The sequence below is a fragment of the Thalassobacillus devorans genome, from assembly GCF_011761345.1.
Classification (GTDB): domain Bacteria; phylum Bacillota; class Bacilli; order Bacillales; family Halobacillaceae; genus Thalassobacillus; species Thalassobacillus devorans.
Map to the genome: position 1 here is coordinate 634,387 of NZ_JAASRY010000002.1, position 54,992 is coordinate 689,378.

The 54,992-nt window shown below is 40.9% G+C and carries 67 protein-coding genes, 1 other RNA gene, 1 pseudogene and 1 riboswitch (2 of these 70 only partly in view); of the genes and pseudogenes, 43 read left to right on the top strand and 26 right to left on the bottom strand.

The annotated features are described in order from the left end of the window. Positions 1-218: the beginning of a GNAT family protein gene (locus FHS45_RS10235; protein WP_062441075.1), read on the bottom strand. 640 nt of this gene lie to the left of the window's left edge; 218 of the gene's 858 nt are visible here — the first part of the coding sequence; the start codon lies at positions 216-218; its stop codon lies off the left edge, out of view. Positions 219-456: 238 nt separating this feature from the next. Here FHS45_RS10235 and smpB point away from each other — a divergent pair, with 238 nt between their 5' ends. Continuing rightward, entirely contained in the window at positions 457-918 is a 462-nt protein-coding gene (smpB, locus tag FHS45_RS10240; RefSeq protein ID WP_062441071.1) for an SsrA-binding protein SmpB, read from the top strand. A gap of 126 nt (positions 919-1,044) precedes the next feature. Further along, positions 1,045-1,385, top strand: a transfer-messenger RNA (tmRNA) gene (ssrA, locus tag FHS45_RS10245). Positions 1,386-1,960: 575 nt separating this feature from the next. Here the strand turns inward: ssrA and FHS45_RS20195 are convergent. Beyond that, the gene (locus tag FHS45_RS20195; protein ID WP_062441068.1) at positions 1,961-2,161 is read right to left on the bottom strand and encodes an LAGLIDADG family homing endonuclease; all 201 of its coding nucleotides are present in this window, start codon (positions 2,159-2,161) and stop codon (positions 1,961-1,963) included. Positions 2,162-2,351: 190 nt separating this feature from the next. Between FHS45_RS20195 and FHS45_RS10255 the strand changes: the two genes are divergently transcribed. After that, positions 2,352-3,320 (top strand): cation diffusion facilitator family transporter, encoded by a 969-nt coding sequence (locus FHS45_RS10255; RefSeq protein ID WP_062441065.1) that lies wholly within the window; start codon positions 2,352-2,354, stop codon positions 3,318-3,320. An 88-nt stretch (positions 3,321-3,408) separates the two neighbouring features. Here the strand turns inward: FHS45_RS10255 and FHS45_RS10260 are convergent. Together FHS45_RS10260 and murB are read right to left on the bottom strand one after the other, a co-directional pair. Continuing rightward, a pseudogene (locus tag FHS45_RS10260) lies at positions 3,409-3,654 on the bottom strand (catalase-related domain-containing protein); the annotation flags it as partial. Between the two features lie 709 nt (positions 3,655-4,363). Further along, positions 4,364-5,284, bottom strand: a complete 921-nt coding sequence (murB, locus tag FHS45_RS10265; RefSeq protein WP_166761399.1) for a UDP-N-acetylmuramate dehydrogenase — start codon at positions 5,282-5,284, stop codon at positions 4,364-4,366. Between the two features lie 307 nt (positions 5,285-5,591). Here murB and ilvD point away from each other — a divergent pair, with 307 nt between their 5' ends. After that, a complete protein-coding gene (ilvD, locus tag FHS45_RS10270; protein ID WP_062441057.1) occupies positions 5,592-7,286 on the top strand; it encodes a dihydroxy-acid dehydratase in 1,695 nt (564 codons plus the stop codon). A gap of 68 nt (positions 7,287-7,354) precedes the next feature. On the opposite strand, the gene FHS45_RS10275 is transcribed toward ilvD, so the two are convergent. Continuing rightward, positions 7,355-7,492, bottom strand: coding sequence for a hypothetical protein (locus FHS45_RS10275; RefSeq protein WP_166761400.1), 138 nt, complete (start codon positions 7,490-7,492; stop codon positions 7,355-7,357). A gap of 137 nt (positions 7,493-7,629) precedes the next feature. Continuing rightward, positions 7,630-7,788, bottom strand: coding sequence for a hypothetical protein (locus tag FHS45_RS10280; protein ID WP_166761401.1), 159 nt, complete (start codon positions 7,786-7,788; stop codon positions 7,630-7,632). Between the two features lie 123 nt (positions 7,789-7,911). On the opposite strand from FHS45_RS10280, the gene FHS45_RS10285 reads away from it, so the two are divergent. The 6 genes from FHS45_RS10285 (at position 7,912) to FHS45_RS10310 (ending at position 13,279) form a co-directional block, all read left to right on the top strand. Beyond that, the gene (locus FHS45_RS10285) at positions 7,912-8,178 is read left to right on the top strand and encodes a hypothetical protein (protein ID WP_243847125.1); all 267 of its coding nucleotides are present in this window, start codon (positions 7,912-7,914) and stop codon (positions 8,176-8,178) included. Between the two features lie 237 nt (positions 8,179-8,415). Next, entirely contained in the window at positions 8,416-8,601 is a 186-nt protein-coding gene (locus tag FHS45_RS10290) for a hypothetical protein (RefSeq protein WP_062441053.1), read from the top strand. A gap of 47 nt (positions 8,602-8,648) precedes the next feature. Further along, positions 8,649-8,951, top strand: a complete 303-nt coding sequence (locus FHS45_RS10295; protein ID WP_062441051.1) for a DUF4212 domain-containing protein — start codon at positions 8,649-8,651, stop codon at positions 8,949-8,951. A gap of 52 nt (positions 8,952-9,003) precedes the next feature. Further along, the gene (locus FHS45_RS10300) at positions 9,004-10,683 is read left to right on the top strand and encodes a sodium:solute symporter family protein (RefSeq protein ID WP_062441048.1); all 1,680 of its coding nucleotides are present in this window, start codon (positions 9,004-9,006) and stop codon (positions 10,681-10,683) included. Further along, positions 10,649-12,592, top strand: a complete 1,944-nt coding sequence (locus tag FHS45_RS10305) for a DUF294 nucleotidyltransferase-like domain-containing protein (RefSeq protein ID WP_062441045.1) — start codon at positions 10,649-10,651, stop codon at positions 12,590-12,592. The genes FHS45_RS10300 and FHS45_RS10305 overlap by 35 nt, the downstream gene beginning before the upstream one ends. Positions 12,593-12,619: 27 nt before the next feature. Further along, positions 12,620-13,279 (top strand): 3'-5' exonuclease, encoded by a 660-nt coding sequence (locus tag FHS45_RS10310; protein ID WP_062441042.1) that lies wholly within the window; start codon positions 12,620-12,622, stop codon positions 13,277-13,279. Between the two features lie 279 nt (positions 13,280-13,558). Here the strand turns inward: FHS45_RS10310 and FHS45_RS10315 are convergent, their stop codons facing one another. From FHS45_RS10315 to gvpQ, 13 genes are all read right to left on the bottom strand, one after another. Further along, positions 13,559-14,008 (bottom strand): hypothetical protein, encoded by a 450-nt coding sequence (locus tag FHS45_RS10315; RefSeq protein WP_062441038.1) that lies wholly within the window; start codon positions 14,006-14,008, stop codon positions 13,559-13,561. A 190-nt stretch (positions 14,009-14,198) separates the two neighbouring features. After that, on the bottom strand, positions 14,199-14,573 hold the full coding sequence (gvpU, locus tag FHS45_RS10320) for a gas vesicle accessory protein GvpU (protein ID WP_062441034.1): 375 nt from the start codon (positions 14,571-14,573) through the stop codon (positions 14,199-14,201). A 26-nt stretch (positions 14,574-14,599) separates the two neighbouring features. Next, positions 14,600-15,175: a YtxH domain-containing protein gene (locus tag FHS45_RS10325; RefSeq protein WP_062441030.1), complete on the bottom strand. Its 576-nt coding sequence runs from the start codon at positions 15,173-15,175 to the stop codon at positions 14,600-14,602. 49 nt (positions 15,176-15,224) lie between these two features. Beyond that, on the bottom strand, positions 15,225-15,545 hold the full coding sequence (locus FHS45_RS10330) for a gas vesicle protein (protein WP_062441028.1): 321 nt from the start codon (positions 15,543-15,545) through the stop codon (positions 15,225-15,227). 24 nt (positions 15,546-15,569) lie between these two features. Next, on the bottom strand, positions 15,570-15,866 hold the full coding sequence (locus tag FHS45_RS10335; protein WP_062441024.1) for a gas vesicle protein K: 297 nt from the start codon (positions 15,864-15,866) through the stop codon (positions 15,570-15,572). After that, positions 15,850-16,107 (bottom strand): gas vesicle protein, encoded by a 258-nt coding sequence (locus FHS45_RS10340; RefSeq protein WP_062441022.1) that lies wholly within the window; start codon positions 16,105-16,107, stop codon positions 15,850-15,852. The genes FHS45_RS10335 and FHS45_RS10340 overlap by 17 nt, the downstream gene beginning before the upstream one ends. A gap of 14 nt (positions 16,108-16,121) precedes the next feature. Further along, the gene (locus FHS45_RS10345) at positions 16,122-16,925 is read right to left on the bottom strand and encodes a GvpL/GvpF family gas vesicle protein (protein ID WP_062441020.1); all 804 of its coding nucleotides are present in this window, start codon (positions 16,923-16,925) and stop codon (positions 16,122-16,124) included. Positions 16,926-16,940: 15 nt separating this feature from the next. Then, positions 16,941-17,192, bottom strand: a complete 252-nt coding sequence (locus FHS45_RS10350) for a gas vesicle protein GvpG (RefSeq protein ID WP_062441016.1) — start codon at positions 17,190-17,192, stop codon at positions 16,941-16,943. Next, positions 17,189-17,953, bottom strand: a complete 765-nt coding sequence (locus tag FHS45_RS10355) for a GvpL/GvpF family gas vesicle protein (RefSeq protein WP_062441013.1) — start codon at positions 17,951-17,953, stop codon at positions 17,189-17,191. Before FHS45_RS10355 ends, FHS45_RS10350 begins: the two co-directional genes overlap by 4 nt. A 5-nt stretch (positions 17,954-17,958) precedes the next feature. Next, positions 17,959-18,888, bottom strand: coding sequence for a gas vesicle protein GvpN (gvpN, locus tag FHS45_RS10360; protein WP_062441012.1), 930 nt, complete (start codon positions 18,886-18,888; stop codon positions 17,959-17,961). Between the two features lie 37 nt (positions 18,889-18,925). Continuing rightward, entirely contained in the window at positions 18,926-19,210 is a 285-nt protein-coding gene (gene gvpO / locus FHS45_RS10365) for a gas vesicle protein GvpO (RefSeq protein ID WP_181949545.1), read from the bottom strand. A gap of 75 nt (positions 19,211-19,285) precedes the next feature. Then, positions 19,286-19,576 carry a gas vesicle structural protein GvpA gene (gvpA, locus tag FHS45_RS10370; protein ID WP_062441008.1) on the bottom strand — a complete coding sequence of 97 codons (291 nt, stop codon included), beginning with the start codon at positions 19,574-19,576 and terminating at the stop codon, positions 19,286-19,288. Positions 19,577-19,603: 27 nt separating this feature from the next. Continuing rightward, positions 19,604-20,209, bottom strand: a complete 606-nt coding sequence (gene gvpQ / locus FHS45_RS10375) for a gas vesicle protein GvpQ (RefSeq protein WP_062441004.1) — start codon at positions 20,207-20,209, stop codon at positions 19,604-19,606. A gap of 308 nt (positions 20,210-20,517) precedes the next feature. On the opposite strand from gvpQ, the gene FHS45_RS10380 reads away from it, so the two are divergent. The 3 genes from FHS45_RS10380 to FHS45_RS10390 all read left to right on the top strand — a co-directional run bounded on the left by FHS45_RS10380 (position 20,518) and on the right by FHS45_RS10390 (position 21,725). Then, on the top strand, positions 20,518-20,877 hold the full coding sequence (locus FHS45_RS10380) for a Lin0512 family protein (protein ID WP_062441000.1): 360 nt from the start codon (positions 20,518-20,520) through the stop codon (positions 20,875-20,877). 138 nt (positions 20,878-21,015) lie between these two features. Beyond that, complete coding sequence (locus FHS45_RS10385; protein ID WP_062440996.1) at positions 21,016-21,201, top strand: YfhD family protein; 186 nt, start codon at positions 21,016-21,018, stop codon at positions 21,199-21,201. 152 nt (positions 21,202-21,353) lie between these two features. Continuing rightward, positions 21,354-21,725, top strand: a complete 372-nt coding sequence (locus tag FHS45_RS10390) for a VOC family protein (RefSeq protein WP_062440993.1) — start codon at positions 21,354-21,356, stop codon at positions 21,723-21,725. Between the two features lie 9 nt (positions 21,726-21,734). Here FHS45_RS10390 and FHS45_RS10395 read toward each other — a convergent pair whose 3' ends face one another. Continuing rightward, complete coding sequence (locus FHS45_RS10395) at positions 21,735-23,201, bottom strand: UDP-N-acetylmuramoyl-L-alanyl-D-glutamate--2,6-diaminopimelate ligase (protein ID WP_062440990.1); 1,467 nt, start codon at positions 23,199-23,201, stop codon at positions 21,735-21,737. A 307-nt stretch (positions 23,202-23,508) separates the two neighbouring features. Here FHS45_RS10395 and FHS45_RS10400 point away from each other — a divergent pair, with 307 nt between their 5' ends. The 3 genes from FHS45_RS10400 (at position 23,509) to FHS45_RS10410 (ending at position 27,590) form a co-directional block, all read left to right on the top strand. Next, positions 23,509-24,402, top strand: coding sequence for a glycine betaine ABC transporter substrate-binding protein (locus tag FHS45_RS10400; RefSeq protein ID WP_062440987.1), 894 nt, complete (start codon positions 23,509-23,511; stop codon positions 24,400-24,402). Positions 24,403-25,151: 749 nt separating this feature from the next. Further along, positions 25,152-26,609 (top strand): esterase/lipase family protein, encoded by a 1,458-nt coding sequence (locus FHS45_RS10405; protein ID WP_166761402.1) that lies wholly within the window; start codon positions 25,152-25,154, stop codon positions 26,607-26,609. Between the two features lie 177 nt (positions 26,610-26,786). Continuing rightward, positions 26,787-27,590 carry a VLRF1 family aeRF1-type release factor gene (locus FHS45_RS10410; protein ID WP_062440982.1) on the top strand — a complete coding sequence of 268 codons (804 nt, stop codon included), beginning with the start codon at positions 26,787-26,789 and terminating at the stop codon, positions 27,588-27,590. Between the two features lie 37 nt (positions 27,591-27,627). Here FHS45_RS10410 and FHS45_RS10415 read toward each other — a convergent pair whose 3' ends face one another. Then, a complete protein-coding gene (locus FHS45_RS10415) occupies positions 27,628-29,148 on the bottom strand; it encodes an AbgT family transporter (RefSeq protein WP_062440980.1) in 1,521 nt (506 codons plus the stop codon). 290 nt (positions 29,149-29,438) lie between these two features. Between FHS45_RS10415 and FHS45_RS10420 the strand changes: the two genes are divergently transcribed. Genes FHS45_RS10420 through FHS45_RS10435 form a run of 4 tightly spaced genes read left to right on the top strand, consistent with a single transcriptional unit; the run spans position 29,439 to position 31,526 of the window. Beyond that, positions 29,439-29,744: an antibiotic biosynthesis monooxygenase family protein gene (locus FHS45_RS10420; RefSeq protein WP_062440978.1), complete on the top strand. Its 306-nt coding sequence runs from the start codon at positions 29,439-29,441 to the stop codon at positions 29,742-29,744. Further along, on the top strand, positions 29,741-30,106 hold the full coding sequence (locus FHS45_RS10425; protein ID WP_062440977.1) for a hypothetical protein: 366 nt from the start codon (positions 29,741-29,743) through the stop codon (positions 30,104-30,106). Before FHS45_RS10420 ends, FHS45_RS10425 begins: the two co-directional genes overlap by 4 nt. A gap of 9 nt (positions 30,107-30,115) precedes the next feature. After that, a complete protein-coding gene (locus FHS45_RS10430; protein ID WP_062440975.1) occupies positions 30,116-30,778 on the top strand; it encodes a cobalamin B12-binding domain-containing protein in 663 nt (220 codons plus the stop codon). Further along, complete coding sequence (locus FHS45_RS10435) at positions 30,765-31,526, top strand: STAS domain-containing protein (protein ID WP_062440973.1); 762 nt, start codon at positions 30,765-30,767, stop codon at positions 31,524-31,526. The genes FHS45_RS10430 and FHS45_RS10435 overlap by 14 nt, the downstream gene beginning before the upstream one ends. A 59-nt stretch (positions 31,527-31,585) precedes the next feature. Here FHS45_RS10435 and FHS45_RS10440 read toward each other — a convergent pair whose 3' ends face one another. Next, positions 31,586-31,750, bottom strand: a complete 165-nt coding sequence (locus FHS45_RS10440) for a hypothetical protein (protein ID WP_157620146.1) — start codon at positions 31,748-31,750, stop codon at positions 31,586-31,588. Between the two features lie 276 nt (positions 31,751-32,026). On the opposite strand from FHS45_RS10440, the gene FHS45_RS10445 reads away from it, so the two are divergent. The 4 genes from FHS45_RS10445 to copZ all read left to right on the top strand — a co-directional run bounded on the left by FHS45_RS10445 (position 32,027) and on the right by copZ (position 35,510). Beyond that, entirely contained in the window at positions 32,027-32,410 is a 384-nt protein-coding gene (locus tag FHS45_RS10445) for a DUF302 domain-containing protein (RefSeq protein ID WP_062440970.1), read from the top strand. Between the two features lie 151 nt (positions 32,411-32,561). Further along, on the top strand, positions 32,562-32,876 hold the full coding sequence (locus FHS45_RS10450; protein ID WP_062440966.1) for a metal-sensing transcriptional repressor: 315 nt from the start codon (positions 32,562-32,564) through the stop codon (positions 32,874-32,876). Between the two features lie 11 nt (positions 32,877-32,887). Then, positions 32,888-35,272, top strand: a complete 2,385-nt coding sequence (locus FHS45_RS10455; protein ID WP_181949519.1) for a heavy metal translocating P-type ATPase — start codon at positions 32,888-32,890, stop codon at positions 35,270-35,272. A 31-nt stretch (positions 35,273-35,303) separates the two neighbouring features. Further along, positions 35,304-35,510 carry a copper chaperone CopZ gene (gene copZ / locus FHS45_RS10460; RefSeq protein ID WP_062440962.1) on the top strand — a complete coding sequence of 69 codons (207 nt, stop codon included), beginning with the start codon at positions 35,304-35,306 and terminating at the stop codon, positions 35,508-35,510. A gap of 155 nt (positions 35,511-35,665) precedes the next feature. Here the strand turns inward: copZ and FHS45_RS10465 are convergent, their stop codons facing one another. Together FHS45_RS10465 and FHS45_RS10470 are read right to left on the bottom strand one after the other, a co-directional pair. Further along, entirely contained in the window at positions 35,666-35,992 is a 327-nt protein-coding gene (locus FHS45_RS10465; RefSeq protein WP_062440958.1) for a spore coat protein, read from the bottom strand. 17 nt (positions 35,993-36,009) lie between these two features. After that, entirely contained in the window at positions 36,010-36,267 is a 258-nt protein-coding gene (locus tag FHS45_RS10470) for a hypothetical protein (RefSeq protein WP_062440957.1), read from the bottom strand. A 235-nt stretch (positions 36,268-36,502) separates the two neighbouring features. Between FHS45_RS10470 and FHS45_RS10475 the strand changes: the two genes are divergently transcribed. From FHS45_RS10475 to FHS45_RS10515, 9 genes are all read left to right on the top strand, one after another. Then, positions 36,503-37,420, top strand: a complete 918-nt coding sequence (locus FHS45_RS10475; RefSeq protein WP_062440955.1) for a proline dehydrogenase family protein — start codon at positions 36,503-36,505, stop codon at positions 37,418-37,420. A gap of 226 nt (positions 37,421-37,646) precedes the next feature. Continuing rightward, complete coding sequence (locus tag FHS45_RS10480; RefSeq protein ID WP_062440954.1) at positions 37,647-40,046, top strand: 3-hydroxyacyl-CoA dehydrogenase/enoyl-CoA hydratase family protein; 2,400 nt, start codon at positions 37,647-37,649, stop codon at positions 40,044-40,046. 32 nt (positions 40,047-40,078) lie between these two features. After that, positions 40,079-41,254, top strand: coding sequence for an acetyl-CoA C-acetyltransferase (locus tag FHS45_RS10485; protein ID WP_062440951.1), 1,176 nt, complete (start codon positions 40,079-40,081; stop codon positions 41,252-41,254). Positions 41,255-41,269: 15 nt separating this feature from the next. Next, positions 41,270-43,051: an acyl-CoA dehydrogenase family protein gene (locus tag FHS45_RS10490; RefSeq protein ID WP_062440949.1), complete on the top strand. Its 1,782-nt coding sequence runs from the start codon at positions 41,270-41,272 to the stop codon at positions 43,049-43,051. 200 nt (positions 43,052-43,251) lie between these two features. Further along, positions 43,252-43,608, top strand: a complete 357-nt coding sequence (locus FHS45_RS10495; RefSeq protein WP_062440946.1) for an arsenate reductase family protein — start codon at positions 43,252-43,254, stop codon at positions 43,606-43,608. A 99-nt stretch (positions 43,609-43,707) separates the two neighbouring features. Then, positions 43,708-44,091 carry a glycine cleavage system protein GcvH gene (gcvH, locus tag FHS45_RS10500; RefSeq protein WP_062440943.1) on the top strand — a complete coding sequence of 128 codons (384 nt, stop codon included), beginning with the start codon at positions 43,708-43,710 and terminating at the stop codon, positions 44,089-44,091. Positions 44,092-44,134: 43 nt separating this feature from the next. Continuing rightward, the gene (locus FHS45_RS10505; protein ID WP_148350003.1) at positions 44,135-44,260 is read left to right on the top strand and encodes a DUF2553 family protein; all 126 of its coding nucleotides are present in this window, start codon (positions 44,135-44,137) and stop codon (positions 44,258-44,260) included. 78 nt (positions 44,261-44,338) lie between these two features. Continuing rightward, complete coding sequence (locus FHS45_RS10510) at positions 44,339-44,701, top strand: toprim domain-containing protein (RefSeq protein WP_062440941.1); 363 nt, start codon at positions 44,339-44,341, stop codon at positions 44,699-44,701. Between the two features lie 12 nt (positions 44,702-44,713). Continuing rightward, positions 44,714-45,028, top strand: coding sequence for a thioredoxin family protein (locus tag FHS45_RS10515; protein ID WP_062440937.1), 315 nt, complete (start codon positions 44,714-44,716; stop codon positions 45,026-45,028). 265 nt (positions 45,029-45,293) lie between these two features. Here FHS45_RS10515 and FHS45_RS10520 read toward each other — a convergent pair whose 3' ends face one another. Next, positions 45,294-45,464, bottom strand: a complete 171-nt coding sequence (locus FHS45_RS10520) for a hypothetical protein (RefSeq protein WP_166761403.1) — start codon at positions 45,462-45,464, stop codon at positions 45,294-45,296. Positions 45,465-45,511: 47 nt separating this feature from the next. Then, positions 45,512-45,931, bottom strand: coding sequence for a TlpA family protein disulfide reductase (locus FHS45_RS10525; protein WP_062440934.1), 420 nt, complete (start codon positions 45,929-45,931; stop codon positions 45,512-45,514). Between the two features lie 184 nt (positions 45,932-46,115). Next, positions 46,116-46,228, top strand: a riboswitch (SAM riboswitch). A gap of 169 nt (positions 46,229-46,397) precedes the next feature. Between FHS45_RS10525 and FHS45_RS10530 the strand changes: the two genes are divergently transcribed. The 10 genes from FHS45_RS10530 to sufB all read left to right on the top strand — a co-directional run. Next, positions 46,398-47,426 (top strand): methionine ABC transporter ATP-binding protein, encoded by a 1,029-nt coding sequence (locus tag FHS45_RS10530; protein WP_062440931.1) that lies wholly within the window; start codon positions 46,398-46,400, stop codon positions 47,424-47,426. Continuing rightward, on the top strand, positions 47,416-48,084 hold the full coding sequence (locus FHS45_RS10535; RefSeq protein ID WP_062440927.1) for a methionine ABC transporter permease: 669 nt from the start codon (positions 47,416-47,418) through the stop codon (positions 48,082-48,084). The genes FHS45_RS10530 and FHS45_RS10535 overlap by 11 nt, the downstream gene beginning before the upstream one ends. 80 nt (positions 48,085-48,164) lie before the next feature. Next, complete coding sequence (locus tag FHS45_RS10540; protein ID WP_062440924.1) at positions 48,165-49,001, top strand: MetQ/NlpA family ABC transporter substrate-binding protein; 837 nt, start codon at positions 48,165-48,167, stop codon at positions 48,999-49,001. A 152-nt stretch (positions 49,002-49,153) separates the two neighbouring features. Next, positions 49,154-49,519: a carboxymuconolactone decarboxylase family protein gene (locus FHS45_RS10545; protein ID WP_062440922.1), complete on the top strand. Its 366-nt coding sequence runs from the start codon at positions 49,154-49,156 to the stop codon at positions 49,517-49,519. A 235-nt stretch (positions 49,520-49,754) separates the two neighbouring features. After that, positions 49,755-49,895 (top strand): YuzK family famiily protein, encoded by a 141-nt coding sequence (locus FHS45_RS10550; protein WP_166761380.1) that lies wholly within the window; start codon positions 49,755-49,757, stop codon positions 49,893-49,895. Positions 49,896-50,141: 246 nt separating this feature from the next. After that, entirely contained in the window at positions 50,142-50,927 is a 786-nt protein-coding gene (gene sufC, locus FHS45_RS10555) for a Fe-S cluster assembly ATPase SufC (protein ID WP_062440920.1), read from the top strand. Positions 50,928-50,945: 18 nt separating this feature from the next. Next, the gene (gene sufD / locus FHS45_RS10560; RefSeq protein WP_062440917.1) at positions 50,946-52,256 is read left to right on the top strand and encodes a Fe-S cluster assembly protein SufD; all 1,311 of its coding nucleotides are present in this window, start codon (positions 50,946-50,948) and stop codon (positions 52,254-52,256) included. Continuing rightward, positions 52,256-53,476 carry a cysteine desulfurase gene (locus tag FHS45_RS10565; RefSeq protein ID WP_062440915.1) on the top strand — a complete coding sequence of 407 codons (1,221 nt, stop codon included), beginning with the start codon at positions 52,256-52,258 and terminating at the stop codon, positions 53,474-53,476. The genes sufD and FHS45_RS10565 overlap by 1 nt, the downstream gene beginning before the upstream one ends. After that, positions 53,466-53,912, top strand: coding sequence for a Fe-S cluster assembly sulfur transfer protein SufU (gene sufU / locus FHS45_RS10570; protein WP_062440912.1), 447 nt, complete (start codon positions 53,466-53,468; stop codon positions 53,910-53,912). The genes FHS45_RS10565 and sufU overlap by 11 nt, the downstream gene beginning before the upstream one ends. A 33-nt stretch (positions 53,913-53,945) precedes the next feature. Then, positions 53,946-54,992, top strand: partial view of a Fe-S cluster assembly protein SufB gene (gene sufB, locus FHS45_RS10575; RefSeq protein ID WP_062440910.1) — the 5' portion only. Its footprint extends 351 nt past the window's final position; only the first 1,047 of its 1,398 coding nucleotides appear in the window; it begins with the start codon at positions 53,946-53,948; its stop codon lies beyond the right edge, outside the window.

Here is a 54,992-nt window from a genome sequence, read left to right on the forward strand (position 1 = left end):
CTCCCAAGCATGGCAAACTTATCAGCAAAAATGGTGTAACCAGCAACACTCAATAATGCTTCTCCTTGGAATAATCCGTATATATCATGCTCCTCTGATTCGATAAGTTTCGGGAAGATACGGATAACATAATCATCCTCAATCCCTGTATCCATTTTTTTTATGTTATCTAAATCTCTCCACTCCAGCTTTCGAATATCAAGCACTTGTTTTTCCAATGTCCCCGCTCCTTTTTAATACTTTATGAAAGTTTAATCTTGTTTAAGGATTAAAGTATAAGAAAAACTAAGGCTTTCGCCATAAATACTTGGTGATATGTGAAGTTTTTCTAAAAGAAATTTCCAAAAATATAATCTCATATGCTAATTGTGATTGTCTATAACGATGCCTGTTTAATTGGATTATCTTTGCTTTTTTGGTACAATAATCTTCACGGCAAATAGAGGAGGAACCATTATGCCTAAAGGAAAAGGAAATGCAATCGCACAAAACAGAAAAGCCAGTCATGACTATTTTATAGAAGAAACTTTCGAAGCCGGCATGGTTCTGCAGGGTACAGAAATTAAATCAATCCGTGCAAAGCGGGTCAACCTGAAAGACAGTTTTGCAACCATTCGTAAAGGGGAAGTATTTCTCCATAACATGCATATTTCTCCTTATGAACAAGGGAATAGATATAATCATGAACCAACTCGGACGAGGAAACTGCTGCTGCATCGCAAAGAAATCGATCGTTTGATCGGTGCCACCCAGCAAGAAGGCTATTCTTTAGTCCCATTAAAGATATACATTAAAAATGGCGTAGCAAAAGTGTTGCTTGGCCTAGGTAAAGGTAAGAAGAAATACGATAAACGTCAGGTATTGAAAGAGAAACAGATGAAGCGCGACATCGATCGGGCATTGAAAGAGAGATACTAAATGATGGAAATGCTGGCAGGCATCTCATTTGAATATGAGTTATGATGTGTTATAATAGTAGTTGTCGATGAAGACATCAAAGCACAATTAAATAATAGCTTGCCTATTTAATCCTAACGGGGACGTTACGGATTCGACAGGGATAGGTCGAGCTCAGGTTGCAAGTCGAGGCGACGGCTCGTTAAACGTCATTTGCCTAAATATAACTGGCGAATCTAACGATAACCTAGCTCTAGCAGCGTAAGCTGACTTGAGCTGATCCTTCCTGGCATTGTCCGTGTGCCAGATTGAAGGGTCCCAAACTGAAGCGGACTACGCGTTTCTCCACCGCCTGAGGAGAAACGAAGAGACTAATCAGGCTAGCGCCTGGGAAGCCTGTTGGTAGGCTGAACAGGTGGCGAAGCATAATATACCGACTACGCTTGTAGAAGCCTGAGTGCCGATATCTCTGGACGTGGGTTCGATTAGTTTATAGTCGCCTTATGTGGCAACACATAAGTGAAAATCTGGCTTTATCGGTGAAACCTAAGTCACTTTTGGTGATAAGGCAATACCGAGCGGTATGTGGAGTAATCCAACAGCCGTGTATCGACTTATAGGCTGCCATTTTGCAGTGGTAGTACTAGGATGTGAACTTTCCTTAAGGAAATCCAAAGTTCACATAAAACGCCAGAGAACCTGTATGAACAGGTTCAAGATATAGTCAGTGCCATGACGAAAGCATGGAAGCACATGTCCCACCGTCTCCATCAAACTACGTAGTAGATCAGCATTAGCTGGTCTATTTTTTATGCTTAAATAAAGTATAAGTATAGAAACCCTCAAGTTTCATTAGATCAGAGATGAAAAAATTCCTCCTCAAAAGATAATTTTCTCTTTAATGCCTCTTTCGAATACTTTCCGTTCCTTACTGTTACAAGCTCGTATTGTTCTAAAATCAATAATGCTCGCTTGCGTTTCCGGTCAACTCGTAGAAATGTATGAACATTCTTTAAAACAGTTCATACATTGGTTTTTACCTTAATGTTTAGGGTATAGGAATTTAAATGTTTATCTGGTTTGTAATTCTTTTTATTAATAATTGTTCCCCACCTAAGGCTTGTAGATAAGTGAGAAGTTCTTTATCAGTGGAAGAAATGGTAATGCAGGGTCTTCTATGTTCATTTTTATGGATTCTGGTTAAAGTGATACTTCCTTCTCCATCAATTATCCCTGCCATGTAGGCTGCTTCCCAAGCTTTCATATCGTTTCCTCCCTTGGTCTTAATGGGAACGAATGTTCTTGGAACTATTATACGGTAATAAGCGGTATTATTACAATTTTTCAACAGGGTTATTATTATGCTAGGTGGGGGAGATGTATTATCAGACTGTTAAGGTAAATAATAAAAAGAACATGGAGAATTGCATCACTCTACAAGAGGAGTTGAACATATGGCTTTGCTGGAACTTTTGAAAAAAGGGAACAAGTCTTCCGGTGTAGCTGCGCTTGGGAATACCGGCCTTGCGATTATCAAAAGCATAGCGGCAGCAGTTAGTGGAAGTGGTGCTATGATGGCTACTGCTATCCATTCCATCGCTGATGCTACTAATCAGGGGCTTGTATACTTTGGAAGTGCACTTGCTGAAAAAGAGCCGACGAAGCGGTTCCCTACCGGCTTCGGACGGGTGGTCAATTTGTTTGTATTGTTAGCTGTCATTATTATCGGCATCATGGCCTATGAAACGATCTTAAAGGGATGGGAAATCATCCAGCATCCGAAGGCATCGACAAGCTTTTGGCTTAACGTGTTGATTTTAGTTGCATCCATCGCCGTCGATGGTTTCATTTTAATCAAAGCGATGAAAGAAGTGGTGAAGGAATCACGTGTGGATGCTTCGGGTATGCAAGTACTAACTGCGTCATTCAAAAATGTTAAATATGCCGCTCCACCAACAAAGCTTGTTTTTTATGAAGACATCATAGCTACTTCAGGAGCGGTTTTGGCACTCATATCCGTAGTTTTAGCACACTTCACTGGATTATATATACTGGACGGAATCGGGACTATGCTTATTGGAGTATTGCTGATTATTATTGCGTTGATGCTGGGTTATGAAAACACGATGGGGCTGATTGGCGCTGCTGCACCAGAAATTGTAGAAAATAGGATTGCATCTATTATACTTGCCGATAAAGACGTTGAGGATATCAAGAGGCTTCGCATTATTCGTGAGGGAGATGATTACCATGTTGATGGTGCTATCGAGTTAAGAGGAGGATTGACGTTAGCAGAAGCGGATGATATCAAATACAGGGTAAGGGACAGCGTTTTGGAGGATCCTGATGTAGATGATGTAGTCATCGGAATTATTGAAACAGATAAGATCCAAAACTGGGAAGTGGAGGATAAAAAAGAATAAATAATTGAACAGAGGAGATTCTCTAATAGTGAGAATCTCCTTTTAAATGATAATAGTCATTATTTAATTGATAATTGGCAGCCCCTTGTCATACTTCCTGTTTTACAGAAAAGCCTAGTCCTTCTGCAACCCGCTGACCATATTCAAGGTCTGCCTTATAGAAATGTTCGATTTGCCGTTGTTTAATTTCGTCGCTCTCTACTGGTTCCATTGCACCAACGATATTGGAAATAAGGCGGGTGCGCTCATCTTCAGACATCAAACGATACTGATCCCCTGCCTGGGTGTAGTGGTCATTATGGTCATAAGCTACGCTTTCTGCTGCACCTGACACACGATCTAAAACAATGATAACACTTATTAATGGAAAATGAATATTTTTTATAATAATTATAATTTGATTATTTATTTAAAGGCTGAGTAGGTGGTGGTAGTATAATTGCTGACATAAAAACTGGCTCACGACAAATTGGATTAATCATACAAATAAACATAAAAAAACTTCCGCGACAACATTTGGCTGGTCACGAAAGTTTAAGAAAGGGTAAGTATTGAATTGCTGTATCTATTTATTTTCTTTTCTTTATAATTAAGCACTTTTCATCACCCGGGACCGTTGACTGACAGCTTTCAAAATAAACAGTTTATCTTGCCTCGTTAACATCTGCCAACTACGTACCTTGATTTTCATGACTATTCTCTCCTTATTAATGTGAAATATCATGAAGAAAGATTCTGATGATGGAAAACCATAAACTGTTAATTTAATGTATAGTAGGTTATACCGCTTTTTCTCGAGGCTTAAACAATAAAAATTGTTACAAGAATCGATTTCAAAAGGGTTTTTTTGTCGAACCTTGATGAATTTCTGTCGGGTCAAGTTGATAAATACATACATTTGCAGGGAAATGGCGAAAAGAAAATTAGAAAAACTTGGCTTGTCGTCAGGTTCTTATGGTGAAAGCCCCTTTGTTTTTTCTTATTCTTCAATCCTCTTTCTTAAACTATAAAAAAACTGCACATCTATTGATGTGCAGTGATGGTTATTCAGGATCTTCACCGATAATCCGTACTTCACGTTCGAGATCAACTCCGAACTTTTCTTTGACGGTGTTTTGGACATGTTCAATTAAAGCAATATAGTCCGTTGTAGTAGCATTATCTTTGTTGACGATAAACCCGGCATGCTTGGTGGAGACTTCAGCTCCTCCGATGGTTGTTCCTTGGAGTTTGCTGTCCTGAATCAGTTTGCCGGCAAAATACCCTGGCGGTCGTTTGAAAACACTTCCGCATGATGGGTATTCCAGGGGCTGCTTTGATTCTCTTTTGTATGTCAGATCATCCATTACGGCTTTAATATCTTCATAATTACCTGGTGTCAGGTTGAAGGTTGCTTCTACGACAATGTCTCCATTATCTGGAATATTACTTGTTCGGTAATCTAAGTCAAGCTCAGAGGCGAGCCGCTTAACGAGATTCCCTTCTTTATCAACGACAAAAGCATAATCCAGAACATCTTTTATTTCCCCACCATAAGCCCCGGCATTCATATATAAGGCCCCTCCAACGGTTCCGGGGATTCCACAGGCAAACTCAAGCCCCGATAAGTGCTGCTCCAATGCGTAATAAGAAGCATCAATAATTCGCGCTCCACTTTGGGCTACAACTGTATTTCCTTCCGAAGAAATTTTATCAAGATGTTTCAGGTTAATAACTATTCCACGTATGCCTCCATCCTTGATGATCAAGTTGGAACCATTCCCCAGTAATGTAAAAGGGACATCTTCTTCCTTGGAAAATTTGACAACATTCTGTATCTCTTCGTAAGTACTTGGTGTAATAAAGAAGTCTGCTTTGCCGCCAAGTCTGGTATATAAATGGTCTCGCAGCATTTCATCAACTTTTACATTTTCTTCTTTTACAATGTCCATTAATTTATTGTAAATTTTTTCTTTATTGTCCATACCCATCATTCCCATTAAAAATATTCTGTTCGTCACCAGTCATTCTAATATATTAGCATATGAGCCATACATAGGTGAAGTTACAAGCAGGTTACATGCAGTACCCTTCTCTATTTTATTCAAACAAATGTCAAAATTTTTCTGATATGCTTTATAACAATAAAGAAAGCGCTTTTATTTTGTAAAAACTTGATATATTCAGAAAACTCATTGCGTAGCAGGCGACAAATTAGTATCATTACATAATAATAGTCAAAGGTTCAGGCTGAGCGCCTGGCGTAAATAAAGGAGTAGGAAGGTGTAGCTGATGGAAAACAAAAAAGACTTACGCATACGAAGTAAAGTAATCAGTGAAGGCGTTAATCGGGTACCGAACCGTTCCATGTTAAGAGCGGTAGGGTTTGAAGATGAAGATTTTCAAAAACCGATGATCGGCATCGCCAGTACGTGGAGTGAAGTTACTCCTTGTAACGTACATATTGACCGGCTTGCCAGAGAAGCAAAGAGCGGAGCTTCAGATAATGGTGGAGCACCAATGATTTTTAATACCATTACTGTTTCCGATGGGATTGCCATGGGACATGAAGGAATGCATTATTCTTTACCTAGCCGGGAAGTCATCGCTGATTCAATCGAAACGGTGACGAACGCTGAACGGCTTGATGGCGTCGTAGCAATCGGAGGTTGTGACAAAACAACTCCTGCATGTGTCATGGCGATTGGAAGAATGAACATCCCATCCGTATATGTATATGGTGGCACAATCCAGCCTGGTAAACTGGATGGAAAAGATATTGATATTGTTTCTTCCTTTGAAGCCGTCGGACAATATCAGGAAGGCACAATCAATGAAGAACAGCTTCATAGAGTAGAATGTAATGCCTGCCCAGGGGCTGGAGCGTGCGGCGGGATGTATACCGCCAACACGATGGCCTCGGCCGTAGAAGCTTTAGGAATGAGTATCCCAGGTTCATCCTCCACACCTGCTGTTAACGATTACAAGGAACAGGAGTGCCGACAAGCAGGAGAAATGGTAGTTGAACTACTCGAGAAAGAAATTTATCCACGGGATATCATGACAAAAGAAGCATTTGAAAATGCTATTACCGTTGTCATGGCGCTTGGTGGTTCTACAAATGCGCTCTTACATTTAACCGCCATGGCTCATTCTGCAGGAGTCGACCTTTCCTTAGACGACTTCGAACGGGTAAGGAAAAAGGTACCATTTATTGCAGATATGAAACCAAGCGGTAAATATGTGATGCAGGATCTGTATGAAGCAGGAGGCGTACCGGCTGTTATGAAACTGCTTCATGAACATGGACTGCTTCATGGTGATTGTTTGACAGTGACTGGTAAAACAGTAGCAGAAAACCTGGAAGAAGCACCATCACTGAAAGAAGGACAACAAGTAATTCTTCCGCTTGACAGCCCGATTAAACCGGAAGGGCCACTTGTCGTTCTGCGCGGAAACCTGGCACCAGATGGAGCAGTTGCTAAAATGTCTGGTTTGAAAATCAGCCGTTTTGAAGGTCCAGCTCGAGTTTATGATAGTGAAGCAGACGCCACTAAAGCAATTGAAGGCGGAGAAATTAAAGAAGGGGATGTCCTGGTCATTCGTAACGTTGGTCCTAAGGGAGGGCCAGGAATGCCGGAAATGCTCTCCATTACATCCATGATTGTTGGAAGAGGGCTAGGAGGTAAGGTCGCCCTAATGACAGATGGCCGATTCTCCGGTGGCTCACATGGGTTTGTAATTGGCCATGTATCCCCAGAAGCCGTTGTCGGCGGACCGATTGGTTTGTTGAAAGAAGGTGACACCATCACGATTGACAGTGAAACCCAGGAAATCAATGTTGGTATCACAGAAGAAGAATTTGAACGCCGGCAAGATGAATGGCAACGCCCGGAACTGAAACACAAGACAGGTGTACTTGCCAAATATGCCCGTCTGGTATCATCTTCAGCAAAAGGGGCAGTAACAGATTTGGAACTCGATTGAATATAGGATAAGGGTCAGCCCCAAAGGCTGACTCTTTTTTTGTTCCACTTTTCATCAAACTTCTATTGTTATATTTTAGTGTTGCGTTTTTTCGTACGTTGTTCTAATTGAGAATCCGGCTGTTGGTCTTGTACATCATCACTAAGCCCTTGAGGATTTACATTTGATGCTGCTTTGCCTTTGTTTCTACTCGCTTTCTTACTCACTTTGTACACCTCCAATTGATGGTTGGTAATATTTTTTTAATTTTTTCGCACGAACATTTGTTAATAATAAGAAACGAACTCGCCCGAATAGAAGGAGAGTTCGTTCCCTTTATTTGATCTTGACCCGAAAGGCCAAGTTACCCTTGCTTGTTTTGTTGGTTCTGCCCAGCCATGTTCGTCAAACTTGGTAACACGTTTTGTAGTTGTCCGCCTTGACCTGTCATCATGCTGTAAGTTGCTGCTCCGATGCCGACGGAAGCGATTATCGGAAGCCACTGGATGTTTCGTCCTTGCATGCGCCAAACACCCCCTTCCCTTTACAATATTAGTTTGCTTCTTCTCTGTTTGTTCATGAGTGTGAACTATTACCAAAACAGTTTTTTGAGAGGAAGATGTTTGAAGCCTGTTTCTCCTGGGAAATGATTGTAGAAAAAGGAGGAATGTTTATGACAAACAGTGGGTTCAATACACTAAAACCTGGAAATAACTATTCTGCTCAGGAACTGGATAGTTTTGTCTCAACAAAGGACGTTTTGCTTCTTTCTAACAATGGAAGCCAATTATTCACTGAGCCGGATCGTGAGTATAAAGTTACGCAGGAATTTGAAGGTTTCTTTGAACATTCTTCTCAAGATGGAGAGAAATACTATCGAGAAAAGAAAGCATATGTTGTAGAAAAAGCATAAAAAAATCTAACACCCCAGGATAGCCATTTAGAGGCTATTCTGGGGTGTTTTAATACAGTTTTGCTAATTATTTTAGTGATATATAACTTGACAAATAAAGTCGAACTTTAGAATAATAGCAATATAATTAATTTTCTGTCATTTAATAATGCACTAAAGGATGGAGGGATGTCGTATAAGTGCTGTTTAACTATTTTGCTCCGTATTTTGATAACGCTTTCACAAGGTGGTTGGAAAATGGTTTGGGTAATTATATTTGCATTGATAACTATTGGCTCTGTCATTCTGGCTCTCAACAAAAAAAAGCCGGTTTTTCTTGTTGTTCCTTTTATTTCTGTTTTTTTGTTTATGTTAGTAAAAATTATCATGGTTCCCATGCCTTTTTGGGAAACGATTCGTTTTATTTTTAATTTGCGTGGCTGAAGGCTTAGTTAAACACAGGTTATATAAATTGAAAGGAGGTGGATATTGTGAAGAAAATTGAAAAAAAGGTGGCAGATGGATATTTTCGCGCCCGGACGACAATGATTGTGATTTATTTAGCTATAGGTTTCCTCGTTTCTTATGGAGTGGTTTTATTTGCGGAGCCATTATCAACCATCACATTCAATCACTTCCCGCTTCATTATTACATGGGTGCACAAGGGGCAGTATTGACTTTCATCATTCTTCTTTTTGTCAATGCGGTAGTTAGTGACAAGATTGACAAAAAATATGGGATTGATGCCAAGAAGAATGAATCCATCAGCGCTGGCAAGACGCTTGATCATTAAATCGAGCCTAATTTTGTAATAAATACAGTTGTAGATATTTAGGAGGTCAACGATGGATGTACAATTTTTAGTCTCATTTGCGTTAATCGCGGCTACTTTCGGTCTTTATATTGGAATTGCTATTTACAATAAGGCAAAAGCGACATCAGATTTTTATGTAGCCGGCAGGGGAGTTCCACCTGTTTTCAATGGAATGGCAATCGGGGCAGACTGGATGAGTGCTGCTTCTTTTATCGGTATGGCCGGGACAGTCATGGTTCTGGGTTACGATGGTTTAGCCTATATTATGGGTTGGACAGGCGGCTACCTGCTTCTAACCTTCCTATTAGCACCGCAACTCCGAAAATACGGACGATATACAGTTCCGGAATTTATTGGAGACAGATATCGTAGTGATACAGCAAGGCTGATTGCAGCCGTTGCTACGATCATAATAAGTTTTACATACTCCGTTGGGCAGCTTTCGGGTTCGGGGGTCGTTATCGGTCGTCTACTCGAAGTCAATGCTGCCGTCGGTACTTTGATTGGTGTCGTATTGATTGCCTTTTACTCTGCGCTTGGCGGGATGAAAGGGATAACCTGGACTCAGGTCGCTCAATACATTGTTTTGATTACTGCCTATCTAATCCCGGTTATTTTTATGGCACTTCAACTTACAGGGAACCCTATGCCATGGGTATCTTATGGTCAAGTGATTGACGAGCTCCGTGTCCTTGATCAGGAACTTGGGATTACAGAGTACGTGGTTCCATTTACTGAAGGTACGAAATGGCAGTTTCTTGCATTAATGTTTACATTGATGGCAGGAACAGCTGGTCTCCCACACGTTATCGTTCGTTTTTATACGGTTTCTACTATGAAAGCAGCTCGCTGGAGCGGGGCATGGGCGTTACTTTTCATTGGTTTGCTTTATCTATCGGCCCCTGCTTATGCAGCATTTTCCCGTTTCATTCTGATGACACAAGTAGCAGGTTCAGCTATTAACGATTTGCCTGCCTGGACAGCCTCCTGGGTAGATACAGGTCTGTTATCGGTTGCAGATACTGATGGAGATGGTGTACTGCAATGGCAGGAGATTGTCATCAGTAACGATATTGTGGTTATGGCGACCCCAGAAATCGCTAATCTGGGTATATTCGTCATCGGTTTAATGGCAGCTGGTGCGATGGCTGCAGCATTATCCACTGCTGGTGGACTTATGATCGCTATCTCAGCTGCGCTCTCCCATGATATTTACTATCGTTCCATCAACCCGAATGCAAGCGAAAAGAAGCGTCTGCTTGTTGGCCGATGGTCGATTGTATTAGCTACTGTTATTGCTGGTTTGATTGCATTGAACCCTCCGGGAGCAATCACTCAAATTGTTGCCTGGGCGTTTGCGCTGGCTTCAGGTTCTTTCTTCCCGGCATTGTTGCTAGGTGTCTGGTGGAAGCGTTCAAATGGTCCTGGAGTTATTGCCGGTATGATTGTCGGTTTATCTGTAACGCTCGGTTATATCTTCGCAGCTAAATATGGCGGCTTTACTGTTCTTGGAATTATTGACACAGGGGCTGGCGTCTTCGGTGCAGCTGCTGCCATTTTAACTAATATTATTGTTTCATTGGCGACTAAAGAACCGACGCGTGAAGCTCAGGAAGAGGTCATTGATCTCCGTTATCCAGAGCAAATGACTTATCGAGATGGAGAGGTATGGATGGATGATTCACAAGACGTACCAGACTCCACCAAATAGTTGCCGGGTACGTGAAAAAGTCCGTCATCAGCCGCTTTTTCAGAAGCTTTCCGACGGGTATTTCCGGGAGCTGTATACCTGTTGTGAAGAAAGAATGTACCCGGAAGGGGCGATCATCGCCCATGCCAGAAAACGGCGTGAAGGTATATTACTCATTACTTCGGGGAATGCGGAAGTATATGCAGCGGCTGAAGATAAAGACACAGGTGAAGTGCTGGAGGTTGTCCAGGAAGGAGGAATTCTTGGTCTTGGCAGCCTCAGCAATTTTCTCGGCATAAGTGATGATGACACTTACGCCTATATGGTCGAGATCAGGGCGATTGAAACTGTAGTAGGGCTCTATATTCCTTATGGGGTATTGGAGGAATTATGGAGAAAAGAAGATATCCGTGATTATTTCCTTCACCAGGTAGTCTCCAGGCTGAAAGATGTCTATGTTTCCTTGGCGGAACAGGTAAGACTCGCTCATGAGTTCGGAGAGAGCGAACCGTTTCTTTTACGTGTACAGGATATCATGACCCGTCCGGCTACTACTGTAGACCGTCATGTAACTATACAGAAAGCAGCAGAAACGATGCTTAAAGAAGATGCAAGCTCTATTGTAATTACGAAGGATGGGAGCCTGGAAGGCATCATTACGGAGAAAGACTTTGTAAGCCGTGTAGTCGCACGTAACAAAACGGTAAGTGACCTGGCTGAAAGTATCATGACTGAGCAGCCATATCATATCCACCGCGCCGATTATTACTATCATGCGTTATCGGAAATGATTTTGAGAGGGGTTAAACATCTTCCTGTATTAGATGACGAAAAAAAGGTAGCCGGTATGATAACAATGGCTGATCTACTGAGAAAGAAAAATCGTCAAATGTTCTCTGCTTTAAAAAAGGTGGAGGATACAGGAGCACATGAGTTAAACGAAGTAAAAAAGGAAATTTACGATATCCTAGCTTTGCTGATCCGTGATAATGTACCTTCTTTGCATATTTTGGATGTGCTTACTGAACTTTACGATCGACTGACTAAGCGGGCCGTAGCACTTGCTGTTGATACACTTAAGGTTGAAGGAGCCGGAAGTCCTCCGGCAGCGTTTGTCTGGTATCAAATGGGGAGTTCAGGGCGGGGGGAACAGTTCGTCCTGACAGATCAGGATCACTTTCTTGTCTATGAAGAGGTTGAGGAGAACAAGAAAGAAGAGGTAGAAGCCTATTTTTCACGACTTGGGAAAGAAATTACGAATAACCTGGAGAAAGCAGGGTACGAAAGATGTAAAGGAAACATGATGGCCAGTGAGCCCATGTGGAGAGGATCGCTGGGCAGGTGGAGAGAAACATTGAGAAGGTGGTCCATGAGGTCGACCAATGACACCTTACTTCTTGCTCAGAACTTCTTCTCTTTCCGTAAATTGTATGGGTCAGAGGAGCTGCATGCAAATTTCCTTGAAACGGTACAAGAGGAGGTCAGACGTTCGAGTATCTTTTTATATCGACTGGCTCAAGTGGAAAAAGAAAATCAGATTCCCAGTCTGGAACAGCCGATACGAGCCCTTTTACGTATAGACCGTAAACAGTTGAATCTAAAAAAAGAAGTATTATTTCCATTTCACCATGCTTTGCAGATTTTATCGCTATCCAATCAGATTCTGGAAGGGACAACTTTGGAAAAATTGGGAGCGTTAGTAGAGAAAGACGTCATTACTGATTGGCTTGCAACTGATTTGAGACATGCCTTAACTCAGGTAATGGAATTTTATATTAAGCAAAAATGGGAGAGCATAACAGCAGGAAAGCCGCCGTCATCGGTTCTTACTTTCTCCCAGCTTTCAACCAGGGAAAAAGAAAAATTGATACGGGCCTTGAAAGAGATGAGGAAACTGCAAACAACGATGTTAAGCCAGTACTCACTGTAAAGGTAAGGGAAGTGGAGGCGAGCAACTATGATAAAGAGAGCGAAACGATTTCATTTTGACTTGCAAGAAGGAATTCCCTTATCAACCAGGCTGGAAGATGTCAATTTTCAAGTAGTCGATACGGAAGCGACTGGTTTTAACGTGCAAAAGGAAGATCGAATGATAGAATTGGCTGCAGTACCAGTTCGGAAACTTCAGGTGGAAAAAGAAAAAGCCTATCAGACTTATGTCAATCCTGACCGTGAAATTCCTGATAAAATTGTTAGGTTAACGGGTATACAAGACCGTGATGTACAGTCAGCACCGAATGCTTATCAAGTTATCAACCGTTTTTCGAATATAACAGAAGAGAATGCTGTTACCTGTCTTATTGGGCATCACATACAATTTGATATCACGCTGATGAAGTGTGAGCTTTCCCGGGAAGGATATAAATTTGTGAAACCAAGAGCAGTAGATACGGTGAGTTTATTAAGGTATCTATTTCCTACGGAAGGCGGGAAAGACTTAATGGATTATGCGGCCATGTTAGGCACAAAAGTTTTTGAGCGACATACTGCTTTAGGCGATACGCTGACTACGGCCTATCTTTTCTGTGAAGCAATCCGTATGATTCAAGAACGAGGTCATGGTACTTGGGGAGACCTTCTGCAAGTCACAGCTGTTAAGAGCAGAATGTTTTATTGAAACACAAAGAAGACGAACTCCACTTGGAAGTTCGTCTTTTTTTATGTTTTAGCTCTGGTTAATCTCAGCATTAATTTTACAGATAAGCTCCCTTTAATGGAACACTCAGTTTCAAGATAAGTTGTTTCCGTTACGTTAGTAACGGTAGGGAGGTCCGGGAAATCACTCGCTTTCCATGGGCGTACGGTGAGCTTCCTCAGGCTTCGCCTTGCGGGATCTCACCATGTACTATCCTCCCATAGGACTTTGAATAAGCATCACTCAAAACGTTATACAGAGTTATGTTTTGATGAATCCTTCTTCTTTAAGATAAGCTTCTGCTTCGTTATAGGTTTCGAAGCTTTCTTCTAGCATCTCTCCAGTATAAATATTCCAGAAGTAATCTTCCTGAACCAGCAGCAGGGATTGGTTGTCGGGACCTGTCCATGTCTGTTTATGCGATATTTCTGCGTCTGTTGATAAATTACCGATGGCAGAAGTAATAATTTCGCGTAGTTGGTTTTCAGTGTAATTCCTGATATTGACCAAACCTTTTGAATCGGCATCATACTCGCTCAATTGACCAGTATAAACGAACCCGTTGCCGTTAGGGTGAAGGTGGTGTACCACAATAGTTTTATCGTACACGCTTGGATAGTAATGATAATTCACTCTACCGAGTGAAACATCTTTACGCTCCAATTGGGGAAACTCCTCAATGATTGAAATTTTTTCATTAAAGCTTAGCATAGAACTCCTCATTTCTTATCCGGGTCTTGAATCATCTGCTAATTATAGCATATACCCAGAACGAGAGGAAAACCTTATAAATAATAGCTATTAATTAACTGTTCTTATTAGCGGTCATGAACAGAAGGTATGGAAAAAGCTTGTAGAAGGATCCAAGATTCCTCTACAAGCTTATGGTATTCGTGAATTTTTATTTATCTTTGGCGATGGTTCCAAGGAAAAAGCCATCTACTTCTGACAGCTTGCCACGCCATAAGAATTTACCTTTGGAAGGGGTAGGATTGCTGTCGCCACAATATACTTGGGCTTCTTTTAAGTGAATAAACCGTGCTTCGTCTGAGCTGCTCTTCTCAGCAGTTTCACTGGCACTTTTTAATTGGTCACTTAGTGACTGTGCTACGTCATTCCCGTCCTCAAAGCTTTCGCTGATTTTATCGAAGTAGCTCTGAGCAGAGATAGTAGTTCCAGTGACGAGCGCCCCATTGATGTTCAACGTAATTGCTAAATTAAAATCATGTTTATTAGCTGCTTTGACATACATGGATAGTACATCATCATTACTCATAACCGCTACCTCCTATTTACTGAAGATTACTTTGCCGTATCGTCGTCTGTTTTTAGGGTAGTTTCTCCCTCTTCTTTTTTATTGGAGTTACTTTTTGTTTTAGAAGTATTTTGCTTATTTTTCTGCTTATTTTTATCTTCGTTAGTATTCTGATCTTGCTGTTTATTTTGTTCTTTGCTTTCCGTTTGCTTCTCTTGAGAAGTATCGACTTCTGTGGTTGCAGCAGCCTCATTTTGACCTTCAGCTGTTTGCTCCTCAGTAGATTGTTCTTCTTGGGATTGTTCATTATCCTTGTTCTTCTTGAACTTCTCTTTTAGCTGCTGAGATTTTTCTGTAGCTGTATTTTTCCAATCTGTACATTTTTCGCGAGTGGAATTACTGAAGTCTTTGCATTTTCCGACAGCTGTATTCGTCTGAGTGGAGATATCATTTCTAAGATCCTTACCAGCTTTCGGTGCAAACAACAGACTCGTTGCGGCTCCGACTACACCTCCGATAATTGTACCAGTTGCTACATCTCTTTTACCCAATGCTCTCTTAGCTTTCTCTGCCTGATTTTTTACTTCTTCTTTTGCTTGTTGGGTTTTTTGTTGTTCTGCCATGATAATTCCTCCTTAAGTGTAATTAAATATAATTAAAATATTAGTAATATTATACTAAACGATTGTCTTGTCCTGCTTTCTTTTCTAACTCTTCAATTCGCTTTTGCAGCTCATCATTTTCTTCTTTCAGTTTTTTATCTTGTTCTTTATTGGCGGCTTTGGAGTTCAGGTAAGGATCTGTCTCCCACCAATCCATGCCGATTTCTTTCGCTTTATCGACGGAAGCTACAATTAAACGAATCTTAATGGATAAAAGTTCAACATCCGCGATGCCTACCCTTATATCTCCTGCTATGACAACACCTTTATCTAAAACAGTTTCCAGCACATCTACCAGATTGCTAGATTGGGTAGATTGTTCAATAGCCATGTGCGCCACCTCCTTGAAGTGTGCTTAAAGTAAGTTGCCTAATGGTCCTAAGTCAATATTTAAGTCTTCATCATCTAAATCAAAAATTTCCTTTAGTTCATCCATTTTGACTTCCAGGTTCATCAAGGCCATTCCAAGCCGCTCGATTTCCTCTTCAGTCAGGGTGCCTCCATCGACTCTGCGGAGTGCCTGACGCTCAACCAGCTGACGTAACAATTCTATAACTGTTAATACAAGCTGTGCCAACCCCTGTTCGGCACCTTGTTCATCCAGGCTGATTCTCCCGCTTTTTTGGGGGCGGTGATCAAGTTTTTGTGACATGGTCCAACGCCTCCTTCTCTTTTTCGAATTGCTCAGAGGATAACTGCCCATCGCCATCGAGTTTAGACTGTACGAGTGTCTCAACGGATGAAATCAATACTCTAAGATCAAGGTAGACCAAATCAATACCTGCAATCGATATGATAAGGTCGCCTTTAATTGCTACGCCCTTATCAAGTACTACATCCAACACATCGATAAGTCCTACATCCTTATTTTCAAACTCTTGTCTATGTGACATGAATCCCCCTCACTTCACTTCAGTTTCGAAAAATGGTAAGCAGGCCATGGACCGGTCAATTCAAGGGTGAACCCTGCTTCTTTCCATTCTTCCTGCAGCTGTTTCACCTTACCCAGAAACTCTTCTACTTGTTGATTTTCGAGTAAGTAAACACTGTTCCAGCACATTTCATCGGTTCTTCCTGTTACATCTTTATTCCAATTCTTTTTGATATCCGTCTTCACGCTGTAAGTTGCCAATTGATCATGGATAGCAGAAGAGTGTTGCTCTTTATCCTTCTCCAGCTCTTGATCAATGAGTCGGTCCAATTTGCGTTTCTCCAAATATTTCCTGCCTGGTGACATGTGTTCCAATTCTTTTTTCTTCGCTTCTATAGTGAAATTGTGAGCAGCGGTACGCTCCCTGAGCGAATCGTTGTCACAATAAATTTTCAGGTTCCATTCTTCTTTACCCTTCAGCCAGGAAAGTAACCCGTCCATTTCCTGGTAATGTTTGGTGAGCGTTTCTTCCAGGTTGGCTTTACTGGTATAGATTGTTGCGAATTTCATCGGGATTACTGTATAGCTTTCATGAAGCTTCATAACCGCTTCGTGATGATGGAAAGCTTTTTCATGAACCCACTCAACATCTGAGGTCTTTTCCTTCAGTGCAGATTCATTGTAGTCACTTTCTTCTAAGTCGCACACAATTGCCTCGATTCCATCGAAGGCGATGGGATACCATTCATGCTGATCATCTAATCCTTTGAAAGAGGGAAGAGGAGTTTGTTTAAGTTCGTCTGTTGGTATAATGCCATATAAATATTTTAGTTCAGCCATTTTGCTTCCTCACTTTCAACGTTTGGTCAACTCGTTCCATTGTTCCATTTCTTTTTTCTTTGCTACTTCATAACGAACCAGCAATTCTTCTTCTTGTGCTTTAAAGACATCCTCAGATATTTCTTCAAGTTCATACATCATTTGCAGGTGAACCAATTTCTTTTGAATGGTTTCCAAGTCATATAACTCTTTATCCACTTCTTCCTTTACCTTTTCTCCTACTTTTACGACGAGATTCAATGGGGAAGTGAATAGTTTTTGAATCATGAAGGTTCCTCCACTTTAAGTTTGATATTGATGAAATTATACGCAGGCCAAGGTCCTGTGTACTTGAAATCTACCTTATCTTTCCACTTTTCGTGAAGCTCATTGACTTTTTTATCAAATTTTTCTTCCATATCCTTTTCAACCAGGTAGGCGCCATTCAGTAACATTTTTTCTCCAATAGGCTCATTGACTTCACTGGCTACTGTCAAGGGAGTTAATTTTTCATGAATTTCAGCTTCTGCTTCTTTTTGAAGCGATTGGAAAAACTTAGTTGCCATTTCCCCCAGCTGAATACGATCAAAATATCCTGCTGATTCTGACTTAGATTGAACCGTTTCTTTTTGCTTTGCTACTTTTGAATCTTTAGCAATTTCTTTTTCCAGCCAGTCTTTCTTACCAACCACTTTCAACCCTAATTCAATTTTTCCTTTAATTTTAGGGAAAAGAGTTTCTAGTTGTGGGTATAAACTCTTGGTCAAAGCAACTACATCTTCTTTGGAATGAAAAACATTACCAAAGCTGATCGGTACAACCGTATCCATTTTCTGCATGATATCTGATATTACATTCTGGTGCATCATCAGATTTTCTTTACTCGGATGGTAGATTTTCATAGGCATCTCTGCAGCCACCATTGCTGCATCATTATAGTGGATGGTGAAAACTTCTCTAGTTTCTCCCTCAAAATCAATGGTTCCAAAATCATGCTCTTCATTTGTTTGTATGGCACAAAATATATAAATTCCTTTTTCATTTTCCATTTAACTCACCCGACTTTAATTTTTTTACAAGCATCCAGCAGTTTCTCTTTAAGCTGGGGCTGTTTTTCTTTTGGTGTACAAGTCTGTAATGGGAACCACGTAATATCCAGACATAGTTCCTGGAATTCTTCATCATTTCCATCGATAGGAATGTCATGTTTCTCAGCCATTTCAGCAATCATGATAGAAGCCCTTAGGCTGGGTCCTTGTAATTGATCATTACTTTCACATAACTCTCTGGCAGTTACCACGAATTCTACAATGGATTCTGCGGATTCCCGGGATAGATTCGTTTTACTGATAACAGCAGTAACCTCGGCTTGATGATCCATATGATCTAAAGGCAACGTAACCATACGATCCAATAATGCATCTTGTGATTGGAAGACCCCAGCATATTCTGCAGGATTACTTGTAAAAATCACAGAAAATTCCGGATGGACACGTATAAACGATTCTTTTCGTTTAGTCCCGTATAAAGGAAGGATTTTTTCTTCTAGTATAGACAAGAATATATTATTTGCTTCCGGCTGAGATCTAGTAAATTCATCATATACAAGCGTATAGCCATGTTTCACGGCCTCCAGCAACTTTCCATCCGTCCATGACTCGGTAACATTCTCTTCTGTTTTATAGACAGTACGAATAAAGTTATCCTTCACCTTACTACTTTGATAGCCTGTAAAGGCACCAATCAAATCTTCATTCGCCAACTCTTTATTACCATTTAGAAGCATAACAGGCCGATTTCGTTGTTTAGCTATATGAAGAGCGAGTGTTGTTTTACCAATCCCGGATGGACCAGTAAAATGGACGGGATAACCGGATGAAAGGTACCGTAATGATCGTTTGATCAACCCTTGATAATAGGAAGAATGTTTATATACTTCATTATTGATATGAGGCTGTTGTCTTACTTCTTTCAATACGGTCATTCATTTATCCTCCTAATCCATCTAATATCCAGGGTGGTCATGATGATTGCTGTTCTTCTAAATCACTACGGTATCTTAAACTGATTCTGGAGAAACCGGTTATTACAGCATCTTCATCTAAAAAAACTTCATAAAGACCGATCATTTGGTCATTAGCATATTTCTTCATATATTCCTTTTCCTCAATAACCTCTACCATTGCTTTCCAGCCTTGCTGTTTCTCTTCACTGTCCTCATCCTTGTGCTTACGGACAGAAATGATTTTATGGGGCGGTGCTATATTCTCTGTGAAAAATTGATTTACTTCATCCATTACCTTCATAATCTTCACGATCACCCTCACCTTTTATTAATTAAAATAGGGAGGAGTCAGAGCACTGCCTCTGACTCCAATTCATTAAATACTGAACCCGCTGCGTTCATTTTGAGAATTAGATTGGCTTTCTGTACGTGCTGAAAGTCTGTCAGAAAGTCCTTCTTCCTCTACTTCATCACGCAATAAACCAACTGCTTCTGCATAACGCAACCAAGTATCCACACTTGCAATAACTACACGTGCTTCTACTGTAATTAATTCAATACCTACTACAGAAACGCGGGCAAATGCGTCAATGACAATCCCTTTGTCTAAAATACGGTCAATAACCTCTGCCAAGCTACTGCTATCGGTTGATTTTTGTACTGCCATAAATAAAATACCCCTTTCTTTAATATCCTAATTGGAAGATTTTGTATTTGAAGGGTGTTTGATATCTTTAGCGCTTTTGATATCGGTAGAGCTTTTAAGGTTATTTGCCCCTTTAATGTCATTAGCGCCTTTAATATCATTAACCCCTTTTATCTTATCCTGTGAACTTCCACCGGTTTTCTCTTTCATCTTGTCTTGAAAGTCTTCACCAGCTTCTTTTACCCCACTGAGCTTTTCGCGAAACTTCAATAATGCATTCTGTGCTTTTTCCTCGACTTTGTTAGCATTATCATGCACTTTCTCTGCATTCTCTTCCTGTGCCTGTTCTAAGTTTTCGGAAGCTTCTTTCACCTTAGACTGCATACTGTCTTTAAATTGTTCTTTCATTTGATCGGCCATTTCATCTTTTATTTCTTGTTCTGTTTCTTCCTTTAACTCACTAGGGTCATCGGCCCGATCAACGATTCTTGCCACTCTTGGCATTTTATCTTCCACAAATTCAGAGGTTTGCTTAACGCCTTTTTTTATCTTCTTCCTGAATTTTGGGAGAAGCAGGGAAGAAGCGGCAAGTGTGAGTCCGCCAGCTAAACTAGAAGCTCCGGCGTTTTCTTTCATTTTATCTGTTTTATTCATGCACGACCTCCTTTTCGAATACTCCCAAATTGTAAAAGATGTGATGACCTTACTGTTCTTGATACCCATTGTGACATTAGGAAAACTAGGTAAAAACTAGTGTTCTGGAAGAACTGGAATAAAATTCTTATAATATTAAAGATCGAAATTGACAATAAGAGGATTAATGCCGCTTAAAGAGAAGAATATTACAGAAATTACAAAAAGATTATATTAAAAGAAAAGGTGATTTATTATCAAAAAAAACGGTTATGGGAAATGTGAAGGATGAATAAAAAATCATTCTGATACGAAAGGAGTAGAATAATATGGATAAAATACTCTTTATACAAACAGGAATGGGGATTGACGTACATGGACAAAATGTAACGAAAGCTTCGTTAAGGGCAATACAGGATGCCATTAATTTCAACTCAATGCCAGGTATCGAAGAGGCTCTGCCCGAGAAATCCTTAGATAGTATGAAGGTTAACGTCAAACTTGCCATACCTCGTGATCAAGATCAATTAGATGAAAACGAAGTCAAAGAGGCTATCCCCTATGGCACTGTATCGGTAGAAGTAGTGGAAGGTGGTATGGCCACGACAAGTGGAATCATTTTAGAAGATAAAGAAGACAGCAACGATCTGATGTATATGGTAAATGCTTCTATTGAAGTAGGGTACTGAAAAATATATGGAAAGGCCGGCTAATATGAGCTGGCCTTTTTCTCTGAAACAACCCATAATCCAATCCCATTGTGGCTAGCATAGAATAATTCCTTCAACACATAATAACTGTAATGAAATAAGAAAAGGGGTGGGACAATGGGTAGAGACGACCGGCGTAAAGCGAATGGGAAAAATGATTCCTCATTACCACAAACACCAAAATATGAAAAGAAAGCTCATGCGCTTGATATTGAATTTTCTGAAGAATTAGCTGACCATGAAGATAAAGAAGCGCAAGCTCGTTCACAAGCAGCAGATGCTCGTATGAATAATAAAGACTAACACTAAAAAGCCAGCCTCTTTCCTTTGACACGTGAATGGAAAGAGGCTGGCTTTTTTATAGGTGTAACGAAAAAAACAAGGGTTATAACTAATTTATGATAAATAAAGGAATTGTCATTATGAATATAGAATGAAACGATGGGGTGATAACTATGACATATCAATTTGAAGGAATTGATCATATACAATTGGCCGCTCCTGCTAATTGTGAAGAACAAGCGAGAAAGTTCTTTGGTGAAATTTTAGGGATGCAAGAATTAGAAAAGCCTCCCGAATTAAAGAAAAGGGGAGGCGTATGGTTCAGCTGTGGTAACCATCAGCTACATATTGGAGTGGAAAATAATTTTCATCCTGCCAAAAAAGCTCATCCAGCATTGGTTGTAAAGGATATCAAACACCTGATGAATCATTTAACTGACCAGAATGTACCTTATCAAGAGGATGATAACTTACCGAATGCAAGGCGGCTTTATATGGAAGACCCGTTTGGCAATAGAATAGAAATTTTAGAATGGCAGAGTTGACGCGATGCGTCAACTCTGAATTAATTTCTTCTGAGGATTTCTTGTAAAGCGATCCAAATAGCGGATGCAATTGATATCGGAATCGACTGGGTATTTATATACCTGTTCGTAAGTTTCATGTCCCTTGCCGGTAATGATAATCCAATCCCCTGGGCGAGCTTGATCCCAAGCTGATTTTATTGCTTTCGTACGATCATACATCACTTTCCCTGCACTGTTTCCGTAATGCTTGTGCAAATCATAGAGTTCCTTTTCCATAGTGGCAGGTGTTTCTCCGTATAAATCGTCCCCGGTTAAGATGTAGCGCGAGGTATTTGAAGCGCTCACTTTTAACATTTCTTTTCTCTTCGTCTGATCTCTTCCACCACGGAAGCCAAATATATGAACAATTCGTTTGGCACCTTCTTTTTTCGCAGTATGAAAGATATTTTCAAGTGCATCCGCCGTATGCGCATAATCGACGATGATAGTAGCTCCCTTCGGGTGCCTGTATTCCTCAAAACGACCTGGCACGTGCAGCTTTCGTGCCAAGGTATCGGTTATCGAATTCCAATCAATACCTGCCAGGTATGAGGTGTAAGCGGCGAAAGAAGCATTATGGAAATTATGGACACCAGGCATCTGTAGAGAAAGATGCCATTGCTCGCCGTTTACAATCAAATAGTTTTGTTCAGGCTTAACGATCACATCATCCTGTTCTGAAGAATTAACCGTGTAGACCTGTTTTCCTTCATCCTTCAGCCGATCTGACAGTTGCTTTCCCCAGCCTTGTCCAGTATAAATAACAGCTTTACCATCTGTTTTCAATTGCTGAAAAAGACTGGCCTTTGTTTCAAAATAGTCTTCCATACTCCCATGGTAGTCCAGATGGTCATGTGCCAGGTTTGTAAACACCAGATGGTCGAAGTAAAGGCCATGGACCCGACCTTGTCTAATCCCGTGGGAAGAGACTTCAAGAATGGCGACATCATCATTACTCTGTGCCAGAAGTTTATATAGTGTCAAAGGGCCCGGGGTAGAATTGGAGGATGGATATGCTTCTTTATTAATAATATAAGAGACTGTACCAAAAGTGGCACAGGAGTACCCTGCTTGTTCGAAGATACTCTTCAGCATATAGGTCGTTGTTGTTTTTCCATTTGTCCCAGTGATTCCAATCATTTTAGGTAAAGGCTTATCTTTCAGGTAGAAAGCTTTTGCTATTTGAGCCAATGCTTTTCTGCTGTCTTTAACCTGTATATATGGGAAGTCAGCATTGGTAATTTCTTTTTCCCCAATGACTAGTGATGCCCCTCTTTCCACAGCGCTATCTATGTAATTGTGTCCATCAGTAGTATGTCCCGGCACAGCCACAAACAAAGTCCCTTGTTCTACTTCACGGGAATCACAAGAAATATCACCAATGTGGACAGACATCGCTGACGGGTTGGGGGTATGATCTAATTGTATATTTGTAAGTAGTTCAGCAGCTTTCATGAGCATGTATCTCCTTCATGGGTCGTGGATGAATTTATACTATTGTATAGACTAATCTAATGCTCTTCAAACTCGAACAATAGAATCACTTGTATTATTGTATCTCTTTCTCTTATTTTCATCAGCAATTGTAATAAAATTTTAGTTAAAGAAACAGGAATGTAATCTGTATACCTGCTTTATACAGTTTGTTTTGTTCAAACTTTATAGAATTTATGGTAAAATTGTAAATTGTGTTACTCAAGTAGAGTGTTTTGGTTTATTTTTTTAATTTAATATCACAATAACATTAAAAGGAGGAATACACATGAAAAATCTACGTAATTACTTAACAATGTTAGCCTTAGCGGCTGTACTTATTTTAGCAGCCTGCGGAGGAGATTCTGATGAGGGAGACAATGCCGGGGGAGATAGTGAAGAAAAAGGGACCATCAATATCGGCATGAACAACTGGGCTGAAAATGTTGCCGTTTCTAACATGTGGAAAATCGTACTAGAGGAAAAAGGATATGACGTTGAATTGAATAACGTGGAAAAAGGTGCGTTATATGAAGCGTTGTCTTCCGGCGATATCGATATCGGGATGGAAATTTGGCTGCCTAATACGGATAAGCCTTTCTATGAAAAGTTTGAAGATGAAATCGATTGGCGGGAAACCTGGTATGAAGGTACAGATTTAGCTTTAGTGGTACCATCTTATGTAGAAGAAGTAAATTCAATTGAAGATTTAAATGAACATAAGGAAAAATTTGATTCAACGATAGTCGGTATTGATGCAGGTGCCAGTATCATGGAGCTAACCGATCAGGTCATTAATGATTATGATCTTGATTATTCATTGTCTTCCTCATCGGAGCCAACGATGATATCTGAATTGAAAAACAGTATGGAAGATGAAAAACCTATTGTTGTGACTCTGTGGAAGCCTCATTGGACTTTTTCTGAAATGGATTTGAAAATTTTGGAGGATCCAAAAAACATTTATGGCGATTCTGAAAACATTTCTTATGCAGCACGTAAAGGGCTGGAAGAAGATCAGCCAGAAGTTGTAGAGTGGTTTGATAACTTCATGCTGAATGATGATCAGTTAGGAAGTTTGATGGCAGAAATCAACGAAGCAGGTTCTCCTGAAGAAGGAGCGGAAACATGGATAGAAGATAACCGGGATCTCATTGAAGAATGGACCGGAAGTTCTGAGTAATACCAATAAGGCCTGTTCCTTGAAATAGGAACAGGCCTTATTTTGATTTGGTCTGTTAAATTTCCGTGGGCATGTGGTGAGCTTCCTCAGGCTTCGCCTTGCGGGATCTCACCGCTCATGTTCATCCCACAGGACTTTGAAATACTTCCTCGAAAAGACACCGCACGAAGGAAATGCGTAGCATTTTCGAGGAGTCTCACCGTTTTCCCAGCCACAATACGTTCATTAGTTTCTCGAAACTTCGATCAGAAATAGAGTGCTTTTGGAGCAGAAAATACGGACAATTAACCATTGTAATAGGCTACTCATCACAAAATAGGGATGTACTTTCCAAACGCGATTTCGAGTATCTTATATGGCAAGGGACGTGGGGGAACGGGGAGACTCCTACGGGAAAAGAGTTCCAGGTGAGACCCCGCAGAGCGTTAGCTCGAGGAGGCTCAACGAACTCCCGTGGAAAGCGACTCGTTCCCCCACGCCCCGCTCCTCCAACCAATATCTCGAAATCAAGTTTTCGACTTTTCGGCCATTTAATTGAAGACTTTTTATGAAAAATCATCAACAATTTTTAACAAAGCTTTTTGAAAACACCCGTGTAGCCTGATGCATTCGGAGTGTTTTGTTTTTTTTCTTACTATATAAAAGGGGATAGGAGCGTCAACAAAGAATATGTTTACCATATCTAAATAAGAAGGGGAAGGTAAAAGAATATGAGGGAGAGGATTATAATTCTTGGACTGTTTCTAGTGATGGTATGGCCGTTAGAGACATGGGCAGGATCGTTTGGCAAGGACGACCCATCAGGAGTGCCGGGTCAGTGGTACGTCGGTGAGGACCCCGCTGAAATTGATGACAGCAAAACACCAATTGTATTTATCCATGGATTGAATAGTTCCTCGGCTACATGGTGGAATGAAAATGATATGTATGAGACAGCATATACAAATGGTTATCAGACAGCATTCATCGACTTGTATCCTGATAAAAATATGTGGAGCAATGGGGAAATGCTAGCGGAAAAGCTCGGTGAAATATATGAACATTTTGGAAAGAAAGTAGTATTGGCAGCTCATAGTAAAGGCGGTGTAGATGCACAGACGGCCTTAATTTATTTTGATGCCGATGAGTATGTCGAACGGATGATCACACTTTCGAGCCCTCATCATGGTTCGGAACTGGCAGATTTAGCTCATAGTGAGGGTGCCAGTTGGCTTGCGGATATTATAGGAAATAAAAATGAAGCAACACAATCGTTGCAAACAGGTTATATGGCTTATTTTAGAGATATGACGGATAGAGAGCACGGTATTGAAAATACCCCTATGTATACCTTTGGTGGAACCGGATGGGGACCTATGTGGGGTTCTCTGTTTTGGGGAGGGTTATATTTAAGCCAATACGGTTCTAATGATGGGGCAGTAACCGTATCGAGTTCCCGTTTGCCGTATGCGGAGGAAATTATGATCGATGATTGGACTCATTATACTATTAAAGAAGGAAATGCAACGTTCAACCTCTTTCAACCATATTTACAAGCTTCTTCTTTTTCGAGTAATGTCCAAATGGAAAGTTTGTCTCCGCATACCGCTGCAACCTTTCATAGTGGAGGAAAGTTCAAGCGACAAAAGACAGAAACTTTTCATATTGAAGAAAATGTAGAGTCCGTAACAATACAATGGACGAGCAGTTCTCCGACAAGTGACCTCACCTTGTTCAGTCCAAAAGGGAAGCAATTTGACCAGTTTCACACCTCAAGAGATCAAAGCAGTTATTTTCATGGAGCGTACAACCATACGATGGCAATAGAAAAGCCCTTGCATGGATTATGGCGCATCCAGGCTCACACTGCTGATACGGAAGCCTATTTGTTAAATGTTCATTTTCAAAGTGATATCAATGAAAATATAAACTTGAAAGTTAACGGAAAGAACAATCCCCAGGTCCGACTTCATACAGGGAAAGATACAGTGGAAAATGTCAGAACCACTCTTACACTTGGTCACGAGTCTTTTAAAAAGCCGGATAAAGTAAAATCTTCATCTAGAGATATGGCTGCTGACCGTACGATCTTTTTAAAAGGGTTGGAGCAAGGACTTTATAACATAACGGCTCAGGTGAGAGGTGAGACACAAAAGGGTAATAAGTTTAACCGTTCCATTGTCCGAACCATCTATATAGATGATAAAGGGAATGTGTATAAGCGATAATTTTTTACTGGGGATATATTCCTTTTTGCCAGGCGTATGCATTTGGGCTTAAAGCACCTTTCGATTGTGTGGGGTGCTTTTTCTGATGAAATTTAAGTGAGCAGGTTTGAGTACTAGACAACGCGGTTACATAACTAGTAGACAAACAGTTTTTTATAAAGGAGTAGATGCAGTCCTATGGATATGAATAAAGAAATTAAGAAGTTAGAAAGTGTCTATTTAGAGAAGCCTCAGCGTGTATTCAGCATGTATTTAAATACAGATCCATCTGACCCGGACCAGCAAGGCGGGGAATGGAAAATACACTTGAAGAATGGTTTGAATAACTTTGAGAGTTATCTACAGGAAGATGGTGACTCTGAGGAAAAACGAAATTTCTGGGCAGTTAAAGAGAAGGTAGAAAACTTTGTAAAAGAAAATGAGCAGAATTTCCGTAAAAGTCTGGTTATCTTTGCTACGGCAGATGACTCTATCTGGTTTGCTGAACGTTTCCAAATGCCAGTAAAAACAGAATTCCACTGGGAGGAAACTGCTAAAGTGGATCAGTTGAAACAAATGTATGATAGCTTCCCTAAAACCGGAATTATACTGACACAAAAAGAAGCGATTAAAATTATGGATACAGAACTGGGGACATTGAAAGATTCACAAATGTTCGAACTGGATCTGAATACAGAAGATTGGAAGCAATATACGACTCATCCAGCCCAGGCACCCAAGGGAGATAGCAGCCGCAGTACCCCGCAGGAGCAATACAAGGAGCGTTTTGAAGCTAACCGTTATCGCTGGTATAAGAGCCTTGCTCCTAAATTGGATAAGCTTGCGAAAGACAGGCAGTGGGAGCGTATCTATCTGGTTGGCGATAAAGAGGAAGCAGATGATTTGAGAGACAACATGAATAAGGAAGTTACGGACATCATCAATAAAAACATGCTTGATCACGAAGAAATGAAAGTCATTGATGAAGTTGTATCGCAATAAATGAAAAAATGCTTGCAGGAATTCCTGCAAGCATTTTCTAATATTTGATCGGGGAACCAGGTCCAAGATCAATTCCGAACATCATCCATACGATTAGCATGACTGTCCATGCAATCAAGAAGACGATACTGTAAGGCAACATAACAGAAATCATGGTGCCAATTCCCATTTTTTTGTCGTATTTTTGAGCAAATGCAATGATGATCGCAAAGTATGTCATCAATGGTGTAATAATATTGGTTGTTGAATCTGCAACACGGTAAGCCATCTGAGTCAATTCCGGTGAATACCCCAGCTGCATCATGATTGGTACGAAGATAGGAGCCATCATCGCCCATTTGGCTGAAGCACTACCAATGAACAAGTTTATGATTGCAGATACCAGGATGAAACCTAAAATCAATGGGATACCGGATAAATTGGCTGCTTCTAAAAATTCAGCACCATAAACACCAATCACAAGCCCCATATTAGTTTCGGAGAAGTAAGCAACGAATTGACCTGCTGTAAATGCCAGAACAATAAACATTCCCATAGCAGCCATCGTATCGGAAAGCTGGTTCGCTACATCTTTATCGTTACGGATTTCTTTTGTTGCAATCCCGTAAAATAAGCCAGGGATGAAGAATAGAATCGTAATAATCGGTACAAGTGAACTCATGAATGGTGATTGTATGATACTCCCATCAGCTCCACGTAATGGAGCACCTGCAGGAACGATCAGTAATGCAGTAAGGATGATTGCAATAGCTACTGAAATACCTGCCCATTTTAAGCCCTTTTTCTCTGTGGCGTCCAAGCCTTTTAGATCCTCACGAAATTCCCCTTTATATTCCCCTAAGCGTGGCTCGACTATTTTTTCTGTGACCCATGCGCCAACAATGGATAAAAGGAAAACAGATACTATTATAAAGTAGTAATTCATGGCGATATTCATCGTTTCCGCATATGCAGGATCTATAATCGCAGCGGCATCGATTGTCAATTCGCCAAGCATGGCGTCCGTTGCGGATAAGAATAGGTTAGCGCTGAATCCTGCTGACACCCCGGCAAACGCCGCTGCAAGACCTGCAAGAGGGTGACGTCCGATAGCCGCAAAGATAACAGCTCCCAATGGTGGCAGGACAACATACCCAGCATCAGAAGCTACGCTGGACATTACCCCGGCAAAAACAAGACCAAAAGTGATCAAGCGTTGCGGTACAGATAGGACAAAACCTCTTAACAAGGCACTGATCAGGCCTGTCCGCTCAGCAATACCAATACCAAGCATTGTGACTAAAACAACCCCTAATGGTGCAAACCCGATGAAGTTATCGGTCATACTGGAGAATAGGTACTGGATTCCTTCTCGATTCATGAGGTTTTTTACTTCAACCATTTCTCCCTCTTCACCAGGGTGTTCTACTGAAATTCCCAGGCTCGACACTATGCCAGATAGAACAATGACTAAAAGTGCTAAAACAGCAAATAAGGTGACTGGATGAGGAAGTTTATTACCAACCGTTTCTATTCCATCCAAAAACCGTTGGAACATCCCCCTTTTTTTAGTCGTCATATTAATACTCCTCTCCTAACAAAAAACTAAAATTCTGAAAAATGATTTTAGATTTTCTGGTTTTGTAAAATTTTGTCGAATACTAGTATATACACTAAATGTAATAATTTAAATACGTTTGAAAAAAATAGAAACTTTCAAGCAATTCAGATAAGAAGAAACCGCTTACATGGTAATGGGTGCATATAAACCGACTAAATTCGATTTAAAATCCCATTGTTATACAAGGCGCTCTTTTATATGGTACGATTGATAAAATAGTCTTTTAGGTGTGAAAAAGGAGATGAATTATGTATATCGTCGACTCTACGGTGACAGTTCCTGACCAAAAAGCTGAGGAATTAATAGAAATTTATAATAATAGAAGCAGATCAGTAGACCAGGCAGAAGGCTTTCGCTCCTTTCAGTTATTACAAAATGATAAACGGGCGGGAGAACTGACTGTTCATATGGAATGGGATACCAAAGAAGATTACTTGAAGTGGGTGCGAAGTGAAGATTTCAAACGCATTCACGAATTGGAAAAGAATTACCCAGATCAGGAGCTGGCAGGTATTGTACCTAAAGTATCCCGCTATAAGGTTGTTGCCCGATGAAGGAATCCGAGAAGACAAAGTTAGTTAACCATGTAGTCGACGATATTTATCAGGCTTACCCAGGACTAATCGATAAATTCGGTGAAAATGGCAGACGACGGACCGTAGAAGATAACCACCATCATCTTGATCACCTGGATACGGCATATCAAATGGGCAGCAGTACATTTTTTGTGGATTATACGTTATGGCTGAACAGTGTTTTGACCTCCAGGGGAGTAGGTACTGAATTAATAGTTGATAATTATGAAAGGCTTATCAAATGTATGGAAGAGGCGGTTTTTGAATCTTCTGATGAACGAGATGCTTATTTAGAGTATTTACAGGCAGGTATGGAAGAGCTTAAGACCCTGCCTAAGTGAGGTGTGGGAATGACCAGAAAACATTATGAGAAATTTGCGGAGTATCTCTTGCAAGGGAAGGAAGGTGAGGCTGTTAAATTAGTCGATAAGCTTCTTACAGAGCATCCAAGACTATATCTATTTGAAGATATTATTACCCCTGCCATGTATTATATTGGAGTATTATGGGAAAAAAACGAAATTTCTGTTGCAGATGAACATTTGGCTACAGCTGGATGTGATTTTGTAATTTCCAGGCTAGATGCAGGGGTTTATGAAAATAATTTTAAATCTGAAAAGAGAAAAAAAATCATTCTTTTGGGTGCAGAAGAAGAACAACATTATTTAGGTTTGAAAATGGTTGCTGGTTTTTACAGAGAAAAGGGCTGGCGTGTACGCTATCTGGGGCCCAATCTTCCTTTAGATCATGCATTGAGCCAAATCAAAGATTGGCAGCCGGATGTCATCGGCTTGTCTGCAGCTTTATCATACCGATTACCGGTAGTAAAACAAATGACGGAAGCCTTCAGTCAGCTGAGTTGGTCTCCTGGTATAATTATCGGTGGCAGAATAGCGAAGAAGTATGATTTATCTAACTTGGAAACCGGGCAAGTACGTGTAGTAAAGGGGCTGGCTGAGTTAGAGCAAGTGCATAATGTATGGAAAGCAGGCGTCGTGGATGAAACAAGTTGATGAATTTTTTTCGGTTCCTTATCTTCTCATAACTAAACAATTTGAAATTCTTCAGTATACGACTGAAGTCGAAGATATTTTCGTCATGCATCATAACTTTTTAAAAATGTGTGATGAAGAAAGTGTTCATAAAGTACGCAAAGAAGTTGTGCCTGGTAAAAGTAAAAATAAGATAGAAATTAACCTGGTGCCTTCCTCTGCTAATCATGAACTTCTTCTCGTAGACATCTATGTGAATTGGAAAAATGACCTTCATGCAGAAATAATGATTATTCCGAAAGATCAAGGAATGCTGGATGTGACAGCTTCTTTAGGTCAACTTCGCTCACGTCTTAATACGACCAATTTTGAGTTGCTGGAGGAAAAAGAAAAGCTGCAAGAAGCCATGGCTGAAAATAACAGGCTTTCCGCCCCATTTATTGAGCTTTCTTCCACTACAGCGCTGGTGCCTCTTTTTGGTGATATCAATGCAGAAAAAATATACGCTGTTGGTGATGAACTGTTAACGTCAGCCCAACAGTCAGATGTAGAAACCATTCTATGTGATCTCACGGCCGTTGGAGAAATTGAACAGGATGGAGTCATTGCGTTTCAAGGGGTTGTTCAATCGTTAGCCTATATGGGAATGGAAATTGTTATGATAGGCGTAAAACCAGATCATGCTCAAAGAATAAATGACCTCCAATTAAAATTGGGTCTTAAATTTTTGCGTTCTCTTCAACAGGCAATACGTAAATATTGCAATTAAAAAACCGTGGTCTTCATCAATGGATGTACCACGGTTTTTCTATCTTTAATATTTCTTAGCTAACAATCACTTGCCGGGATGCCAGCGAGCACTAAACCATGCGGACGTTTTTCCAGTCGCAAGGAATTGGTCATATCTTTAATGTGCGGATCGATTGCTACTTTTACCCCATTAATGATTTCCAGCGTATCTTTTTCTTCTGCCCCATCCAGGGACAGACCCAATTGTGGGCCTCCTCAGCCAATACCTGCTAAAAACAGACGGATACCTTCCGCATCATTATCTTCTAAAATTTGAATGATATCTGTTTTTGCTTCATCTGTTATTTGCATTATCTCACCCCTCTTTACAATCACATCATAGGTCAGAACTCCAACACTTTCAAATAATTAGTAGTTTTCTTTTCTTCCTTTACAGCAATGAAAGTGTATCATTCGTTTTAATTATACCAAATAGGGTATAATGTGTATGTGAAAAAGATCCTGAAGGAGGTAATCAAATTGTTCCATTACACAGTCGAAACGAACAAGACTATGGATGAAGCGGTACAAGCTTTAGAAGCTGAATTGAAAAATGACAAGTTCGGAGTATTATGGGATTTTGATGTGAAAGCCACCTTAAACAACAAAGGACTGGATTTTGACAAGCCGGTGAGGATTTTAGAGGTTTGTAATCCGGGGGAAGCAAAAAAAGTCCTGGAAAAGAATGAATTGGTAAGTTACTTTCTTCCGTGTAAAATTGTTGTCCATGAAAGTGACGGCATGACAAAAATAGGTATGCCGAAACCTACAAAGTTAATTGAATTCGTAGAAGATCAGGAACTGAACCAAATTGCCGAAGATATCGAACAGCGTATGATCAACGCTATTAACGAGGCAAAATAGGTTTAAATTAAGAGCAGTGTAAAAGCTGCTCTTTTTTAATGCTCTCCTAAAGGCAGTTTTTTCAGGATATAAAAAATATAAATCGTTTCAGATTGACAATAATACTATACGGGGGTATAGTTTAGTTAAGAATTCACTGGAGGTGAAGAGGTTGGAACAGCATTTACCCGAGAATAGTGGAAAGCAGCCGGTCAAACCGCGAACAGAAGAGGAAAAACAAAAAGTTTTAAACCGGTTGAAACGAATTGAAGGGCAAGTAAGAGGAATTCAAAAAATGGTGGAAGATGATCGTTATTGTGTTGATATTCTTGTACAAATTTCAGCTATAGATAAAGCACTTAATCAAGTGGGATTTTCTTTGATGGAGCGCCATACGAAACACTGCGTCAGCCATGCGATAAAAGCTGGGAATGGTGATGAATCCATAGAAGAGTTGATGAAAGTAATGAAGCAATTTGCGAAATAGAAAGGAGAGGTATGATGAGTGACAAAAAAAACCTTTCCGTCGATATTACGGGTATGACTTGTTCTGCCTGTTCTACGAGGATCGAGAAAGTATTGAACAAAATGGATGGTGTGGAAGCAAACGTCAATTTGACGATGGAGAATGCAAAAATCGCTTATGACCCGGAAAAAGTATCACCGGATGATGTTTCAGCACGTATCGAAAAGCTGGGTTACGGCGTAAAGACCGAAAAAGCCGAATTCGATATCACTGGTATGACTTGTTCCGCTTGTTCTGCACGTATCGAGAAAGTGTTAAATAAAACCGAAGGAATACATCAAGCTACGGTTAATTTGACCAATGAAACAGCTACAGTAGAGTATAGCGGGGATATTAATGAAAATGATATTATCGCTCGTATTCAGAAACTAGGCTATGATGCTACATTACGGGCGGAACGTGAGGAAAGGGCTTCTCAAAAGGAAGAGGAATTAAAGAAAAAACGCATGAAGCTTTATATCTCTGCTATTTTATCCTTGCCATTGCTGCTTACGATGTTTGATCATTTGCTTGGACTGCCGGTACCGCATCTCTTGATGAATCCATGGTTTCAGTTTGCGTTAGCTACACCAGTACAATTCATCATCGGCTGGCAGTTCTATGTGGGTGCTTATAAAAGCCTACGGAATAAGAGCGCCAATATGGATGTACTGGTTGCATTGGGAACGAGCGCCGCTTATTTTTATAGTCTGGCTGAAGCATTTCGTACACTTGGAAACCCAGGGATGGAGCCTCATTTATATTTTGAGACAAGTGCCATCCTCATTACGTTGATTCTGGTAGGGAAGTATTTTGAAGCAGTTGCCAAGGGGAGAACGACGGCGGCTATATCGAGTTTACTGAATTTGCAAGCGAAAGAAGCGACTGTTCTACGGAATGGGGAAGAAGTAAAAGTTCCGCTGGAAGAAGTTTCGGCGGGAGATGTTCTTATAGTAAAACCTGGCGAAAAAATTCCTGTGGATGGAGAAATCATCAAAGGTAATTCCTCTGTAGATGAATCGATGATAACAGGAGAATCTATTCCGGTAGAAAAAGAGCCTGGGGATCAATTGATTGGGGCTACGATCAATAAAAATGGTCATATTCAGATGAAAGCAACAAAGGTTGGGAAAGACACAGCCCTTGCAGGCATTATAAAAGTTGTCGAAGAAGCACAGGGTTCAAAAGCGCCAATTCAAAGAATGGCCGATGTCATTTCAGGCTATTTTGTACCAATTGTAGTAGCTATTTCTATCATTACCTTCATTGTCTGGATGACGATTGTTTCTCCAGGTGAATTCACATCTGCATTAGTTGCTGCTATCGCTGTTTTGGTTATCGCATGTCCATGTGCCCTTGGCCTGGCGACACCTACTTCCATTATGGTCGGTACTGGTAAAGGTGCGGAACAAGGCATCTTATTCAAGGGTGGCGAGCACCTGGAAAATACCCACAAAATTGATACGGTAGTATTTGATAAAACGGGTACATTAACCAAAGGTACACCGGAAGTGACAAACTACGAAGGTACATCGGAAATACTGCAATTAGTTGCCAGTGCAGAAAAAAGTTCCGAACACCCTTTAGCGGATGCGATTGTCACATACGCCGAACAAAAAGGTGTGGAGCTGATGGAACCTAGCAGCTTTGAAGCGGTACCAGGTCATGGTATTAAAGCTGTGTTAGGTGGGAAAGAAGTACAAATCGGCACAAGGAAGTTAATTCGTCAGTTGAATGTGGAATATGAATCATATGAAGTAACAATGGAAAAATGGGAAAATGAAGGGAAAACAGCTATGCTTATTGCAGTTGATCATAAGGTTGAAGGTATTATTGCTGTGGCTGACACGATTAAAGAATCTGCACCGGAAGCGTTGCGTCAATTAAAAGAAGCAGACATTGAATTAGTGATGCTGACAGGTGATAATGAAAGGACTGCTCAGGCAATTGCTAAACAGCTGGGAATCGATCGTGTCATTGCGGAAGTTGTTCCGGAAGAAAAAGCGGAACGGGTAAAAGAAATACAGCTGCAAGACAAAAAAGTAGCAATGGTCGGGGACGGAATCAACGATGCACCTGCCCTGGCTATTGCCGATGTAGGAATTGCGATAGGAACTGGAACAGATGTGGCAATTGAAGCTGCTGACCTGACGATTTTGGGAGGCGAATTAACATTAATTCCAAAAGCCGTGCAATTAAGTCAAAAGACGATGAAAAATATTCGACAGAATCTATTCTGGGCACTTGCTTATAATTCGGCCGGAATTCCCATTGCGGCAGCTGGTTTGCTGGCGCCATGGATAGCAGGCGCAGCTATGGCATTCAGTTCTGTAAGTGTTGTGTCTAACTCTCTTCGATTGAAGCGAGTTAAATTATAAATCACAGTTTAATGAGAAAGGATGTTCATGTATGGAAATGACTTTAGAAGTAAATGGAATGACTTGCGGGCATTGTGAAAAGGCGGTCAAAGGAGCCTTAGAAGAATTGGAAGGTGTCCACGGTGTTGAAGTTCATTTAGATGCAGGGAAAGTAGATATCAAATATGACGAGGCTTTTGTAACGAAAGAAAAAATGAAAGACGCAATTGAAGACCAAGGTTATGATGTCGTCGGATAAAGGCAGTTAACAGATGAAAAGCTATCTTAAAAGGGATGCCCTTTCAAGATAGCTTTTTTTACACTTTAAGAAAGATTAACTTTGTTAAAGGATTAAAGTATAAGAAAAACTAGGCTTTCGCCATAAGGCCTTGGCGACAAGCCTAGTTTTTCTAATCACTGATAAGGTAATTGGTTTTTATATCCGCTGAATTGCTGGTAGGATTGCTGCAATTTTTGTTGATCAGCTTGCTCCATGGTGTACCAGCCTTTTTTGAACATGAGATTGAACATATCCCGCTGGCAGTCTTGTGTTTCTTTAAAAATAGCAGCAAGGTCGTTATAAAGATTTTGGTTACTTGCTTCATTCATAGCGATGTTGTAGGCATCCGTCATGTATTTTTCAGTGGTTAATTGATCATTTACGAAGTCACGCTCATTCATTTGTGGTGTTTTCGGTACGCTCGTTTCAGGGTTTTGAATCTTTTGGCTTTGTTGATTCATAATATACACCCTCCTTGTTAATTGATTGGTTGTGATTGATTATTCAAGTGCTCTAGAATTTTGTTATAGTGTCTCTGATGCATTTGGCCAGCTTGCTCCAAAGCGGCTTGCAGCTCGGGATCTTGACATTGCTGGGCAAAGAAATGGGCCTTTTTGCAGGCATTCAAATTCCAGGAAAGCATGTCTGTAATATAAAGCTGGTCTTTTCCGCTTACCATATTAGGCGGCTGTGCCATCGGCTGGGCTTGTTGCATACCAGGCTGTTGTGGTTGCATATGATGACCTCCTTAAGATTTATCAGGTTTATTTTGTCCTATTAGCCATTTCCTATTAAGAAAGGGGCGAATTTCGATGTTTTTTAACATAATTTTATGTTTCGTCCGTTTCTTTGATTATTTTTGCTAAATAATACCCACATTCTATTAAAAATGATAAAATGTAAATGTGATAGCGATTACATGTTGTGATTTTCACATAATTAGATAAAAGTTTGGTGTAGGGGGATGCATCATGGAACAGTTGTTACGTAACTTCTTTCTGTTTTTATCCAAAAATAAATTCTTCACTAAGTTAGCTAAAAAATACGGATTGAGGTTTGGGGCAGGGCGTTTTGTAGCTGGGGAAACGATACCTGACGCCGTTCAGACAATCCGAAAGCTAAATGAAAACGGCATGTCGGTAACTATAGATCATTTAGGAGAATTCATTGACAGCGAAGCTGAAGCAAGACAAGCAGCAGATGAATGTATAGAAGCGATTAAGGCTATTTCAAAAAATAACCTTAATTCCCAATTATCTTTAAAGATGACGTCCATGGGGCTGGATATCTCTCATGATCTTGTAATGGATAACATGAGACGGATTTTACAGGCAGGTAAAGAGTATGGGGTATTTGTAACAATTGATATGGAGGATTTCGAGCGCTGTCAAAAGACTATAGATATCTTCAAGGAGCTCCGTGAAGAGTTTGACAATGTGGGTACGGTATTGCAGGCTTATTTGTACCGCACTGCAGAAGACATAAAAGATCTTGATCAATACAACCCTAATTTACGCCTGGTCAAGGGAGCTTATAAAGAATCACCAAAGGTAGCCTTTCCTGAAAAGAAGGACGTAGATGAAAATTTCAAAGAAATTATAAAAATACACTTATTGAACGGAAATTATACGGCAGTGGCTACCCACGACGATGCTATGATTGACTACACCAAACAATTAGTGAAAGAGCATAACATTCCTAATGATCAATTCGAATTTCAGATGCTATATGGGATTCGGGTGGAGCGGCAGGAAGACTTAGTGAAGGAAGGCTATAATATGCGTGTGTATGTACCTTATGGTAACGACTGGTACGGTTATTTCATGCGCCGTCTGGCAGAACGTCCGGCTAACGTAGCATTTGTGTTGAAGGGTGTTCTGAAAAAATAAAAATGTCACAGGCAGGAGGAGGAAACGGGGTTTCTTCCTCTTTATTTATGGCACCAGTGATTCGGTTGTACCACTATAAAAGAAAAATTTTCCTAAGTTATACAAAAACGATTGCGAAATATCTGAAAATATTTTATAGTAAGAATAGATGTTGATAGGTGACTATCTTATTTTTTTAGCTTCAAAATGAATGAGTATTCATTCAAAAGGGATAGGGGGAAAAGAAATGAATCGCAAAATCAAGCGCGCCGCCGTATTGGGCTCTGGAGTGATGGGGGCCGGTATTGCTGCCCACTTGGCCAATATTGGAATCCCGACACTAATGTTGGATATTGTGCCTCGTGAATTGACGGATAAAGAAAAGAAGCAGGGCTTATCATTAGAAGATTCTAGTGTTCGTAATCGGATTGCAGCCATGAATAAGCAGGGATTGTTAAAGCAGAAACCTTCCCCATTAACAAGAAGACAGAACCTGGATATGATACAGGTCGGGAATATGGAAGATGATATGGACAAATTGGCAGATGTAGATTGGGTTATTGAAGTTGTTGTTGAAAATCTGGAGATCAAGAAAAAGGTCTATGAAAAAGTAGATACACATCGAAAGCCTGGGTCGATTATCAGTTCCAATACATCCGGTATATCGATTGAAGCAATGGCTGAAGGCCGTTCGGAAGATTTCCAAAAACACTTCCTTGGCACGCATTTCTTCAATCCGCCTAGATATTTAAAATTATTAGAAGTGATACCAACTCGACATACCGACTCGGATATAGTTGTTTTCATGAAAAAATTTGGCGAAGACATTCTCGGCAAAGGTGTTGTGGAAGCAAAGGATACACCGAATTTTATTGCTAATCGGATCGGAACTTACGGGTTGCTTGTAACTGTGAGGGAAATGCTTGATCAGGGTTTCAGTGTAGGGGAAGTTGATTCTGTAACCGGACCAATGATCGGCCGGCCAAAGAGTGCTACCTTCCGTACCCTGGATGTAGTTGGTCTTGATACGTTTATCCATGTAGCGAATAACGTTTACGAGCAAGTTGATGGAGAAGAAAAGAAAGTGTTTGAAGTGCCAGGCTTTATGAAACAAATGCAGGAAAAAGGCTGGCTGGGATCTAAAAGTGGGCAAGGATTTTTCCTTAAGAAAAAAGGGGAAAAAGGAAGCGAAATATACGAGTTGAATCCAGAAACACTCGAATATGAAGAACGAAAGAAATTAAAAACCAAGGCCACGGAGTTGGCAAAGCAAGAAAAAGGGACAAAAAGAAAATTAAAAGCTCTTGTTTCAGCAAAAGGGGACCGTGCTGGTGATTTGATTTGGTCGATAGTAGCTCCAGTACTGGTTTATTCAGCAGAACTACTCGGTGACATAGCCGATGATATTCCTTCGATTGATGAAGCTATGCGATGGGGTTTCGGCTGGGAGCTGGGTCCATTTGAAATGTGGGATGCTATCGGCGTGGAGAAATCAGTTGATCGTATGAAAGAAGAAGGCATAACCGTCCCGGCATGGGTAGATGAGATGCTCACCTCTGGAAGTGACTCCTTTTATAAAAAGGAAAATGGAAACGTTTTCTACTATGCGGACGGCAATTACCAGCAAAAAGAATTCAATCAAAAAGAGATTAACCTCAAGCGTCTGAAGGAGACAAAGGATGTCATCAAAAAGAATGCTGGTGCCAGCCTGATTGATCTTGGGGATGGGGTGGCTGGTCTCGAATTCCATTCTCAAAGCAATGCTATCGGTTTGGATATTATACAGATGATCAATGATGCGATTGAAGAGGTGGATAAGAACTTTGAAGGTCTAGTGATCGGTAATCAAGGAAAAAACTTCTGTGTCGGCGCAAACTTAGGCATGATGTTGATGGAGGCCCAAGATTATAATTTCTTTGAAATTGAATTTGTCGTCAGGAAATTCCAGGATGCGATGATGAATATTAAATACTCAGATAAACCAGTAGTTACGGCACCATTTGGTATGACGTTAGGCGGAGGAGCAGAGGTTTGCCTGCCATCGAGTGCAATCCAGGCATCACAGGAGACTTATATGGGGCTTGTTGAAGCGGGAGTGGGACTTATTCCTGGTGGAGGAGGAAACAAAGAACTTTACTTGAAACATTTACGCAATATTCCACAAGGCGTAGATATCGACCTGCAAAAGGTAGCCAACGCTGTTTTTGAGAAGATTGCCATGGCCAAGGTTTCTACATCAGGTGAAGAAGCAAGGGAGAACGGCTTCTTTGATCAACAGGACGCCATCAGTGTCAATGGGGATCACTTGCTTCATGATGCGAAGCAAAAGGTTTTAGGGCTTGCTCATTCCGGATATCGTGCCCCTAAACGTACCAAGTTTCCAGTTGTAGGTGAACAAGGTTACGCAACCATGATGCTTGGAGCAAAATCACTTGGTTATGGAGGGTACGCTTCGGAACACGACTTGAAAATCGCAGAAAAATTGGCATTCGTCTTAGCAGGCGGCCGTTTGAAAGAAGGAACGCTTGTAGATGAGCAATATTTGCTCGATCTGGAGAGGGAAGCCTTCCTAAGCCTTATCGGTGAACCTAAGACTCAGCAGCGTATGCAACATATGCTTTTGAAAGGCAAACCTTTAAGAAACTAGGGACAGGAATCCAACCAAAGGGGGAAGGTAATGTGAAAGAAGCTGTAATAGTCGCAGGTGCTCGAACGCCTGTGGGAAAAGCGAAAAAAGGAACGCTTGCTAACACAAGGCCGGATGATTTGGCGGCCTTAACCATAAAAGAAACATTGAAACGCGCAGGAAATTATGAAGGCGAAATTGACGATGTCATTATCGGGTGTGCTATTCCGGAAGCAGAGCAGGGGATGAATATGGCGCGCAATATCGGTGCGCTGGCAGAATTGTCTCATACAATCCCAGGGATAACGATTAACCGGTATTGTTCCTCAGGTTTACAAAGTATCGCCAATGCATCGGAAAGAATAATGCTAGGCCAGAGTGGTTCCATTATTGCAGGAGGGGCCGAATCGATGAGCATGGTTCCTGTTCCCGGTCATGTCATCAAGCCGAATATAGAAATTGTAGAAAATGCACCTGGATACTATATGTCTATGGGACACACGGCGGAAGAGGTAGCGACCCGTTTTGATATCTCAAGAGAAGATCAAGATGCTTTTGCCGTGGAAAGTCACAGAAGAGCAGCTGCTGCAATAGAAGCTGGAAGATTCGAGGATGAAATTGTCCAGGTGGAAGTTACCGAGCGACAGTTGGGAGCGGATAATAAGGTAAAAGAAACTACAAGACTATTTACACAGGATGAGGGCGTGCGTCCAGGAACAACGCAGGAAGTACTGGCTAAATTAAAGCCTGCATTTTCTGTTACAGGTACAGTTACGGCAGGAAACTCATCACAAATGAGTGATGGAGCCGCTTCCGTTTTAGTTATGGATAAGGAGAAAGCAGAAGCGGAAGGACTTAAACCTTTGCTTAAATTCCGATCCTTTGCAGTAGCTGGTGTAGAGCCGGAAATCATGGGAGTAGGTCCAATCGCTGCGATTCCTAAAGCTCTGAAATTAGCTGGTCTGCAGCAATCCGATATTGGATTGTTTGAACTTAATGAAGCTTTTGCTTCCCAAGCATTACGGGTTATCCGTGAACTGGGGCTTAATATGGATAAAGTCAATGTTAATGGCGGGGCAATTGCATTAGGCCATCCGCTGGGCTGCTCTGGTACTAAGCTGACGCTTACATTAATGCATGAGATGAAGCGTCGTAATGAACAATTTGGTGTCGTGACCATGTGTATTGGCGGAGGAATGGGTGCTGCTGGAGTGTTCGAATTATTATAAGGGGAGGAATATAAAATGAGTGAAACAAAGGAAAAAATGTTCAAGGGCGGCGGATTTCTAATCGAGGATGTAGCAGCAGAGGATGTTATTACACCCGAGGACTTTTCGGATGAACATTTAATGATCGCGAAAACCACAGAAGATTTTGTGCTTGGAGAAGTAGTCCCCAAAATAGATAAACTGGAAAACCATGAATTCGAACACTCTGTCGATTTGCTGAAAAAAGCTGGTGAGCTGGGGCTGTTAGGGGTAGATGTCCCGGAAGAGTATGGCGGTCTCGGATTGGATAAAATCAGTTCATCCTTGATTACTGAAAAGTTTTCCCGGGCAGGCGGATTTTCTGTAACACACGGAGCGCACGTAGGCATTGGTTCTCTTCCTATTGTATTTTTTGGTAATGAAGAACAAAAGCAAAAATATTTGCCGAAGCTTGCGACAGGTGAACTGATTGCAGCATACGCTTTAACCGAACCAGGATCCGGATCCGATGCTTTAGGTGCGAAGACTACTGCTAAAATAAATGAAGCTGGAACCCATTATGTATTGAATGGCGAAAAACAATGGATTACAAACTCTGCTTTTGCAGATGTTTTCGTCGTATACGCCAAAATTGATGGAGATAAATTCACGGCATTCATTGTAGAAAGAGATTATCCAGGTGTATCCACGGGCACGGAAGAAAAGAAAATGGGGATCAAAAGCTCTTCCACTCGAACGTTAGTGCTGGAAGATGCAGAGGTGCCGGTTGAGAATGTGTTGGGGGACATCGGACGCGGGCATATTATCGCCTTTAATATTCTGAATGTCGGCCGTTATAAATTAGCTATTGGAGGCGTCGGCGGCTCTAAACGTGCTATTGAACTTGCCGTTAAATATGCCAATGAGCGTAAGCAGTTCCAGACTCCTATTTCCAGCTTTTCGCTAATCCAGGAAAAACTCGCTTCCATGGCTGTAAATACCTACGCCAATGAAAGCTCTGTCTATCGTACAGTCGGGCTTTTTGAACAAAGCATGGGTAAACTTACGGATGAACAATTGAAAGATGGTAAAGAAGTGGCAAAGGTCATTGCTGAATATGCGATTGAATGTTCATTAAATAAAGTATTCTGTACAGAATTGCTGGACTTTACAGCGGATGAAGCAGTGCAAATCCATGGAGGCTACGGATTCATGCAGGAGTATGAAGTAGAGCGTATCTACCGCGATTCCAGAATCAACCGGATTTTTGAAGGAACGAATGAAATCAACCGGATGATTGTGCCAGGAACTTTGTTGAAAAAAGCAATGAAAGGCGAACTGCCATTATTGCAAAAGGCCCAGTCCCTGCAAGAAGAATTAATGATGATGATGCCGGAAGATCCGGGTACAGAGCCACTAGAGCAAGAAAAGTATTTGGTGAAAAATGCGAAAAAAATAGCTCTTGTGGCAGCTGGGCTTGCTGCTCAAAAATACGGAGAGAAATTAGAAAAAGAACAAGAACTTCTTGTTAATATCGCGGATATCGTCGCTGAAATCTATAACATGGAATCAGCAGTACTTCGAACGGAGAAAGCAATGAATAAATCTCCTGAAAAAGCTCAGCAAAAGTTACTCTACACACAAGTTTATGCCCAGGAAGCATTCAACCGTATTGAAGCTCATGCAAAAGAAACGTTAATTGCATCTGAATCGGGCGATACACTTCGTATGATGTTGGGAGCATTGAAGAAATTGACACGCCATACTCCTTCCAATGTCATTGCTAAGAAACGTGAGATTGCTGCCAATCTGATAAAAGAAGAAAAATATATCGTATAAAGATAGCTAACAGGGGGTCACACGTACGGATAAAGCAAGGCCGGTTCATCGGGAAAGTGAACCGGCCTTGTTTTTTTGGGAGAAGTGGCAACCTTCATGGAGAAATGAAAAAATTGGAGTTGCTTCCACTGTTTGATGAAATGTTTTATCACATTGTGATAGAATAAAAGCATGGTAAATAATAAGGGGGGAAAGAGCCAATGGCAGTAACCTTTTATTGGTACCCACAATGTGGAACATGCAAAAAAGCCAAGAAATGGATGGATGAAAATGGTGTCGAGTATGAGCCAGTTCATATAGTTGAACATCCACCAACAGAGTCCCAACTTGAGGACTACATAACGGAAAGCGGTCTTCCTGCTAAAAAGTTTTTTAATACCAGCGGCAAGAAATATCGCGAACTTGGTATGAAGGACAAGCTTAAGGAAGCCAATGAGTCTGAAATGATAAAGTGGTTAGCTTCCGATGGAATGCTGATCAAACGGCCAATCGTAACAAATGGAAAAGATGTGACCGTAGGTTTTAAAGAAGCTGATTTCGAGAATACTTGGAAATAATGCTTCTAAAAATGAGCAAATCACTGGCATAATAATTAGAAAGCTTTTATGTTAGTAATGCAGCTTATTTATAATAATTATAATTTGGAGGGGTTAGTCATGAGTTTGCCAAAAGAATTAAGTTATTCCGAAGAGCACGAATGGGTAAAAGTTGAAGGAGAAAAGGTTCGTATTGGTATTACAGACTTTGCACAATCTGAGCTTGGCGACATCGTATTCGTGGAATTACCAGAAGTAGGCGACGAGCTTGAAGCAGATGAGCCGTTCGGCAGTGTAGAATCTGTGAAGACTGTTTCTGAGCTTTATGCTCCTATCAGCGGTAAAGTCGTTGAAATTAATGAGGAATTGGAAGACTCTCCGGAATTCGTTAACGAATCTCCTTATGAAAAAGCATGGATGGTTATTGTCGAGCCTTCTGATAAGTCAGAAATGGACGAACTGATGACAGCTGAACAATATGAAGAAATGATTACAGAAGACTAATTTTTTCTTCAGTGGACACCCTATGAACAAGGGGTGACCTTATATGAATCAATCTAAAAAAAGTGCCGATACTACTGGCAGACAGCGCCAGCGTAAAACCAAAACTGCAAAACAAGAGGCGCCGAAAGTCCGTCGATATGTAGATTGTGATGATGGCGGCTGGTGTTGAATAAACGTTAGATACCCACAGACCATGCTATCATACAGCATGGTCTGTTTTACTAAATGAACTGGGTGGGATCCCGATATGAACGATCAAAACCACGTCCCCATTTTAATTGTAGAGGGGATTACAGATAAAAAACATATAAAGAAGATATTGGATAATCACAATCAGGTAGAAATATTATGTACGCATGGTACGCTCGGGGTAGAACGGATGGAGGAAATGATTCTCGACTATAACCTTGATGATCGCATAGTCTATATTCTTGTGGATGAGGATGATTCAGGTCATAAGTTGAGGAAACAATTAACACATGAACTGCCGCATGCGGAACATATATATGTCGATAAAGCTTATCGGGAAGTAGCAACAACTCCTGAACCGGAACTGGCTCGAGCACTATTAAGCCAACATTTTCACGTTAAACCAATATACCTGATATAAAAGGTGGGTACGATGGAAGTATTAGAGCTGACAACAGAAAAAGATTTTATTGACAGTGATAGGAAGGCCATGATTTTCATTCATAGTCCATTTTGTGGAACATGCCGCATGGCCAGGAAAATGCTTGATACGATTGAGTCGTTATGGCAGCAGCACCTATTTTTTGAACTGAATGCATCGTTACATCCTGGTTTTATGCAGGAAAATCAAGTGGAAAGCGTACCTTGCTTATTAGTTGTATCTAAGGGCAGGGTCAAGGATAAGATTTACGCTTTTCATTCCGTTCCTTATATGCAGAGGATCGTGTCTAAACACGTCAATTCCTAACATTATTTCCCGAGAAATAATGTTAGGGGTAAGCTTTGGTCTAATTTAAGAGTTTAATTTCAATTTAAACAAAGCAGAAAGCCGAAATTATATTTATTTCGGCTTTTTGCTTTGTTAGGAACTGTTAAATCTCCATATTGGTTTTACATATAAGCTCCCTTTAATGGAAGACTCAGTTTCAAGAGTATATTTGTTTCCGTTACGGTAGTAACGGTAGGGAGGTCCGGGAAATCACTCGCTTTCCATGGGCATGTGGTGAGCTTCCTCAGGCTTCTTCTTGTGGGATCTCACCGCCCATGTTCGTCCCACAGGACTTTGAATAAGCTTCTTGAATAAACACCGCACGAAGGAAATGCGTAGCATTTTCGAAGAGGCTCGCCAGTTCCCCCGCAGGAAAGTGAATCCTTTCCCAACGCCCCAAAACTCTTACAATCATCTCGAAATCAAGTCTTCGACTTTTCGCCCCTTTTATTGAATAAGTTCTTATTTCACTAACTCTCCAATTTTTTCAACTATTTCAAGAAACTCTGCCTGATCTCCAAACTTCGCAGAAATATTACCATTTTGATCGATAATAACGGTGGTTGGTACACCGCTGCATTGGTATTGGTCATAAGTTGATCTGCCATCATCCACTAAAGTGGGCTGGGTCAGGAATTTTTCAGTGAATGCTTTTCCTGCATCGCCTTCTCTTTCCCGTCCTGCAACATTAATGGTAAGAAGTCGTATTTTATCTGAGTCCATGGATCGGTATAACTGCTCTTTCCTAGGCAAATCTCTCGAACAGTCTGGACACCAGGATACCCAAAAAGTAAGAACAATTACTTTTCCGAGGTCATCTTTTAAATCATAGACTCCGGAATTATTGATATAAGGCAACTGGAAAAGTGGTGCTTTCTCCATAAAGAAACCTCCTCCGTATTCGAGAATTCTTTCCTATCCTACCATACGAGTGGAAGCTAACGCATATTGGGAGCATTGCCAGGATTGCCGAAATTAAACGATTTTTGTTGACAATATTTTTGCACGCATGCTACAATCTTCTTTGTGATACTTAAACGGATTAAAGTAATAAATTTAATGATATCTCTTATTAAGAGTGGTGGAGGGACTGGCCCGATGAAGCCCGGCAACCGTCAAGCTATCCAGCTTGAAAAGGTGCCAATTCCTGCAGAGTTCATAAGCTCTGACAGATAAGAGAACGGAGCAGCTTGTTACCTAAGCGCCTTTCTGTTCTCTGAGCAGAAAAGGTGTTTTTTTATGCATAAAGAAAGTTTCGCTTTATGGAAGTGTTAGATTTAAAGCCTTACACAGGGACAAGCCACATTTTCTATGCTTTAAACCATCAGCAAGTAGGAGGCAGCACAGAATGATTTCGATAAAAGATTTATCAAAAGTCTTTCATACCAAAGACCAGGATGTCACTGCGGTGGATCATCTTGATCTTAATATTGAAGCCGGGGAAATTTACGGTGTTATCGGGTACAGTGGAGCTGGAAAAAGCACGTTTATCCGTTTATTAAATCGTCTGGAAAATCCCACGGGTGGCTCGATAACGATAGATGGACAGGAAATAACGAGCTTGAGCAAAAATAAGCTGCGGCTTGCCCGTCAGGAAATCGGGATGATATTTCAGCATTTCAATCTACTTTGGTCCCGTACAGTCAGAGATAATATCGCTTTTCCCTTAGAGATAGCCGGTGTACCTAAGGAAAAAAGGCAAGCAAGGGTTATGGAATTGATTGAACTGGTAGGACTTAAAGGGAGAGAAAACGCATATCCTTCCCAATTAAGCGGCGGTCAAAAACAGCGTGTCGGTATCGCACGGGCGTTAGCGAACAACCCTAAGGTGCTTTTGTGTGATGAAGCAACTTCGGCACTTGATCCCGAGACGACTGATTCTATCCTGGATTTACTGGTGGATATCAATGAAAAATTAGGCTTAACGATCATTATGATTACCCACGAAATGCATGTAATTCGGAAAATTTGCCATCGCGTTGCGGTGATGGAAAATGGTAAGGTCGTGGAGGAGGGAGAGGTACTTAATGTCTTTCTTCACCCAGAGCAGGCAGTGACGAAGAAGTTCGTGGATCAAGTTATGGGGGATCCCGATCAGGAATACTCCTTAGCATTGATTCATGAGAGATACAGATCAGGAAAAGTGTTACGTCTTCATTTTGTAGGAGAAAGTACAAACCAGGCTTTAATCAGTGAGTTGTCCAGAAAGTTCAAGCTAGATCTTAATATTCTGCATGGAAAAATCACACAGACTCAAAAAGGGGCGTATGGCACTCTTTTTGTTCATGTAGAAGGTGACCATGATGAAATAGAAAAAGCGAAAACCTATATTAAACAAACCTCTGTAGAAGTGGAGGTGATCCCTAATGTTCAATGAATTATTTCCGAATGTAGACATTGAAGACATGGTTACAGCTACGTATGAAACATTATATATGACAGTGATATCTGTGGCAGGGACGCTTATATTAGGTATCCTGTTAGGACTGGTATTGTATTTATCCCGTCCAGGAGGATTATGGGAAAATAACCTTCTGAATTGGGTGACAGCTGCATTCGTCAACATTTTCCGGGCAATCCCCTTTATCATATTGATTTTATTGCTGTTTCCATTTACAGACTTTCTGATGGGTACGATACGAGGCCCAAAAGCTGCATTACCTGCTTTAATCATCGGAGCAGCCCCGTTTTATGGAAGGTTAGTTGAAATAGCCTTGAGAGAAGTGGATAAAGGGGTAATTGAAGCTGCAAAATCGATGGGTGCCAAGACCTCTACCATTATTTTAAAAGTACTTCTTAAAGAATCGATGCCTGCCCTGGTTTCTGGTCTCACGGTTACGGCAATTGCATTGATTGGTTATACAGCTGTTGCAGGTGTAATTGGAGCCGGAGGTTTGGGAGATTTCGCGTATTTCTATGGATTCCAGCGAAGTGACTTTGATGTTGTATTTGTATGTACCATATTGATTGTACTGATCGTCTTCCTCTTTCAATTTGTCGGAGACGCTGTGTCTCGTGCAATAGATAAACGATAAGGTGATGTTACATCCGGGAAAGCATTAGTCCTTTTCATTACAACTAAACTATAAAATTACAGAAAAAAGGAGAATGAAGCATGAAAAAATGGTTGATTGGAATTTTAGCGGGATTATTAATAACGGTGCTAGCTGCGTGTGGTAGTTCGGACGATGGAACGCAGTCATCTTCTGAGACGAAAGAACTGACAGTTGGAGCGACTTCCGTACCTCATGCAGAAGTACTTCAAGAAGCAAAACCACTGTTAGAAGAAGAAGGAATCGAGTTACAGATTGAAGAGTATCAAGATTATGTACTACCTAATAAAGACTTAGCTGAAGGTCGCATTGATGCAAACTACTTCCAGCACATCCCATACCTGGAAACGCAAATGGCTGATAATGATTACGATTTTGTCAACCTTGGCGGCATCCATATTGAGCCGATGGGCATTTATTCAAAAAATATTAAAAGTGTAGAGGAAGTACCAGAAGGCACTGATGTACTATTAAGTCGTTCTGTAGCAGACCATGGCCGGATTCTTTCTTTATTAGAAAGAGAAGGCCTGATCAAACTTGATGAAAATGTAGAAAAAGTTGACGCCACCATCAAGGATATTGTAGAAAATCCGAAGAACCTTAAGTTCGATGATGGTATCAATGCGGAACTATTGCCATCCAACTATGACAGGGAAGAAAATGCTCTGGTTGCCATCAATACAAATTATGCAATCGAGGCCGGATTAAACCCAAGCGAAGATGCACTAATCCTTGAAGGTTCGGAGTCCCCTTATGTAAACGTCATTGCTGCCAAAAGTGAAGATGAAGATTCAGAAGCCTTACAGAAGCTTGTAGAAGTATTGCATTCTGAAGAGATCCAAACATTTATGGAAGAAGAATATGATGGTGCTGTTGTGCCTGTAGATGATACGAAGTAACATTTGGTCATATAATGGTCGATAAAATGTGTGAAAGCTTAGTCATAAGAGTTTGTGGCGAGCCAAGGTTTTCTAACTGATTACCTCCCGGGATAATTTGATTGTTAATGCTCATACTAGCATTAGTATCAATATCCTGGGAGGTTTTATATATGGAAGAAAATAAAATGACTTTTACAGAAGCATACCTGCAAGAATATAAACATGGAATCGGTACATTTACCGAAAAGATGCCGGAAATCGCTCACCATTTTAACGCTTTTACAGAAGCTTGTTTTGAAGCGGGCGAATTGACAGAGAAAGAAAAACAATTGATTGCACTCGGTATTAGTGTGGTAGCTCAAGATGAATATTGTATGATTTATCATACAAAAGGATGCATCGATCAAGGGGCAAGTGAAAAGGAAATAATGGAAGCTTGTGGAGTCTCAGCAGCCTTTGGTGGAGGTGCCGCAATGAGCCAGGCAGTCACTTTAGTGCAGGAAGCGTATCAAGAGTTGCAAAATTTGCAACATTAAGTATAATTCGAGGATATCGAAGAAACATGGAGTAATTTTGATGATAAATGAATGGTATCCTGTTAATTGTTGTATGAAAATACATTTCCTATACAATTCCCCTATTCTGGTTTAAATGACTTTTGGTGAGGGTAATATACCTGTGCTACACTTAATAGCATACAAAAACCGAAAGGATTGATTTATTATTAACGACCAACTTAAGCTGAATTATACTTCCGAAATGGAGAAAGCGATGCAGCAATCTCACGGAATGGGCTATGCAGAATATAGCAATAAATTAGATCAGCGGTTAAAAGTTGAACAACGTCGTCAAAAGGAATACGAAGAAAGCCGCAAAATAGTGGCTGAAGTAGATCGTCAACTGCATAAATAATAAATAAAAAAATCAGGTGGGAATTCCCTACCTGATTTTTTCAGTTTTTATCTATATAATAAGGAAAGTCCGTGTTATCCTAATAAAGTGGCATTTTTAAACCTAATGGTTTAGAAAGTCGATTGCCACAGTGAAAAAAGTTGATAACAGTTTCGAAATGATATAAGATTGTAATGAGAATAGATTGAGAATGGTTAATAATTCTTATTCAAAAAATGATTCACAATAGATATGGAGGTATTTGTTATGGCAGGATCTACTTTAGAAATTAAGAATCTTCACGTAGCGATTGAAGGGGAAGAAATTTTAAGAGGTGTCAATTTGACAATTAAGGGTGGAGAATTCCACGCAGTGATGGGACCGAACGGTACAGGTAAGTCCACATTAGCATCCGCGATCATGGGTCACCCGAAATATGAAATCACAGAAGGTGAAGTATATATCGACGGAAAAGACGTATTAGAGATGGAAGTAGACGAACGTGCGCAAGCTGGTCTGTTTCTTGCGATGCAGTACCCAAGCGAAATTAGCGGTGTAACGAATTCTGACTTCCTTCGTTCTTCCATTAATGCTCGTCGTGAAGAAGGTGACGAAATCTCTTTGATGAAGTTCATTAAAGAAATGGACGGCACGATGGATTTACTTGAAATGGATAAGAATATGGCACAGCGTTACTTGAACGAAGGTTTCTCCGGCGGTGAGAAGAAGCGTAATGAAATCCTTCAATTAATGATGCTCAAGCCAGCAATTGCTATCCTGGATGAAATTGACTCCGGTTTGGATATCGACGCATTAAAAGTGGTTTCCAAAGGGATCAACCAAATGCGTGATGAAAACTTCGGCTGCTTGATCATCACTCACTATCAGCGCCTATTGAACTATATCGCTCCTGATAAAGTACACGTTATGATGCAGGGACGTATTGTGAAATCCGGTGGTCCTGAACTGGCCCAGCGTCTTGAAGAAGAAGGTTATGACTGGATCAAGCAAGAACTTGGAATCGAAGATGAGACTGTAGGTCAAAAAGCGTAATCAGATAGGAGGGATACCATGACAGTAGAAATCTCACTAGGATACGATAAAGAATATGTCACCAAATTTTCCGAAGGCTTGAATGAACCAGAATGGATGAAGACCCTTCGTCTGGATGCATTGCAGCAAGCGGAACGCCTGCCAATGCCAAAGCCTGATAAAACAAAAATAGACCGTTGGAATTTTACAAAGTTCACCCACGATCTGCGTGGAGAAGCTTTAAGTTCCTTAGCGGATCTTCCAGACCAAATCAAAGATTTTGTCGATCGGGATAAAACAGATCAAAACTTAGTAATTCAACGTGACCAACGTGTCGCTTTCGCCTCATTATCTCAATCATTGCAAGATAAAGGTGTTATCTTCACAGATATGAATACTGCTATCAGGGAGCACAGTGACCTTGTAGAAAAATATTATATGAAAGATGGTATTCAAGTAGATGAGCATCGTCTCACTGCTTTGCATGCAGCTTTGATGAATGGTGGCGTGTTCGTCTATATTCCGGAAAACGTTCAAGTGGAAGAACCACTGCAAGCGATCTTCTGGCAGGAAGATCCGGAAGCGGCACTATTCAACCATGTCATTGTTGTAGCAGACAAAAACAGTTCTGTCACTTATGTAGAGAATTATATTTCTCAAAATAATGAGGATGAAGAAGCGGTAACCAATATTCTTACTGAAGTTTTTGCTCATGATAATGCAAAAGTATCCTTTGGAGCGGTAGATAACCTGGGTGCCGGCACTACTACCTATGTGAACCGCCGAGGTGTGGCAGATCGTGATGCTAAAATTGAATGGGCTCTTGGCCAGATGAATGACGGCTATACGATCTCCGAAAACTACACGTACTTGATGGGCGAGAACTCTCTTGGAGATGCTAAAACAGTTTCTGTCGGCCGAGGAAGTCAAAAGCAAAACTTTACGGCACGTATTGTTCATTACGGAAAAGCCTCCGAAGGGTATATCCTCCAGCACGGCGTTATGAAGGAAAAAGCAACGGCCATTTTTAATGGGATTGGTAAGATTGAACACGGAGCTTCCAAGTCAAACGCTGAGCAAGAATCGCGTGTCCTAATGCTAAGTAAAGATGCGCGTGGTGACGCAAACCCGATTCTTCTAATCGATGAAGATGATGTTACTGCCGGTCACGCTGCATCAGTAGGCCGTGTTGATCCAATGCAATTGTTCTACTTGATGAGTCGCGGAATTTCTCAGAAGGAAGCGGAACGACTTGTCATACATGGGTTCCTGGCTCCAGTTGTTAAGCAGCTTCCGATAGAAGCAGTGAAGGAGCAGTTGACACAGGTAATTGAAAGGAAAGTAAATTGATGGATATTAAAACTGTCCGTCAATCCTTTCCGATTCTGGACCAGGAAGTAAATGGACACCCACTGGTATACTTGGACTCATCTGCCACTTCACAAAAGCCGGCCTCTGTGATTGAAAAATTAGATGAATACTACCGTGGATACAACTCCAATGTCCATCGTGGTGTCCATACACTCGGTACAAAAGCCACCGATGAATACGAGGGAGCCCGTGAAAAGGTCAGAAGGTTCATTAATGCGAATAGTACCCAGGAAGTCATATTCACTCGAGGTACTACGACGGCAATTAATACGGTAGCCACAAGCTATGGTCGTGCGAAACTTGGGGAAGGTGACGAAATTGTCATTACTCCAATGGAGCACCACAGTAACATTATTCCATGGCAACAGGTCGCGAAAGCTACGGGAGCTACTTTGAAATATATTCCGTTGCAGAAAGATGGTACCATCAGCCTGGAAGATGTTGAGGAAACAGTAACCGGTAATACTAAGGTAGTAGCGGTCATGCATGTTTCCAATGTCCTTGGTACAATTAACCCTGTTAAAGAAATAGCGGAAATTGCTCATCGTCATGAAGCCGTCATGCTCGTTGATGGTGCGCAAAGTGCCCCTCATCTTAAAGTAGACGTACAGGATTTAGATTGTGATTTTTACGCTTTTTCAGGTCATAAAATGTGCGGGCCAACAGGTATCGGTGTTCTTTATGGCAAGCGTACCTTATTGAATGACATGGAACCATTTGAATTCGGTGGTGAGATGATTGATTTTGTCAATCTCTACGACTCCACATGGAAAGAACTCCCTTGGAAATTCGAGGGCGGAACGCCGATAATCGGTGGTGCTATTGGTCTTGGAGCGGCAATCGACTTTATCAATGAAATTGGGCTTGAGGAAATTGAGGCTCATGAGCATAGGTTGGTCGATTACGCGATGGATCGTATGAGAGAAATAGATGGTCTTACTATTTATGGACCAGAAGAACGGGCGGGCCTTGTTACCTACAATCTGGATGATGTACATCCACATGATGTAGCAACCGTACTGGATGCAGAGGGAATCGCCGTACGTGCTGGTCATCATTGTGCACAGCCGCTGATGCGCTGGCTCGATGTATCAGCAACCGCCCGTGCCAGCTTTTATCTGTATAATACCGAAGAAGATATTGATCGACTTGTCGAAGGATTACAAAAAACAAAGGAGTATTTTGGCGATGTCTTTTAACAACCTGGATACACTTTACAGACAAGTCATCATGGATCATTATAAAAATCCGCGAAACCGTGGTATGATTGAAGGAGACGACCACATGTCCATTGACATGAACAATCCTACTTGCGGTGACCGCATTCAGTTGCAGTTGCAAGTGGAAGATGGAATGGTCAAGGATGCTAAATTTGATGGAGAAGGCTGTTCCATCAGCATGTCTTCTGCTTCCATGATGACGCAAGCCGTCAAAGGAAAGCGTGTAGAAGATGCTTTGGCGATGTCAAAGCTCTTTTCAGATATGATGCAAGGAAAAGAGATTGATGAACAGGAATTTGATTTAGGGGATATCGAAGCATTACAAGGCGTATCGAAGTTCCCGGCTAGAATCAAGTGTGCAACATTGGCATGGAAGGCTATGGAAAAAGGTGTTGACGAACAAGGACAGTCTTAGTCGCGGCATAACACCAAAAGGAGGTTTTTGATTATGGCCAAAAAGGCGCCAGAAATCGAAGATTATAAATATGGGTTCCATGAGAAGGATATTTCCATTTTCCGTACTCAAAGAGGACTGACAAAAGAAATTGTTGAAGAAATTTCCCGATATAAAGAAGAGCCGGAATGGATGCTTGACTTCCGCTTGAAGTCATTGGAGCATTTTTATAAAATGCCAATGCCTCAGTGGGGAGGCGACCTTGCCGAGCTTGATTTTGATGAAATCACTTATTATGTAAAGCCATCTGAGCGTTCTGAACGTTCCTGGGATGAAGTTCCAGAGGAGATTAAAAATACGTTCGATAAACTGGGTATCCCGGAAGCAGAACAGAAGTACCTTGCTGGTGTATCCGCTCAGTATGAATCTGAGGTTGTTTACCACAATATGCAAGAGGATCTCGAAAAACAGGGAATCATCTTTAAAGATACAGACTCTGCTTTGAAAGAGGATGAAGAACTTTTCAAAGAATATTTCGGAAAAGTAATTCCTCCATCTGACAATAAATTTTCTGCATTGAACTCTGCTGTATGGTCCGGTGGGTCTTTCATCTATGTACCAAAAGGTGTAAAAGTGGATACGCCACTACAAGCTTACTTCCGAATCAATTCAGAAAATATGGGACAATTTGAGCGTACGTTGATTATCGTTGACGAAGACGCGTCGGTCCACTATGTAGAAGGTTGTACAGCACCTGTTTATACAACAAACTCCCTTCACAGTGCGGTCGTTGAAATCTTTGTTAAGAAGAATGCTTATTGCCGTTACACTACTATCCAGAACTGGGCGAACAATGTCTACAACCTGGTTACGAAACGTGCTACCGCTGATGCCAATGCCACTATGGAATGGGTCGACGGTAACCTTGGTTCCAAGCTGACAATGAAGTATCCTGCTGTTATCCTGAAGGGTGAAGGCGCTCGTGGGATGACATTGTCCATCGCTTTGGCTGGTAAAGGACAGCACCAGGATGCCGGTGCGAAAATGATTCACCTGGCACCTAATACGTCTTCCTCCATCGTTTCGAAATCCATTTCCAAA

What these genes read in the sequence shown, in the direction of transcription:
- FHS45_RS10480 (WP_062440954.1), top strand. Translation starts at nt 37,647, where the DNA reads ATGAATCGCAAAATCAAGCGCGCCGCCGTATTGGGCTCTGGAGTGATG.
- FHS45_RS10345 (WP_062441020.1), bottom strand. Translation starts at nt 16,925, where the DNA reads ATGGCTGAACTAAAATATTTATATGGCATTATACCAACAGACGAACTT.
- FHS45_RS10300 (WP_062441048.1), top strand. Translation starts at nt 9,004, where the DNA reads ATGGATGTACAATTTTTAGTCTCATTTGCGTTAATCGCGGCTACTTTC.
- FHS45_RS10255 (WP_062441065.1), top strand. Translation starts at nt 2,352, where the DNA reads ATGGCTTTGCTGGAACTTTTGAAAAAAGGGAACAAGTCTTCCGGTGTA.
- FHS45_RS10400 (WP_062440987.1), top strand. Translation starts at nt 23,509, where the DNA reads ATGAAAAATCTACGTAATTACTTAACAATGTTAGCCTTAGCGGCTGTA.
- FHS45_RS10495 (WP_062440946.1), top strand. Translation starts at nt 43,252, where the DNA reads ATGGCAGTAACCTTTTATTGGTACCCACAATGTGGAACATGCAAAAAA.
- FHS45_RS10310 (WP_062441042.1), top strand. Translation starts at nt 12,620, where the DNA reads ATGATAAAGAGAGCGAAACGATTTCATTTTGACTTGCAAGAAGGAATT.
- FHS45_RS10290 (WP_062441053.1), top strand. Translation starts at nt 8,416, where the DNA reads ATGGTTTGGGTAATTATATTTGCATTGATAACTATTGGCTCTGTCATT.
- FHS45_RS10550 (WP_166761380.1), top strand. Translation starts at nt 49,755, where the DNA reads ATGCAGCAATCTCACGGAATGGGCTATGCAGAATATAGCAATAAATTA.
- FHS45_RS10470 (WP_062440957.1), bottom strand. Translation starts at nt 36,267, where the DNA reads ATGCAACCACAACAGCCTGGTATGCAACAAGCCCAGCCGATGGCACAG.
- FHS45_RS10305 (WP_062441045.1), top strand. Translation starts at nt 10,649, where the DNA reads ATGATTCACAAGACGTACCAGACTCCACCAAATAGTTGCCGGGTACGT.
- FHS45_RS10280 (WP_166761401.1), bottom strand. Translation starts at nt 7,788, where the DNA reads ATGCAAGGACGAAACATCCAGTGGCTTCCGATAATCGCTTCCGTCGGC.
- FHS45_RS10525 (WP_062440934.1), bottom strand. Translation starts at nt 45,931, where the DNA reads ATGGAGAAAGCACCACTTTTCCAGTTGCCTTATATCAATAATTCCGGA.
- FHS45_RS10355 (WP_062441013.1), bottom strand. Translation starts at nt 17,953, where the DNA reads ATGGAAAATGAAAAAGGAATTTATATATTTTGTGCCATACAAACAAAT.
- gvpN (WP_062441012.1), bottom strand. Translation starts at nt 18,888, where the DNA reads ATGACCGTATTGAAAGAAGTAAGACAACAGCCTCATATCAATAATGAA.
- FHS45_RS10430 (WP_062440975.1), top strand. Translation starts at nt 30,116, where the DNA reads ATGACCAGAAAACATTATGAGAAATTTGCGGAGTATCTCTTGCAAGGG.
- sufC (WP_062440920.1), top strand. Translation starts at nt 50,142, where the DNA reads ATGGCAGGATCTACTTTAGAAATTAAGAATCTTCACGTAGCGATTGAA.
- gvpU (WP_062441034.1), bottom strand. Translation starts at nt 14,573, where the DNA reads ATGAGTAATGATGATGTACTATCCATGTATGTCAAAGCAGCTAATAAA.
- FHS45_RS10395 (WP_062440990.1), bottom strand. Translation starts at nt 23,201, where the DNA reads ATGAAAGCTGCTGAACTACTTACAAATATACAATTAGATCATACCCCC.
- FHS45_RS10315 (WP_062441038.1), bottom strand. Translation starts at nt 14,008, where the DNA reads ATGCTAAGCTTTAATGAAAAAATTTCAATCATTGAGGAGTTTCCCCAA.
- FHS45_RS10350 (WP_062441016.1), bottom strand. Translation starts at nt 17,192, where the DNA reads ATGATTCAAAAACTATTCACTTCCCCATTGAATCTCGTCGTAAAAGTA.
- ilvD (WP_062441057.1), top strand. Translation starts at nt 5,592, where the DNA reads ATGGAAAACAAAAAAGACTTACGCATACGAAGTAAAGTAATCAGTGAA.
- FHS45_RS10475 (WP_062440955.1), top strand. Translation starts at nt 36,503, where the DNA reads ATGGAACAGTTGTTACGTAACTTCTTTCTGTTTTTATCCAAAAATAAA.
- sufD (WP_062440917.1), top strand. Translation starts at nt 50,946, where the DNA reads ATGACAGTAGAAATCTCACTAGGATACGATAAAGAATATGTCACCAAA.
- FHS45_RS10325 (WP_062441030.1), bottom strand. Translation starts at nt 15,175, where the DNA reads ATGGCAGAACAACAAAAAACCCAACAAGCAAAAGAAGAAGTAAAAAAT.
- FHS45_RS10505 (WP_148350003.1), top strand. Translation starts at nt 44,135, where the DNA reads ATGAATCAATCTAAAAAAAGTGCCGATACTACTGGCAGACAGCGCCAG.
- FHS45_RS10545 (WP_062440922.1), top strand. Translation starts at nt 49,154, where the DNA reads ATGGAAGAAAATAAAATGACTTTTACAGAAGCATACCTGCAAGAATAT.
- FHS45_RS10535 (WP_062440927.1), top strand. Translation starts at nt 47,416, where the DNA reads ATGTTCAATGAATTATTTCCGAATGTAGACATTGAAGACATGGTTACA.
- FHS45_RS20195 (WP_062441068.1), bottom strand. Translation starts at nt 2,161, where the DNA reads ATGAAAGCTTGGGAAGCAGCCTACATGGCAGGGATAATTGATGGAGAA.
- smpB (WP_062441071.1), top strand. Translation starts at nt 457, where the DNA reads ATGCCTAAAGGAAAAGGAAATGCAATCGCACAAAACAGAAAAGCCAGT.
- FHS45_RS10330 (WP_062441028.1), bottom strand. Translation starts at nt 15,545, where the DNA reads ATGGCTATTGAACAATCTACCCAATCTAGCAATCTGGTAGATGTGCTG.
- FHS45_RS10410 (WP_062440982.1), top strand. Translation starts at nt 26,787, where the DNA reads ATGGATATGAATAAAGAAATTAAGAAGTTAGAAAGTGTCTATTTAGAG.
- FHS45_RS10510 (WP_062440941.1), top strand. Translation starts at nt 44,339, where the DNA reads ATGAACGATCAAAACCACGTCCCCATTTTAATTGTAGAGGGGATTACA.
- FHS45_RS10520 (WP_166761403.1), bottom strand. Translation starts at nt 45,464, where the DNA reads ATGATTGTAAGAGTTTTGGGGCGTTGGGAAAGGATTCACTTTCCTGCG.
- FHS45_RS10340 (WP_062441022.1), bottom strand. Translation starts at nt 16,107, where the DNA reads ATGTCACATAGACAAGAGTTTGAAAATAAGGATGTAGGACTTATCGAT.
- FHS45_RS10530 (WP_062440931.1), top strand. Translation starts at nt 46,398, where the DNA reads ATGATTTCGATAAAAGATTTATCAAAAGTCTTTCATACCAAAGACCAG.
- FHS45_RS10335 (WP_062441024.1), bottom strand. Translation starts at nt 15,866, where the DNA reads ATGTCACAAAAACTTGATCACCGCCCCCAAAAAAGCGGGAGAATCAGC.
- FHS45_RS10420 (WP_062440978.1), top strand. Translation starts at nt 29,439, where the DNA reads ATGTATATCGTCGACTCTACGGTGACAGTTCCTGACCAAAAAGCTGAG.
- gvpO (WP_181949545.1), bottom strand. Translation starts at nt 19,210, where the DNA reads ATGAAGGTAATGGATGAAGTAAATCAATTTTTCACAGAGAATATAGCA.
- murB (WP_166761399.1), bottom strand. Translation starts at nt 5,284, where the DNA reads ATGGACAATAAAGAAAAAATTTACAATAAATTAATGGACATTGTAAAA.
- FHS45_RS10455 (WP_181949519.1), top strand. Translation starts at nt 32,888, where the DNA reads ATGATGAGTGACAAAAAAAACCTTTCCGTCGATATTACGGGTATGACT.
- FHS45_RS10385 (WP_062440996.1), top strand. Translation starts at nt 21,016, where the DNA reads ATGGGTAGAGACGACCGGCGTAAAGCGAATGGGAAAAATGATTCCTCA.
- FHS45_RS10390 (WP_062440993.1), top strand. Translation starts at nt 21,354, where the DNA reads ATGACATATCAATTTGAAGGAATTGATCATATACAATTGGCCGCTCCT.
- FHS45_RS10515 (WP_062440937.1), top strand. Translation starts at nt 44,714, where the DNA reads ATGGAAGTATTAGAGCTGACAACAGAAAAAGATTTTATTGACAGTGAT.
- FHS45_RS10380 (WP_062441000.1), top strand. Translation starts at nt 20,518, where the DNA reads ATGGATAAAATACTCTTTATACAAACAGGAATGGGGATTGACGTACAT.
- FHS45_RS10465 (WP_062440958.1), bottom strand. Translation starts at nt 35,992, where the DNA reads ATGAATCAACAAAGCCAAAAGATTCAAAACCCTGAAACGAGCGTACCG.
- gvpA (WP_062441008.1), bottom strand. Translation starts at nt 19,576, where the DNA reads ATGGCAGTACAAAAATCAACCGATAGCAGTAGCTTGGCAGAGGTTATT.
- FHS45_RS10435 (WP_062440973.1), top strand. Translation starts at nt 30,765, where the DNA reads ATGAAACAAGTTGATGAATTTTTTTCGGTTCCTTATCTTCTCATAACT.
- copZ (WP_062440962.1), top strand. Translation starts at nt 35,304, where the DNA reads ATGGAAATGACTTTAGAAGTAAATGGAATGACTTGCGGGCATTGTGAA.
- sufU (WP_062440912.1), top strand. Translation starts at nt 53,466, where the DNA reads ATGTCTTTTAACAACCTGGATACACTTTACAGACAAGTCATCATGGAT.
- FHS45_RS10425 (WP_062440977.1), top strand. Translation starts at nt 29,741, where the DNA reads ATGAAGGAATCCGAGAAGACAAAGTTAGTTAACCATGTAGTCGACGAT.
- FHS45_RS10565 (WP_062440915.1), top strand. Translation starts at nt 52,256, where the DNA reads ATGGATATTAAAACTGTCCGTCAATCCTTTCCGATTCTGGACCAGGAA.
- FHS45_RS10415 (WP_062440980.1), bottom strand. Translation starts at nt 29,148, where the DNA reads ATGACGACTAAAAAAAGGGGGATGTTCCAACGGTTTTTGGATGGAATA.
- FHS45_RS10540 (WP_062440924.1), top strand. Translation starts at nt 48,165, where the DNA reads ATGAAAAAATGGTTGATTGGAATTTTAGCGGGATTATTAATAACGGTG.
- FHS45_RS10285 (WP_243847125.1), top strand. Translation starts at nt 7,912, where the DNA reads ATGATTGTAGAAAAAGGAGGAATGTTTATGACAAACAGTGGGTTCAAT.
- gcvH (WP_062440943.1), top strand. Translation starts at nt 43,708, where the DNA reads ATGAGTTTGCCAAAAGAATTAAGTTATTCCGAAGAGCACGAATGGGTA.
- FHS45_RS10490 (WP_062440949.1), top strand. Translation starts at nt 41,270, where the DNA reads ATGAGTGAAACAAAGGAAAAAATGTTCAAGGGCGGCGGATTTCTAATC.
- FHS45_RS10405 (WP_166761402.1), top strand. Translation starts at nt 25,152, where the DNA reads ATGGTATGGCCGTTAGAGACATGGGCAGGATCGTTTGGCAAGGACGAC.
- gvpQ (WP_062441004.1), bottom strand. Translation starts at nt 20,209, where the DNA reads ATGAATAAAACAGATAAAATGAAAGAAAACGCCGGAGCTTCTAGTTTA.